This is a genomic window from Sporosarcina aquimarina (genome assembly GCF_033253705.1).
Classification (GTDB): domain Bacteria; phylum Bacillota; class Bacilli; order Bacillales_A; family Planococcaceae; genus Sporosarcina; species Sporosarcina aquimarina.
On the sequence record NZ_JAUBDH010000010.1, the window covers coordinates 57,672 to 114,353 of the forward strand.

Genomic DNA, 56,682 nt, shown 5'->3' on the forward strand with positions numbered 1-56,682 from the left:
GGATCTAAATTTGGCGTTGATCAGAAAATTACTCGAGAAGAAGTAGCAGTTATGGTTAGTAAAGCAGTAGGGTTGAATGGCAAACAAACAAGTACAAAATTTAAAGATGTACCAAGCTCATTAACCTCTTCAGGTTATATTAACTCAGCAGTGAAAGCTGGGATTATTGCAGGGTTTCCAGACGGTACATTTCGTCCTAAAGAAATAGTAACTCGTGGTCAAATGGCAATATTTTTATCAAGAGCATTCAAATTAACTGAGGAAGCAAACACTAATTTTAAAGATATGAGTCCAAGTGTTTCTTCTTATAAAAATGTCCGTCATATTGTTAAGGCAGGTATCACAACAGGATATCCAGACAATACGTATCGTCCCAATGAAACCTTATCACGCGGACAGATAGTAGCATTCCTTTCAAGGGCTCTTTTCCTAAAAGAATCCGGAAACAAGCAAATGAAGGTTCATTTTATCGATGTTGGCCAAGGCGATTCAATCTTGTTGCAAACCCCAACAGGTAAAAACATGCTAATAGATGGCGGCAAAGCATCATCTGAAAATAAAGTAGTTGCGTTCCTAAAGTCCAAAGGTATCTCAACTTTAGATGTGGTTATTGCTACACATCCTGATGCAGACCATATAGGTGGATTGATTTCAGTATTAGAAACATTTAAAGTTAATCAATTTATAGATAGTGGTAAAGTGCACACTACACAGACTTACTTTGATATGCTTTCAATTATTGACAAAAAGAATATCCCGTTTAAGTTAGTGACTTCAAATGAGGCTATTGCCCTTGATTCGCTTGTGAAAATTAAAATTCTTTATGCAGATAAAAATGCTAGTGATAGTAACGATGCATCAATAGTTACAAAAGTTAGTTATGGTTCCGTAAGTTTCTTACTAACTGGGGACGCTGGAATTAAAACAGAAAAAGCATTGCTAGGTAATCCAGACCTTAAAAGCACTTATTTAAAGGCAGGTCATCATGGCTCTGCTACAAGTAGTTCTGACTCATTTGTTAAAGCTGTGAGTCCAGAAGGGACAATACTTTCTTACGGCGAAGGAAATTCTTACGGACATCCAGCAGCAACAGCAGTAAATACTTTAAAAGCAGTAGGTACAAAAATCTATTCGACTGCTGTTTCAGGTGATATTACAGTGTCTACAAATGGTGTTACACATTCCGTATCGGTGAAACCTTGGTATGCTCCAGTAGTAAAACCAGCGCCAGCACCTGTTAAACCAAAACCTACGCCTGTAAAACCCAAACCAACACCAGTTAAACCGAAACCGACACCTGCTAAGCCGAATCCTGGTTCTGGCTCATATGTAATACCAGGTGCGCCTAAAAGTTTTCAAAACTGTACTGCAATGAAAAAGTATTATCCTAATGGCGTTAAGAAAGGGCATCCAGCATATGCAACTAAACATGATCGTGATAAAGATGGATGGGCGTGTGAATGATGAATACTTACACAATTGATCGATTTGAAGGTGAATACGCTGTTCTTCTAGTCCGTGATAATGAAAAAGAACAAGTTCTAGTGTTGAAAAAACAAATACCTTTTGAAGCTTGTGAAGGGGATATATTGCAAATATCATTTGTTGGAAATGGAAAAGAAGTAGGAGAGGTTATAATGATGAATGATAAAACTAAGTCAGTAAAAGAGAAAACCGAAGCGCTTATTCAAAAGCTTTTAGATAAAAACAAATAGAAGTAAGGAAGTCATTGTCCTTCCTCACTTCTAAATCTAGGTTCTTATCCTCTATAATTATAAAGTGAAAATGTACAACAACTTCTGTTTATAAAGATAGATAATTTAGTTTTAGAGTCGACCTGAAGTAATAAAGAGTCCAAAGACATTGTTTCTATGATAACGAATACTATTCAAATCTGGCTTTATAAATGGATTTTCAGGTAAAGTTATACTTTTACCTGAAAGGCCATTTAAAAACTTACTTTCAATCTCTTCATGAACAAGAATAGTATAGTCATCATTTAGAGTGAAAAAGCCCTTGTCGAATGCCCAATGAATATCTCTGCTTAATGACAAACCGTTGCTAGGTAGGAATGTACCTCCATGGCTCTTTGGCCTAATATGTGCTGCTTCCAGGTTGGAAAAGTTATTATACTTGATAACGCTTCCCGTTACAGCGCATTTAGATTCGTATCCAACCATTACAAAATCTCTGAACGATGACGAAGTGAATAAACTTTCCAAATTCGTTTCCGACTTCGCTATTACCTTGGTTACACTTGGATCAATTGTTACTTCTAATTCATGGTCACTTGTAAGCGTACGAACTTTACTTTCAAACTGTTCTAAAAAACCATCATATAAAGCATGATCTCCACGAATAGGGGACTTTTCAATAATATTCATACAGTTACTATATAAAGCGGATGTCTTATCTTTAACCAAATCAATGTAATATACTAGTTGTGTCACTCCATCAGTAATTAACTTGTCTTTTTTTATAATTATAATATCATTCGCTTCAAACAAATACCTATTCATTTCTAATGAATTGTTAGAATAGATTCTATACTCATTTCTGGGTCTGCTTGATGTGCTTCCATGAAATTTATCGTTATGATAAATATAATTACAATATACTTTTTCTAAGCGAGGTAAATAAAGGGGGATCAGCGGGAGAAGGGATGAGTCATTTTTGACTAAAGTAGATAGATGGGGGAAGAATGTTAAAATCGCCTCATCTTTGGATATATAAATATATCTTCCTCTAGCTGGTTTATCTCCAAGTTTTAAAATGCTTCCAAGTTCTTGATGCCCAAGCCTTTTTATGTAATAAGTCATATTCTATCCCCTTTATATTGTATTAATGGCTGCATTTACCATATCTAATTTAATTATATTCCTGAATTTGTATACATGTCAATAGTAAGTAAGCCCCCAATCAAATAACGCATAGGCAACTCAGCACCCCGCTTGGTACTATATTTGTATCAAACAGGAGGTGCTTTCTTTGTTTTTAAACCCTTTAACGATAGTCCCCGTTTCCTTACAACCTACCAAAAGCGATCAAACTCCAGCAAATCCATCGAAGACCTCCGGTCACTGTCAAATCAAGATTGGTAGCGCTGAAGTCACACTCCAGAATGGCGTGGATGAACGAATCATCCAAGTCATTATAAGGGAGCTGATGAACCAATGAGGCAAGATTATACGGATGTTCAGAATATCTATATTGTCTGCGGAAAAACAGACATGCGAAAAGGAATCGATGGCCTTGCTACACTCATTCAAGATTCTTTTGATTTAGATCCATATGGAGATTCTATTTTTCTGTTCGCAGGTGGAAAAAAAGATCGATATAAATGTCTTTATTTCGATGGAGATGGTTTCGCCATGTTGTATAAGCGACTCGATTCTGGCAAGCTTCAATGGCCACGTAGTGAGCGAGAAGTGAAAAATCTAACGCAGCAAGAACTTCGTTGGTTGCTCGAAGGGTTAGCTATTCAGCAGCCAAGAGCGATTGCTCCTTCATTAAAAAGCTCCTTTTAAAAACTTCTGTTCATGAGCTCCGCTATCCGGTATACTACGTTCAACCAGAAAGAAAGCGGTGAAGGAAATGGCCAATCGTACTTCTGAACAAGCATTGGAAAAAGTCATCAGTATGTTGGAAGAGCAATTGGCGCATTCCAATCAACAGAATGAACAGCAGTCCAAGCAAATCGAAAAACTAACTGAGCAGGTTCAGCACTTGACGAAGATGCTTTTTGGATCAAAATCCGAGAAATCAAGATACAATGTGCCCGATGGGCAAAGCTCTTTGTTCGATGAGGAAGAGGACCCTTTTCCCGATTCTGAGCAAACAGAAGATCAAAGCCAACAGGTGATTTCTTACACTGTTGTTCGCAAAGCATCGAAGAAAAAGAGGAATGACCATTTTCTTGAAGGTATTGAGACCGAAGTTGTTCATCATTATCCTGAGCTACTCACGTGTGCCTGTTGCCAAAATGATTTGACAACAATCGGTGGGGTAATCGTCCGAGAAGAAGCTGAATTTATCCCAGCTAAGCTGAAACGAATTCAGCATATGGAACACACGTATGAATGTAAGCATTGCAAACTAGATGTTTCCACACCAGCTAACATAGTACGTGGAAAAGCACCTCAACCAGTGATTCAACGAAGTCTTGCGGGTCCGAGTGTGTTAGCCAAAATCATATCGGACAAATATAATCTTTATCTTCCTCTATACCGTCAGGTAAAAGAATGGCTTCGTCATGGGTTGGAAACGAACGATAAAAATCTATCCAACTGGGTGATCAAGGTTTCAAATGAGTGGCTATTGCCTCTATACCAACGGATGACTTCACTAGCGATGCGAAGGACTGTCCTTCATGTTGACGAGACAACAGCGCAAGTGATTTATCGGCCTGATGGAAAGCCTGGGAACACGAAGGCATACAATTGGGTCTACAAAACTGTTCCCTGCCAAGGACCGGTGATGGTGCTTTTCCATAGTTCGCTATCGCGAGCACGAGAAGTTCTGAAGAACTTCCTTGGTGATTACAAAGGAACAATCATTTGTGATGGCTATTCTGCATACGGCGGTTTACCAGGTGTCACCTTTGCCAACTGTTGGGCGCATGTTCGTCGTTATTGGTTAAAAGCAGATAGTAAAAATGGACGGATTGGCGTAGATTACTGTAATCAACTCTATCGACTTGAGAGTAAATTTAGAGAAATGCGTCCTGGCAAAAGACGACGAATGCGCAATAAGTATTCCAAACCGATAGTGACGGCCTTTTTTAAATGGATAGAAGAGAGTCACTTCTATGGAAAGAATGCGATTGCCACTGCAACTGACTATACATTGAAGAGAAAAGATGAGCTCCAACGTTTTCTTATCGATGGACGGATTGAGATTGATAACAATCCAGCTGAAAACGCTATCCGTCCCAATGTTCTAGGTCGGAAAAACTGGCTGTTTTCTGTCAGTGAAGCAGGTGCTCAAGCAAATGCGATCTGCTTGAGTTTAGCTGAGACTTCTAAAATCCATGGGATCGATTTCTATGCATATTTGAAAAAAGTATTAACAGATCTGCCGACTCTTCATTTCCAGCAGACTTCTGAACTATTGGATGCTTATTTTCCGTGGTCGCCACAAATTCAAGAAACATGTAAATTGAGATAGCCCTTCATCTTCAAATTATTGAAGTGAAGGGCTATTTGTAGGGCACGCCGAAAGGCTGTGCTTTTTTTATATTACGGGCTTACAATAGTAATACAAAAAGAGAAGCAATTATGCTTCTCTTTTTTCTAAAAAAATTTTAATAGCCTGTGCAAGTTTTTCTGAAAACCTAGGTGGGACAGCGTTGCCAATCATTTTGTAATTATCACCAACACTTGATATAAAATCGTAGTCATCATCGAAAGTTTGAAGTCTTGCGGCTTCCCTAACAGTGATTGTTCTAGCCTGTAAAGGATCGGGATGTATGTGCCGAAGACCGTCTTTATACAAATGAGCAGGTATGGTATTACTAGGTTTATCCCATCGGATGACGTGATATTTATGAACATTAGAAGATTTACCGGTTTTTAGAGTATATAATTCTTTTAATTTATCACTTGAAGTATATTTGAAATCACCATTAACAATGTCTTCCGCTAACAATTTGAATATCTCGATATCTCTAGAACTATGATATCTAGGAAGATGATTCGGAATTGAAGTATTCATTTCATGTGAATACTTCTTCCCATTCAATTTTAATTCATTTTGCAAAGGTTTTAGTTTGGGAAGGTCCTCAATTGTCTCTCTAACGGTTTTTACCCTTTCTTTAAAAGTAGTAAGATGGTTAGTATAAAATTCTTCAAGTAGTTGTTGAGGGTCATGAAATAAATCTTTTTTTATCCCTACGATTATTAATCTTTTTCTATTTTGAGGTATCCCATACTGGGTTAAATCTATTTGAGCATAGCTTTTCAAGTCGTTAATTATTGTATAGCCAGATGCCTCTATTTCCTTTCTGATCAAATCCGTTACTTGAACACCTCCAGGTTTAGCACTTAAAATCCCAGGGACATTTTCAAACACAAAAAGTTTTGGAGAATATCTTCTAACAACTGCAAGATAACCCTCAAACAAATAGTTTCGGTAATCATCTTTCATACCATTTACGTCTCGAATACGTCCCGCAACAGAATATGCCTGACACGGAGGACCACCAATAATTAGATCCAACTCTTGGCCATCAATAATAGAGTCAAGACCATTGTGGTTACCAAAAATATCGTCATTACTCCAACCATGAAATAATTCATCTGTTCTTTGTATATCAAAACGAAGCACGCGATTATCCGCGTCGGAAATATTCCATTTACTTTTCAAGCGATTAACTAAATTCTTAACCTGCGGCTTTTCCCATTCGACCGCCGCTAGCATATTAAATTGACCATTTTTTTCAAAGCCCTCAGATAAACCTCCACAACCAGCGAAGATATCAATATAGTTATAAGTCTTCATTTAGCTCTCCACCTCTTAAATACTTTTTCAACTGAACTCCTAAGACAAATCCCAGAAGAGGAGGTACAGCATTACCTACTTGTCTATATTGTTGAGTTTTATTTCCATAAAAAATAAAATCGTCGGGAAAAGATTGAAGTCTAGCATTTTCCCGGACAGTAGGGACCCTATTGAATTTATAATGGAAATGGTTTCTGTGTCCAGTGTCTATTGTTTTTGATGGTTTGTTACTGTGATAGCGTGTCCAAGCTTCGTTAAATTTACGGCTATCTCCAACTCCAGGAGGCAAATCTTTATGATTACCACCTTCAGGTACTAAAGATATTACATCGATTACTTCTTGTGTGTGTTTTGTTCCTACGTGATTAAATAGTTTATTCGTATGTTTTCTCATTTTCTTTTGATATGAAGTTAAAGGTGGAACTTTATAGTTACTAATTTCAAAACCAAGGTCTTTATTGAAGTCATGCAAGTCACTAATTGCCTCTCCGCATGAAACATAAGTAGTGGGAGAAATCGAAGGCTCTGGGAACTTGAACTCTGTGTTACTTTTTGTGCCAACTAAAAATAAGCGCTTTCTTATTTGGGGGACACCATAGTCTGGCGCAAATAATATTTGAGACGAAACTGTATAACCTAAATTAGTGAATTCATCAATGATGGCTTTTTTAGCTTGTCCTTTATAAAGTGTCGCTAGCCCAGGTACATTCTCTAATACAAATGCTTGAGGTTGAAAAAATGCCACTGCATTCACCATGGATTTAAATAATGAGTTTCTACTATCATCTTCCTCACGTTTACCTGTAAGTGAAAACCCTTGACAGGGAGGACCACCGATAATTAAATCTATATTTTTATTGTTGGTTAAACTGGCAATCTCTAAGATAGTAGAGCCTTGAAATAAATCACCATTCATAGCAATAGCAGAGCCATGATTATTTTTAAAAGTTTTTAGTGCTGATATATCGTTATCTATACCTAATAGAACCTCATAACCAGCATCCATAAAGCCTTTTGAGAGACCCCCACATCCACAAAACATATCAATAACAGTAGGTTTAGTTTTATTCAATTAAATTCAACTCCAAAAATTAATCTTATAAATATAATTCAAATTCTAATATATAATTGCTGGTTAGCACTACTTTTATTTCCCGAAGAAACTTTACTCTTTAAAACGCCAAATCGTACTTCATTAAGAAAAAGAGAGCCTAAAGATCTTCTTTCACCAATTGCTAATCGATTCCATTCATAGCCTTTAAATAGATCTTTAACCAAGAAAGCTTCTCCTACACATATGTTCTCCACTTCAAGAATTGCAATGTTTAAACAGTTCATAAATATGTATAACCCCTTTGTGTAAGATAAGTTAATTCGAAAAGGTTCATATGCATAAGCTTATGCATATGAACCTATGATATATGATTTATAAAAAATAGTAAAGTTATAGACGGAGTATCATTTTGATTAGATCTTTTTAATAACAAAAATATTGCAAGTTGAAACCATGTTATGAGAACTTTTAGAAAGTAAATTTCGATAAGAAATGAGTTTTTAAAATTAGAATACCATTATACAACGTTTGAGTAATTCAACTAATCTTGACAAAAATCGACTTTACATTGTTAGTAAAAGGAAACATTGATATTATGAAAAGTAGAAAGTCAACACAGCTGAATATAGATCACACGATAGTTTCCTGATTTGTTCTTTGTCTTAAGTAGTATTAAGTAAATAAACAAATATAATTCATGAACCTATGAATTGGAAATACCTCTAACTAAATTAAATAAATAGGTAAGAAATATCAATCTTGTAAAGGAAAGGAGTCAGTTAATTGGGCTCTAAAATTATTCAAGACGAAATAGTAGAACCGGTAATCGGTAACTTTGTAAAATCTTTAAGAGATTTAGGTTATACGTTTGAAGTAGCAGTTGCTGATATTTTGGATAATTGCATTGCTGCGGAATCCAATGATATCAAAATATTATGTCTTCCAGAACCATCACCAATCTTCGGAATCTTAGATGATGGTTTTGGAATGACAGAGAAAGAATTGGTTGAGGCAATGAGATTAGCGGCTAGTGATCCGGATTTAGTAAGAGGTCCAAATGAACTTGGTAAATTTGGATTAGGATTAAAAACAGCTTCATTCTCACAATGCAAAAAGCTTACGGTACTTTCTAAAAAAAACAATGAACATTCTATTAAACAATGGGATCTTGAGTATATTTCGAAAAAAAATAAATGGCTTTTGAGAACGATTAACTGTGAATCATGTGAGCATTTTCCATTGTATCAAAACTTTAGAATGCAAGAACATGGAACGTTGGTGATATGGGAGAATATTGATTCCTTTAATTCCGATGATATTCCATCTAAGCTTTCCGAATTAAGAAGCCATTTATCATTGGTTTTTCATAATTTTTTAGAAGGAAAAGTAAGCGGAAGAAAGAAAATAAATGTAGCTGTTAACCAAGTCGATCTAGAACCATTTAATCCGTTCAATCCTAATAATAAGGCTACACAAGAATTTCAAATTGAAAAAATATTTCATGATGGTTCGGAAATTATAGTTCAACCGTATATACTGCCTCATCACTCTAAAATGTCTCCAGAAGAATTTGATTTATACGCAACTGAAGACGGATATACAAAGTCACAAGGATTCTATCTATATCGAGAACATAGATTACTAATCCATGGTACCTGGTGGGGACTACATAAAATAAATGATGCTCATAGGTTAGTTAGAATAAAAGTCGACATATCTAATTCCCAGGACTCAGATTGGGGTATTGATATAAAGAAGTCGACTGCAAGACCAACCAGAGCAATCAGAAATGATTTGCAAAGAATTATTCAGCAAGTAACTGTTAAAGGTTCAAGACCATTTAGTGGTAGGGGAAGAAAACTTTCTACTACAAACACAACTAACATTTGGGATTGTATTGTTAAAGAAAATAATATTCGATTTGTGATTAATCAACAGCATCCTTTACTAATTCAACTTAATAACCAGTTGGATGATGAACAACGTTTTAATCTTGAAATTTATTTGGCGAGTTTAGAAAGTTACTTACCTATTGAAACAATTGTGGCCCAACTTCAAACTAACCCTCACAAAGTAAATCAAGAATTTCAAATATCAGATGAGCATTTGTCTATGATGATTAAGCAATGGAAAGATAATGGAATTAGCGAGGAATTCATAAAAAGTCTTTTAGAAACTGAAGTTTTTAAGACTAAAGGAGAGATATTATTTGATGAAAACCAATGAAACTTATAATAGTGTTTATAGAACAATAGCATTAAAATTGCAAAAAATAGTGGCTGTAAATGGATACCTATCCCAAAGTGATATAGACGATTCAATTAAAGCATGGAAGGAATTTATGAAACAATGTGAAAAGTTAGATCCCAACTTTTTAAAAGTACCATTAATGATGGATGATCAGTCGCAGATTGATAGTCTTGATGAACAAGATTGGTTTTATTTGAAGAATACACTTGAACAAGAATTTGTTGTCAAAGTTGAAACAGGTATTCTGATCCAAGGAGAGAAAAAAGATAGAGATAAAAGTTGGTGGACATCTAAGAGAAAAATCGAATGTGACAATTACTACAATAATAATTATATGAACTACTCTTTAAATAATCTGCCTGCACCCGTTTTGAATGTTATAGATGAAGATACAGATGCAATAATGAATAACTTAGGTGACCCAATGGATGATAACTTTTCTATTAGAGGCATGGTTGTAGGTCACGTACAATCTGGAAAAACAGCAAACTATGCATCTTTACTATGTAAGGCGGCTGATGCTGGATACAAATTTATCGTTGTTATTGCTGGTGCGCAAAACAATTTAAGAAATCAAACTCAGTCGCGCTTAGAAGAAATATTTGTTGGTCGTAATTCCAAAGGGGTAGGAAGTTTAAAAGAATTTGATAGAGCCTATCAACCTACATGTTTAACTAGTATTGAGCACGATTTTAAGAAACAGTTAGTCAGCGCTCACGCTACAACAAACTTTGAAAGTAACCCAAATCCGATTTTAATCGTTATTAAAAAAATTACATCCACATTAGATCATCTTCTAAGTTGGTTAAATGATAATTACCCAAATACCATAAATGAATCTATGCTAGTGATTGATGATGAATCAGATTATGCTTCAATCAATACTAATAAGGAAGAAGACCCAACTACTATTAATAAAAAGATTAGAGAGTTATTGGCGAAATTCGGTAAAGCCTCCTATGTTGCCTATACTGCAACACCCTTTGCAAATATCTTTATAGATCATAAATCCCAACATATACTTTATGGTGAGGATCTATTTCCATCAGACTTTATATACGCTTTGAAAGCACCAGATAATTATTTTGGAGCAGAAGCGATTTTTGGAGATGAAAGTGAGAAATATATTGTGCAAATACCTGAAGATGAAGTCATGATGGAAAGTGATAAGGAAGAGGAAAATGGTTTTAATTTAGCAAACGATAAATTTCTTATAAAGCATAAAAAGGATTACATATTAGAAGACTTGCCGAACTCCTTATATGATGCAGTAAATCATTTTCTGCTTAATATTGGTATACGGAATTTGAAAAATCAAAGAGGGAAGCACAATAGTATGCTAGTTCACATTTCACGTTTAACAGATGTACACATTCAAATAAAATTCTTAATCAAAACCTATGTAGAAAAATTGAAAATTGATGTGAAAGCTTATGGGAAAATGAACCGATCTAGTTGGAATAAAAACATCATTGGTTTAATGGATACTTTTAATAGGAATTTGAAAGAAAGTGTGCAATTTACATTTGAGTCAGTTCTTGAAGAATTAGCTGATGTTATTCATACTATACAGATCATCGATGTTCATCAGAGATCAAAGTTTAAGCTAGAATATAGAAGTGATAGACAAACAAATGTAATAGCTATCGGTGGGCTTAGTTTATCAAGGGGATACACATTAGAGGGGTTGAGTGTAAGTTATTTTATGAGATCTACAACTTACTATGACACACTTATGCAAATGGGTAGATGGTTTGGATATAGAATAGGATATCAAGAGATATGCAGGGTATACGTAACCGAAGAAATGCAAAAGAAATTTAAATTTATTTTATTAGCAACTGAAGAATTGCTACAACGATTGAATCAAATGAAAATTGAACAATTGACTCCAAAAGATTTCGGGTTGGCAGTTATACAACATCCTGATAGTTTGGTCCAAGTTACTGCGCGAAATAAAGCTAAAAATGCAAATGAGCAATATATCGACATGGATCTAAGTGGAACTTTTAAAGAAACAAGTTTTATTAGCAATAAAGTGAGTGATATTGACGAAAATGAAGATTTATTGAGTAGCTTTGTCAAGAAGATCCAAAGTGAAACGAAGGAAATGGAGATTATCAATAATAGCTATGTATGGAGAAATGTAGCGCACAAGAATATCAAAGACTTTGTGGGAAAATATCGATTTTATCCACATGACGAATTGGGTCTAAGATCCAGACTACCTGTTGCAGTTATTAAACAACACTTAATAGAAAATGTAAGCGACTGGGATGTAGTTCTTTATTCTGGAAAGAGTGATGATATTTTTAAAGCAGATAATGTAATTGTGAAGAGACAAAAAAGATCAGTAACTGTAGGTAAGGAAAAACGAAATGATGGTTACTATGAATTTAAAAAAAGTATGGTTTCACGATCAAATCCGGAAAGGATATTAATGGGACAAAAATATAAAAGTTATAAAGCAAGTGAAATACGTCCTATTATGAAAAATCCAGTATTATTTATACACGCCATGGAATTGATTGATGCAAATACAGAAGAGTTTTTGGTATATGCTGTTGCCTTAAGTTTTAGCTTTAATGGAACAGGTACGGGTAAAAAGGCGACGAAAATTCTGATCAATAATGTAATGAAACAAGAATTGATTGAATATGCGAGTAGTCAGGTTTACGAGGAGGAATATGAGGATGAATAATCCGTGGAAAGACCTGTCGCGTTTGACACAGATACGTGTAGCAGATACATCAAATCATAATTTGTACTGGTTTAAAGATGCATTTGATAGCTTTGGATTATTAATTCAATGCAGAACAGGTACTTTTACTGAATCCCATAGTATTACATTAAAAGGAATTCAAATAGAGATTGATAACAGTGTTGAGCCTAGCAAGCTACTTCTAATTTTAAAAGATCAAGAAGACTGGGAGATCTTTAAGATTTTATGTGATGATCTAATTGGCGTTGTATCTTATGAATTGGACGACACATTAATTATTGAGGAACTTAGCAAGCGTTTAAATAGATGGCAAAAGCTATTACAATATGAATTAAAGATCGGAATTTCTATACAAAAACAAAGAGGATTGTTTAGTGAGCTTTTATTGCTAAAGAGATTTGTTGCAGAAAGATACGGATACAACGAAGCTGTCGATTGTTGGACTGGACCAGATCATTGTAAGCAAGACTTCATTTGCAATGACTCGGCAATAGAGGTAAAGTCTTATAATTCTTCAAGAGGAAGGTATGTGAAAGTCTCATCTGTAGATCAGTTAGATTCTACGAAGAAAAACCTTTATCTTGCAGCGGTTGCGTTGTCAGAAAATCAACAAGGTGAAGATATATCAGATGTTATCGAAGAAATTAAGATGAATTTAAACTTTAATACATTATTAAAATTCGAAAATAAATTGGGTGAATACGGATATTTCCCGGAAATTCTTCAAGAACCCTTACAAAAGTATATAGCTGACACAATTTATTTTTATGAGGTAAAAGAGTCTTTTCCACGTATTATACCTGTCAATATATCAAGTGCAATTAATAAAGTAGAATACGAAATTAATTTGTCTAAATGCGAATTGTTCAAGATATCTTCAGAAGAAATAATACTGTGAAAGGTTGAGTAGATGCTAACACTAAAGGACTTTCACACTAACTTTATACAATCTATAATTTCAGATTCGGAAAGTAGAGGATTGTTAAAGTCACAATCCTTTTTTGAAACGTTTTGCGAAGACTTAGTTGAATTGGGTGACTTAACCAACAATTATTCTGTAGGAGAATACATGAAAGGAAATATGGAAGTATATGGTTACGATTATGACGAAGAGAGAAGAATATTCACCGTAATCAACTTCCATTTCTTTCAATCTGATGAGTTACAAACATTGACTAAGCAACAAGTGAATGTGAAATTCAACAGGTTAAAAAGATTCATAAAAGCAAGTATAGAAGGATTATATAAAGACCTTGAAGAAACATCAGAAGCTTATTCTTTAGCATTCAGTACTTTTCAAAAGGTTAAAGCTGGTAATGTAGACCGTTTTAGATTAATGGTGTTTACTGATGGAAAGGCAACAAAATCGTCCCTTGAAATACCATCAGAGATAAGTGACGGAATAATTAATGATTACCGTTTGATTGATATTAACTATTTATTTAAGTTCTTTGCTACTAAAGATGCGGAGACGTCTTATGAAATTGATTTAAAAGTTCCATATTTGATGATCAGTAATGATACCGAAGAATATCAATCATATCTGAGTTTATTGAATGGGGAACAATTATATGAAATATATGATAAGTTTGGTCAACGATTATTAGAACAGAATGTTAGGACATTCTTGCAATTCAGGGGTGGCGTAAATAAAGGGATTCGAAATACTATTGAATATAATCCAGAACTATTTTTTGCATATAATAATGGGATCACCGCAACTGCGAGCTCAATCGAAATAAAAGATGGTTTTATCAATAAAATAATGGATTTTCAAATCGTTAATGGTGGACAAACAACCTCAGCAATTTATGCAGCTAAAAAAAATGGGGGATTGGATATATCAAATGTGAATGTACAGCTTAAGCTAACAGTTGTAAGTCCATTGGAGAATAAATCTAACTTTGTATCGAAGGTTTCCGAATACGCCAATACACAGAATAAGGTTAATAAATCTGACTTTTTCTCTAATAGCCTGTTTCACAAAGATATGAAAAAGTATTCTAAAAGAATATGGGCAACGGCAAGAGGTGGATCACAGCAAAGAACACATTGGTACTACGAAAGAGTTAGAGGTGAATATTTAAATGAACAGGCATACTTAACTGCAGCAGAACGAAGACAATTTATTATTGAGAATCCAAAGAACCAGATGATAGAGAAGACCTTCTTAGCAAAAAGTGAAAATTCATGGTTGAAAAAACCAAATATTGTCTCAAAGGGTGCGCAATATAGTTTTGTTGAATTTGCAGATAAAACTACAGCTCAAATTGAAATTGATCAATTAGCTATTACTGAGGCCTACTATATGGAAGCCGTAGCCAAAATAATTATGTTTAAAGCGGTTGAGAAAATAATTTCCCATGCAGATTGGTACGAAAGTGCTTATCGAGCACAAACTGTTACATATACCATTGCCTACTTATCAAACTGGATAGAAAAAAATAATGTATATTTGAATTTCGATATTATTTGGAAAGAGCAAGAGCTACCTAATCAACTGAAAATAGTTTTAGGAACAATAGCTAAAGAAGTATATAGTACGTTGACAGATCCTCCGGTAGGGTTTAAAAATGTCGGAGAATGGTGTAAGAAAGAACGGTGTTGGGAAGTTGTGAAATCTAAAGAGATAAAGTTTGATTTATCTCCATTGTTTTTAAAAACAAAAGAAGAAAAAAAGAGCGAAACAAGAGACGAGAGACAACTTAAAAGTTTGGACAGGGGAATCGAAGCACAAAAGTTTATCTTTGAAACACATTTTGAAAACTGGATATCTTTGTACAATTATTATTCTAAAAAAGATAACCAACGTGATATAACACTATCACAAAGGGATATATTAAAGAAGTTTGCGTATTCCCAACTTTTAGTTCCATCAGAAAAACAAGCAAAAGTATTAATGAACTTATACAATGAAGCTATAAAAATAGGATGGAAGATATGAACTAAGGTTTATTAATACTTTAAAAATCATTCCTAAACAAAATGATTATATTTTATAATGAAATGATCACTAGCGTCGCATAAATAATATGTGAACATTCTGTTTATGCTTTTTGTGTTCTTAGAGAAAAAACGAAAACACCAGAATAACGGTAGTGAACATCCATTTTTTTACTATAACCATTGGCAAGTTCAACAGAAGTTATTTCTTACGGTTATGGAACGCTTTTTCCTTGGATTTTTCGAATCCATATCCGAGCTGGTTTCCATAAAGCTGCTTTTAAATAGCGACTGATTTGAAGATAGGTTCGTTTACTTTTAGTTTTTAGCTGTGCTAACACATTCAAGCACTACACAATCATGGCGAGAAAAACTTGATTATGCACGCTTTGCTGACTTTGACCGTAGAACTTTTTGATGTTCAAATGCTGTTTCATCCATTTGAAAAATAGTTCAATTGCCCAACGAGATTTATACATCTCTGCGACTTCATCCGCGGATAAATCAAAACGATTGGTTAGAAGATTCAGCTGATTCCCTTTGGAATCTAACACCTTGAGAAGACGAAAAGCATTTTCAGTACGATTTTGTGCCGTACCTATCACGACCATCTCATCCGATTCCACTAGTGAATTCTCTGATAGCTCGAAGCTTTCGATGGATCGGACAATCGCATTTTTGCGCAAGCGAGATACGAAGAAATAGCCTTCATCTGTCATTCGATCGAATCGTTCGTAATCCAAGTACCCTCGGTCAAACACATACATGCACTCTTTATCGTCAACAAGTATTTCCAGCTGCCCACGGTCGTGTTCCTTAGCGTTGGTTAAAACCGCTTTATCAGGGTAGGAACAACCTTTTTCCATGAACGCTAGTCGTAAATGGAGTTTGATCCCCGACTTCGTCTTTCGGAATTTCGCCCATTGATGATTTTTCAGGTTCAAAGGAAGTGTGCTTGAATCAATAAGTTTCAAGGGAATCGTTGTTTTTCTTCTAAATTGGAGATCCGTGGCCTCATTGATCTGAGTCACTAAATCTAAAAAAATCGCTTGAAAGAATTCCGTAGGAATTTGATCTAAACGTCTACCTAACTGGGAAAAGCTGATTGAATTAAGGTTAGAGGCTTCTTGTAATTCTTCCGAGAAAATGCAATCACTGATAGCACGCAAGCTCTCCGTTTCATGAAGTTGGGCATACAGTAATAATTTCGTAAACGAAGCCATGTATAGCTTCTTTGCATAGTAGTCTAGACGATGTGCGTTCACCTGTTCTTCAAATAACACGGTAGAAATAGGTGAAAGCCATTGTTTAAATGAAGTTTTTCGTGTAATCTTATCCATTGTAGGGTCCTTTATTTTGGATTTGGATAGGTTACGACCGCCAACCCATTATAAAGGATTTTTTGTGCAAAGTATTAATTTTGAAAGGTTCAGATTATATATATTAGTTGTTTTATTTTAATGCGACGCTAGTGTGAAATGATATTTAAAAGTATTAGATAGGGATAGGTAGACGGGAATGCTAACAATAGTAGATAAAATGAGGTGTCTTTTTGTATAAAGAAAAATTTATCTCCTGGTTAGATAAAAACGACATAGGAAATAAAGAAACAAGAAAAAGGTATGTCAATGCTATAGATATAGTTTCGAAAGAGAAGTTTAATTGGGGTTTTGATTTAGGAAATATATATGAAATAGGAAAATCTAATATAATCAATCATATATTAATGAACGAGAGTTTTAAAGAAATGGATAGCCGAAATAATAGGATGTACAGTACTGGTTTAAATCATTATAGAAGATTTCTAGACAGTTTAGACAGTAATAGTATAGATTTCACTTCAGGTAAGATAGAAGATTTAATTTTAATAAAGATTAATAGAACTTACAAAGCTGATATGACACCCCAAGAACTTTATAAAGCAACAAGCGTTAGTTGGGTAGCAAGTTTGGGCAAGACCAAAACACGAAACTTAAAGTATTATTGTGCAGTTTATCAGAATGAAATAATAGAGGTCTATGATCTTATAGGGTATGAAGAAGAAATGCCTAAAAGAACTCCTTCTAGATACATATTACAAGGAGAAATATCTAATGAAGACCTCCGTCAAAGACTTATCGGCACAAATGTGGCGTTAATCCATAAAGGTTTTGGAAATCCAATTAAATATACCAACTTAGAAACTTTATTAAAACTTAAATCATCAGATGATGAGGATGATTTGTTATCAAAAGTAATTATAGCTGAACCATTAATCGATAATATACACACATATATACAGTCTAAAGGATTTAATTATTCAATCTCTAATATCAAGAATCTATACTTATCTTTACGAAGTAAACCATTCGTAATCATAGCGGGCATATCAGGAACTGGAAAAACAAAAATTGCACAGCTATTTGCTGAAAGTATCGGTGCTACAGAAGCCAATGGGCAATTCAAGTTAATACCTGTTCGACCTGATTGGAGCGACGGATCTGAATTATTGGGTTATGCAGACTTGAAAAATGAGTTCCAAAAAGGGCCACTTACAGAAATAATCGAACATGCAATAGATCATCCCCAGTTACCACATTATGTATTACTTGATGAAATGAATTTAGCGCGAGTTGAGTATTACTTTAGTGATGTGCTAAGTGTGATGGAAAGCCGGCGAAGAAACGGAGAAGACATAATTTCTTCCTATTTGCTAAACTCGAAGGAAGTAGGTCGGGATATTTGGTTGCCAGAGAATCTGTATATCATCGGAACTGTAAACATGGACGAGACCACACATCCATTTAGTAAGAAAGTTTTGGACCGCGCTAACACAATCGAATTTAATGAGATTCGTTTAAACAATTTTGATCACCTTGAAATGCAAGAAGAGTCTAATCCATTAAAGATTTCTAATGAACACGTTGCTTCGAACTTTATATCATTAAAAGATATTTATGATGATCATAAAGAACTCATAGAAGGAATTTCCTCTGAACTGGAGGGAATAAATAAGATTCTGGAACCAATGAATGCACATGTTGGATATCGAGTGCGTGACGAGATTTGTTTTTACATGGTACATAATACAAATGGCAAATTGTTAAGTGAGGACGAAGCTTTTGATTATTGCCTCATGCAAAAGATATTGCCACGTATAACAGGCAGCGATGGACGGATTGACGTTTTGTTAAATGACTTATTTGTATGGCTAACAGGCGTTCCTTATGATGCAGAGAATATAGCTATCTCTGTAAAGTATCCACGAAGTGCTGGGAAAGTAGCTGAAATGATCAGGAGGTATCACATGGATGGGTTCACATCTTTCTGGATTTCCTAAAGATCGGGAATTGGTCGTGATCGAAACTGAAGATGTCACATGTATTATCAAAGGGTCTGTTTCACATCCACAGTACAACAAGTTGCGTAAACAAATGTCATTTAAAATTGAAGATTCTATGCAGTTCGAATGTACTGCTGCGAGTCTTCAAGATGTACAAGTTTATGATGTTCTAATAGAGGACCTTGTACCTTATACTTCCCAGAAAATGTTACCGCTGTTTTTTGAAAATGGTCGCTATGAAGTCGTAATCTTACCCAAAACAAATGAGGGAATCAGCTTCTATCATGAATTTCCGGAATTTAGAGATGGGGTCAGCAAAGTTTCAAGAAGCAATATTTTGACAGGAACACTTCATTTTCGAAATGAAGTTGGTTTAACTTCATTCGAAATAAGAGGAGAAGGGAATCGAGTTTTATTAACCGTTATACTCGAAGTTTATCCAACTAAGTTGGACTATAAAAATGATTATAAAAAGCTCTTGGATGAAGTGAATGAAGAGATTTATAATCTTGCTTACCACTTTATTAAGCGAACGTACTTATATGGAAGTGCAAAAATATATAAAGAACCTTCACTGTCTGAATTCTATCGACTTTTTGATCACCATTTCGAACAATACAAACGTTCAATCAATCAAATTGAGCGGTTCTCCCATCAGAATCTAATTAAAAATTACATAGAAGTAAGAGGCAGTCAGTTACGAAGGCCCGATTTAGAATCGTTAAATTATCTTCGTAGGAATGCCAGTAAGTTTGAAGAGGTTCCAAACGGTATAACTATAGAAGGCAGAACGGTTATGCCCTCTAAGGGTATAATGCAAAGAAAAGAGCATACAGCAGATACATATGAAAACCGTTATGTGAAATGGACGATGAGCCGAATAAGTGCTCGTTTAAAAGAATTAAAAAGAGTATTAGAGGCTGCTTACTTTAAAGGATACGGAAAGCTAGACACAGAATTGCTTTGTAAGATTGACGGAATGATTGAATGGATTGATAAGAAACAAAAAAATACTTTTTGGAAACAAATCGGTGTACTGGATCGATCAGTTACAAGCCTTGTTTTGCAAATGGCTGCCGGATATCGAACTGTGCTGCAGGTTTATACTACAATCAGTAAAAGCATTGTTCTTCAAGGACAGATTTATAAGATGTCTATAAAAGACATTGCTACGTTATATGAATATTGGACATTTTTAAAGCTGGGCAGACTGCTTGATGAGAAATGTACACCAATCAGTCAAGACATCGTAAAAGTGAATACAGATGGTTTGTTTGTGAACCTGGACAAATCCCGAACAGCTGAGCGTAAATATATTCATCCAGTAACAAACGAAGAGATCACTTTAAAGTACCAATTTGATACAAACAGCAATCGAGTCCCGACTGTGCAGCAGAAACCAGATTCCATGCTGAGTATTGGTAAAAAGGGTAAGACATATCAATATCAATATATATTTGACGCTAAATATAGGTTGGATTTAGAAACGTATACTGATATGCCTGGACCGATGCAAGATGATATCAATACAATGCATCGTTACAGAGACTCTATTGTTGTCCACACGGGGGATAGATACGAGCGCACAGCTTTTGGGGCATATGTTCTGTTTCCATGGTTTGATGAACAAAAGTACGAATCGCATCCTCTGTACAGGAGCATTGAAACTGTGAATATAGGGGCCTTTCCATTCTTGCCGAATACAACTTCCCTTGTAAGTCGATTCATTGATAACCTTCTAAATAAAGGTCCGGAACAATTACAGAGTGAAGGGATCTTGCCAAAAGGTTTCTATGAAGAAGAAACGAGTTCCTATTCTGTCGATTATGTATTGATTTGCACAGTTGTGAATGAAAACGATTATGTGACCTTACTGCAATCCAATGAATACAAAATTGCCTCAGACGATTTACCTGATGGATGGCAACGCATAAGAAATATTGCTATTTATGATCAAAGTTCCATGAAAATACGTCATTACGCTGAAGTAATGAATATAGAAGTAATAGGAAATCGAGTAAACTTTATGTTAAGTAATTGGAAAGCTAAGCTGATTGAAGCAAGGGGTTTTTGTGTGCCTCACAATACGCGTGTTAATAGAAATAACTTTTTTCGTGCGAATTCTATAGCTAACTTGCATTCCAAAACAGAGGAAGAGGATAAGCTGTGGCGAATGCTAAATAGAATTTCGAATGATGTAGAAGTGATTTTGGACAGTGAAAATATTTCGAGTGCCACTAAGATTATCAGTTTCAAGTTTGATAAGTACGAGTTAAAATTGAATCATCTAGAAAGACAATTAGAATTTGTAGGCGAAGATCTTGTAGAGACCTTTAATATGGATCTGGCTATTGAAAATGAAACGTACATCTTTCAAAGGATTGTGGAGCTGATTTATCGTAACTAGGTATGCCTAAAGTGAAGCAATAAACCGTTATTTATTTTATCGTACATGGATATAACAACCAGAGTTAGGAAAATCCTTTTTTGCTCTTCTGCAAAAAAAAGGATTTTTTCTATAGGAGCCTAAAAGACCAAAGTTAATAACGTAATTCAAAGACTGATGAAAATTCAGGGAAAATACAAATGTGATATTTAGTATGCTTACTAAGTTTATTTAGCTAGTAACCAATCTTGGCTTGCTAAGCTTAACAATTGTTGATAGCAATAAAATAGCTAAATAAAACTTCCAATTTTTGTAATAAACTACTTGTGAGGTAATAGACCATGGAGGACAAATCAACTAAAAGACTTATTGCATCAGCAGGCGCATGGTTTGTAGGAGAGTATGCGGCTGTAATGATTGAAAGGTTCACTGAATTAGAGAGCAATAAGCGTTATAAGAGTGAGTTTATAGAGGATATTTATAATAGTTTAGGCAGAGATCGAAATTTGGATGGAACTAGTACGCGTGTCAACGCTGTTCTTAGAATTATTAGAAGTAATAAGATCGTTGAAGCCTTAGAGTATGTTATACAATCTGATAGGATGAGAAAGGATAATCCTGGGGCCGTTAGGAAAGCAAAAGAAACCTTGAATAATATTAAATAGCGCTAAATTTAAAAATGCTAATAGCTTGTTCAATTATGAAGGTTATTTAAAAAAGCACATAATTAACTGGGGGTGAAACATTGGTCAATGATGCTGGTTTTCATAGTAATAGGTGATGTGATGTTTTGCGGAAAATACATGGATCCTAGTCTCGTGCACAGGAATTAAAAAGGAAACTTATTGGAACAAATTGAAACTATTAGAAAAGTATTCGCGTATACTATGTAAGAAAGTAGTAAGAAACGAAGAGTCCTCCAAGCACAAGTTCGAATGTTTCCTTTGATGGGGCAGTGAATTTGGCGGCTCGAATCTAGAAAGGAAGATTCGGTATGATTTCACAATGTAAGCAAGCAGCAAGACACGCTTTACAAGGCAAATGGTTATTCATGGCGGGAGCCGTTATAGTGCTCACGTTCATTACTGCGATTCCGGAGTTGATATCACCGGCTACCTACAATGATGAGGAATCATTGACGGGGCTTCAACAGACAATGGATTTCGCCACGATTATTTTGTCTGCTTTGTTATTACCTTTAAGTGTTGGATGGTTATGGCTCACTTTAAGTCTGACCCGAACAAGCCGGATCTCGATGAAGACGTTATTCAAACCATTCACGGTCATGTTCTGGAAAAGTATTTGGGTAAGTATTCTCACTGGACTTTTTATCTTTCTATGGAGTCTGTTATTGATCGTTCCAGGAATTATCAAGACCATTTCGTATTCATTCACTATGTACATTTTACATGACCGGCCGGAATTATCGGCGATGCAGGCAATAACGGAATCACGCAAAATGATTAATGGGTATAAGACCCAAGCGTTTTTGTTATTCCTCTCTTTCCTAGGATGGTTTTTACTAGGGATCATCACCCTGGGATTAGGCTTCTTATTTATCTATCCTTATTACTCAGTCTCCTACGCCCAGTTTTACGAAGAAGTGAAAAGAAAAGAGTATGGCGGAGACATCGAGTACATGGCATAGTATTTGAATTTTGTTGCATGTGAGATACAATCTGAGAATTGTTAGGAATTGTTTTGAACATGCATTTTACAGAGGCAATCGTGTCTAGGGTCATACTGATTTGGAGCAAGAAGTTAGCGCATCCAATCGGAGCACCCCTAAACTCGATTGCCTTCAGTTTGCATTTGGTACTGATTTTATAAGTCAGGTTGAAAATCGCACGGATTCTAGAGCAGCATTCAAACTTAAGTTTCTGTTATTCTTCAAATTCTCAGGATGAAAAGACGAACGAGGAAATTATTTATACCTGGACGAAAAAAAATAAGAAATTTAGGACTCGTTTTGAAAAGACATTGTCTGTTTACTTTGTCTGATGTCGATAATGCTTCGTTTGCTTCAGTTGGAAATAGAAATTTGTTGGGAAAGTTATCATAAAGGGCCGATCTGTGACAGTGGAATTGCAGCAATTGATAATTATGGAAGATATCTATTATTTGGCAAGCTGACTGATGGATTAGTATAAGGCAAATCGATAAAATTTCATGAGTGAGAAAGTACGGATTGAGCTTTTGCAGTGTACCCGGGAAGTATGTGACAGTCACATTCTAGCATTGAAGTTCTTCGGGAAATATTGACAGTCTTATCTGTCTCCTCAGTCGACTGTCTTCAGTGTTTAATGTAAGCTTAAATTACTGGGAAATAGAAGAACTGAGGGGGAATTGAAATGGCGGAGGTCAGTAAACAAGCTAAGGAATTTCAGCAAAAGCTAGAGGAATTGGGGAGCGAGCGAAAAGTGAAAGAGCTGCCGGACAGTACCCGGACAGCGCAAGAAGCTGCGGATGCGATTGGCTGTGAAATCGCACAGATTGCAAAATCCATTGTTTTCAAATTACAGGAATCAGGAGAGCCGCTATTGGTAATAGCGAGTGGTGTTAATCGGATTGACGAACAGAAAATCCTGCAGCATACAGGAGAGGCCCCAGGCAAGGCAGATGCAAAATTTGTTCGTGCACACACAGGTTATGTAATCGGCGGAGTTCCTCCTATGGGACATGCGGAACCGATTCGGACACTGATTGACGAAGACCTTTTGCAGTACGATACAATCTGGGCCGCTGCCGGACATCCGAAAGCTGTTTTTGAGCTTACGCCTGAAGAGTTAACACAACTCACTCAAGGAGATGTCATTCAAGTGTGTTGAAGAAGTTCACAAAAAATATGTGATTGTTTAAAAGGGATGTGTCATTCAGCTATGTAGCGCTAGGGGACCCGCGGCATTATAATTTAGCACGGATTGGAGGATTACATAGGATGTCTCACAGGAAAAGAGAAGATTCGATGAACCCGGATGAACTATGGAATGCAGTTGTATCCATTATAAATGAATGTGACTTCCCCACGAACGACCCTGTTTTAAATGAAGCGTATATTGTATTCCACTACTATTCTGAACTAGAAAGTGGAGGACACGAAAGTTTATTCACTTGGTTTGGATCGTATATAGAGGAAGTCGGCATCGAATGTTATTTAAACGAATTAATCGCTATATTGGAGAAGATGGATGCTCATGATTATGCATTGATCGAGAAAGCGTATGGTGAAGAGTTATGGAATATGCACATTGCTTTGGAAAACGGGGAAGATAGAGAAGATGAGTTCTATCATTTCGTTGAGAAAGCTGACGAGGCATACCACGGTCTTAATCAGACAATAGATACCTTATTGGAAACCTATTTGGTAAGTCATTACAAGGATTTCCTTGCAAGAACTGAAGTATAGACTATGCAAGCATCTATCAGACAAGATGTTTTTCGCAATAAATTTCCTGTAAGAAACAATCTTCTGCGTTTGAAAATAGATGCCTGGGTAAGAAACAATCACGAAAGTTCAAACAAACATGAAAGTTTCGTGCATAGGCACGCCTCAATAGTTTTGTTTAATTGTTTGAGATTATTTAGATGAAGCTCCTATACTCAACGTATAGGGGCATTTTTTAATTTAAATGAGAATAGTTAAGCCTTCCATTCGTTGTAGTAGGTAAGAATAGCTTTTTTGGGGAGATAGCGATATGAAATCTACGGAGAAAAACTTTATACGACGGCTGAAACGACGTAAAGAAGATGCGATTGAATATGTCATTGACGCGTATATGCCGTTCGTGAAATCGGTCGTTTACAAAGTGCTCGGTCCGACGGAAGCGGATTACGATGAGTGTATCAGCGATGTGTTTCTTTCTGTATGGGAACGTGCCGATCAGTTCGAAGGGAATCCGGCAGAGTTCAAGAAGTGGATTTGCATGGTGGCGAAGTACAAAGCAATTGATGAGTATCGCCGTGTGATGAAACGCAAAGGGCGCGAGCACGGCATGGAAGACATATCGTTCATCCGGGATCATCAAGACGTGCTGCTTGAAAAAGAGGAGCAGGAGGAATTGTTGGTTGCGATGAGCCAGCTGAATGAAATGGACCGTGATATTTTCACGATGAAGTATTTCCTCGATATGTCCAATGGGGAAATCGCCGAATCTTTGCATGTCACCAAAGCATCTGTCGATAATCGGTTGTACCGCGGGAAAAAGAAATTGTCGGCTGTCTTGCAAAACGAATGGAAGGAAGAGTGCATATGAAATCACTTTTTGAGCGGCTGAACGAGCTGAATCCGGTTGAGGAAATCGAGCCGATGGATGTGTCGGATCTAGAAAAGAAAGCGATGAAACAGCGAGTACGGAAGAAGATTAATCAGCAGCGCCGTGTACCGAAAATCTGGCGCAACGTAGCCGTTGCAGCGGTTATTGGGATTGCTTCAGTTACGACAATCGGATTCGGTTTCCCGACGCTTGCCAGTCAGATCCCAATCGTCAGCAATATTTTTTCTGTTTTCAATGAAGATCAGAATGGCCTCTATACCGCGTATGAAGAATTCGCAACGGACGTCAGCGAATCACAGACCAGTAACGGGGTGACCATCACGATCGACCGTGCGGTGTATGACGGAAAGTCCGTGACGCTTACGTACTCTGTAGAAACGGAAAAAGAACTCGGTCAAGAGAGCGGTGTGAATGCAACACTCGATGTCGCAAAGTCGTCCGGTTCTGGTGGAACGTCATCACCATTGCAGAAGGTGGATGACCAGAAGTATGTCGGACTGATCACTTCTACACCTATGCTTGACGAGCCGCAAGATACCATTCAGGTGAGCTGGTCTCCGCGCAGTATAGACAATTACGATACGATGGAAGAGATTAAAGGAAAATGGGATTTCCAATTCGAGCTGGAGGCTGTCACAGGTAATGGGCAGGATGTGAAGCAATCCGTGGCGGACAAAGGAATTGAAGTTTCTCTGGATACAATCCGTTATACCGACATTTCCACGGTGATTGAATACAGTCAGACTGTTGAAGCATCCATTGCAAAGGAGTATGAGTGGATTACTACTGATTTGCTGATTCAGGATAATCTTGGCAACGAATACTTTTCCAACGGGAATGGCGGTGTCAGTGAGCATGGTCAGGACTACCAGTGGAACACAACCATTAAAAAAATCGATCCGCAAGCAACTGAATTGATCATCATCCCGGAGGTCATGCTGGCAAAGGGCAGCAACGCCGCGTATAAAAAGAAGAAGCTCGACCCAATCAAGGTTAAGTTGAATAGGTAAAATTATAGGAGGCGTATCCGTTTTTATGGATATGTCTCTTTTTTTCATTGCAGCAAAACGAAATTGTTTTGACGAAATGGTAGCTAAGTATTGTACTGATAGTAGCTAACGAAATGTACCATTCGTGGAATTTCTTTTACTACTAAGCAATATACAATACATTGTATCAGTTGGATGATAGTTGTCTGCGTAAGAAAAATTTGTGAAAGTATGAACAAACACGGATATTTCGTACTCATGTATCCAAAAAATTGGTTCGTACGATGTCCAAAGCGAACAAATTAAGATTAATACACAGCTTAGGAAGGAAAAAACTTGAGAGTCTCTAAATCGCAATCTTAAGCTTAATTTCATCTTTTCGAAGCGGAAATTAAAAAAAATTCAAAAAACTATTGATTAAAACAAACAAATGAAACATAATAAAACATGTATAGTGTTTGAATTGAACAAAGAGGTGTGAGTTTTATGATGCAATTGGAGAGAAGAACGTGGTTGGAGATGGAAGTAAGAAACAAAAAAAGAATTGATGTGGAAAATGTTTCAAAAAAATTGAATGTATCCAGTATGACAATCCGCAGAGATCTGATAGAACTTGAAAATGAAGGGAAATTGATTCGCACTCATGGCGGAGCGGTTTCATTGGATACGTTGACCGGCGAAGTTCCTTACTCCTCCAAGAAGACAAAGAATAACGAAAAGAAAAAAGCGATCGCTTTGAAAGCGCTTTCTCTTATTGAGAAAAATTCAACTATTATTATGGATTCGGGGACGACAACACTGGAGCTTGCTAAACTGCTGAAATCGCGTGAAGATTTAACAATCGTCACCAATGATATCAAAATTGGAAATGAGCTGATCGATAGCAGCCCACGAGTTATTATGACCGGTGGAGAACTCCAGCCGGGTATAGGAGCATTGTACGGAGCGATTACTCAAAGTATGCTTGCTTCGATCAATGCGGATATCTTCTTTTTAGGTGCACATGCATTGGATCTTCGCACCGGCGTATCTGCACCGACTTTTGAGAAAGCGCTGATCAAACAATTGATGAAATCTTCTGCGGAAAGAACTTGGTTACTCGCAGATTACAGTAAATTCAATGCGCGGTCATTTGTAAATGTTTGCAATCTGAGCGAGATTCAAGGCGTGATTACAGATGAGGATTTAGATTCTCAAACAAAAGAGGAATACGAAAAAGTCATACACTTTCTTTAAATAAGATATTTTGTGCAGGAAACTGCAAAGGAGGACATTATGAAAAATGATAATTTGCTGATCGCCGTTACATTGGGTGATGCTTCAGGAATTGGTCCGGAATTGATTGTTAAAGCTTTTCAACATGAAGCTATTAAATCTTCTGCGGCCTGGTTGATTGTTGGAGATAAAAGGGTGTTTGAACAAGGTCAGGAAATAGCTGGATTAACATTACCGGTAACAGACGTTTCAGATCTTGCCCAAGTTTCAAAAAACAAAGGCGATGTTTACTTTTTCGATTTGAAAAACCTGGCCCCGGAAGAGTACAAGTTGGGGGAAGTGTCTATCCAATCCGGCCGAGTGACAGGTGAAACATTGAAATTGGTTTTAGAACTTTCAAAGAGTAATTTGATAGACGGTGTGATATATGCGCCATTAAACAAGGAAGCTCTACACAGAGGCGGACACCACTTTCAGGATGAACTGCACTTTTTCGCAGACCTGCTGAATTGCGAAAGCGGATTCAGCGAGATCAACGTGATGGAAAAACTATGGGTGACTCGGGTAACTTCTCACATTCCACTGAAAAATGTAAGTGAAAACATCAGTCGTGAAAAAGTATATGAACGCATCATGTTTGCAGATAAAACATTGAAATCCGCCAATTTCGAAAATCCTAAAATAGCAGTAGCGGCACTCAACCCGCATGCCGGTGAAGGCGGGATGCTTGGGAATGAGGAAATCGACCATATTCGTCCAGCCATTGAACAGGCAAAAAGAGAAGGTGTGAATATTGAAGGGCCTTATCCGGCTGACACCTTGTTTTTAAGGTTAGGAAAAGATCCCTTTGATTGTTTACTGGCGATGTATCACGATCAGGCACAAACGGGCATGAAAATGCTCGGATTCAACAAAGGGGTGACGATGAGCGGTGGTTTACCGATTACATTGACTACTCCTGCTCACGGAACTGCATTCGATATCGCAGGTAAAGGGAAAGCGGATGAAGGGGCTACCGTGGAAGCGATGAAAATGGTTGTCAAAATGAATTCATAAAATAAAAAGGGGTGTAGGGTGATGACAATATTCACGAAAAAAAGAAGTTCATTGGTTGCAGGGGTTCTGGGAATTTCATTGATGCTGGGAGCTTGCAGTGAAGCAGGTTCAACAAAGACAGAAGGGGCAGTAGTTGATAAGTATCCGGAACAGGATATTGAAGTGTATGTAGGTCATGGTCCGGGAGGCGGAACAGATACTTTTGTTAGGACTATTACCAACTTGATGAGTGAAGAAATTGGAGGCAATTTTAATGTCATAAATCAAGAAGGCGGTTCAGGAGTCATCGCTATGCAAAATGCGGTGAGAGAAGAAGCGGATGGCTACACACTTGTTGGTGATTCTGCTTATGCAGTTACTACAGCTGCAGGAACGAATGCCTTCGGGTTGGATAAGATAATTCCGATTGCCCGGATACAAAGCGATATCTATTCACTTCAAGTTAAAAACGGAACATTCAAAACAATTGACGAATTAATAGAGTATGCTGACAAAAATCCTGGAAAAGTAAGACTGGGAGCAGTAGGAACGATGGGTATCGACGAAATCACGGCACGCCGCTTCATTGAGGCGTCAGGTGTTGATATGAGTTATATCCCGATGGAAGGTGCCGGTCAAATGCACGCGGATTTATTGGGTGATCACATCGAAGTTATTTTAGAAGAAGTAGGACCTACGATTTCATACATTGAAGAAGGTGAATTTGTACCTCTAGTGTTCTTTGCGGAAGAGCGTCTGGAAGCTTTTGAAGATGTCCCGACGACGGTTGAAAAAGGATGGGATCTGACGGATGGTGTGGAACGTTATCTGATGATCCATTCAGATGCCCCACAAGATATCATTGATAAATTAGAAACGGCTGCTAAAAATGCAATGGAAACAGAAGAATATCAAGAATATGCAAAAAGTACTTACTTGAACTTGAGAAATGGCTGGATGGGTTCAGAAGAATTTACACAGAAGTTAGAAAAAGACATTGAACGATACGAAGAAATTCTAGCTGATATGAAATAAAAAATCTCAATAAGTGGAAAGGAGGACTCATTCTCCTTTTCGTTAGGAGGAAATACAGAGTGAGGGCAAATATAATAATAGGAACTTTGACCATTCTATTTTCTGTATTTTTCTTGATTGTGGCTTCAGGCATACCTGAAGCCAGACGAGCTGAATCCGTAGGTCCCGGAGAATGGCCGGTAATAGTTCTTTCTTTCATGCTTGTCATGGGGAGTCTGCTGATTATCACTTCCATTTGGAAACAGAAAAAAGGGATTGACTTGGAATTAGCAACTGATGAATTCACAAATGAGGATATTCAGGATTTCAAGAAAAATAAAAATGTTGTTAACGGCGCGCAATGGTATATTGTTTTATTGATTGCAGGATATATTTTGCTATTGCCAATTGTCGGATTTCTGGTCGTAACACCAATACTCTTTATCTTGCTGGCATGGTTATTGGGATTAAGGAAAAAGATACTGCTAATTGGATTTACGATTGTTTCAACAGGAATTTTTGTCGTCTTGTTTATCTATCTATTGAATATACCATTTCCTAGAGGAATTGGTATATTCCGATCTATGAGCTTCCTAGTGTATTAAAGGGAGTCCAGAAGGAGTGACACACCATGTTGGACGGATTGTTAATGGGCTTGGACAACCTTTTTGAGCCGATGCATTTGCTTATATTGTTTGCAGCAACGCTTATCGGTTTTTTGGGAGGTGCTTTGCCTGGAATAAGCGGAACGATGCTTGTCATTATTTTATTGCCGATATCATACGGATTGGATTCCATCTCAGCTCTCATTCTGCTGACGACCATCTACGCATCTTCAGTGTTTTCCGGGATGATCAGTGCTATTCTGTTCCGCACACCAGGGACTCCTGAAGCGGTGGCGACCGTTCTGGATGGATACCCTATGGCTCAAAAGGGGAAAGCAGGACAGGCACTAGGAATAGGGATTTTCAGCTCGGTGACCGGTGGGATAGTAGGTGCATTGTTCCTTATTTTCCTGACACCGGTGCTGGCAGCTTTCGCACTGCGGTTCTCTTCTCCTGAGTATTTTGCACTGGCTGTGCTCGGGTTAACCGTTGTGGTTTCCTTAAGCGGCGGAGATCTGATTAAAGGGTTCATAGGGGTGGCTTTCGGTTTATTCATCGCCACTTTTGGCATGGATCCTCTCACAGGTACAGAACGGTTTACATTTGGAACATTGGAGCTAATAGGGGGAATCGATCTGATTCCTGTGCTTATCGGATTGTTCGCAATTTCTGAGATATTGAGAAAGAGCAAAGAAGATCATACTATTAAACAGAAAGTGGTCAAGGTCAAAACGAAAATATTTGACTCGAAAATTATCACACAGATTAGAGGAACAATTGCCAGGTCTTCACTGCTGGGAGTGATAATAGGGATTTTACCGGGAGTAGGCGCAACCACAGCAGCTATGCTGAGTTACAGCGAAGCGACTCGCTGGTCGAAGCGGCCCAAAGAATTCGGTACAGGTATACCGGAAGGAATTGCAGCACCCGAGTCCGCAAACAATGCGGCAGCCATGGGCGCAATGGTGCCACTATTATCTCTTGGTATTCCGGGAAGCGCGACGACAGCTGTTATACTGGGGGCATTTGTAATGCACGGACTGCAGCCTGGTCCGATGCTGATGGTCAAATCACCTGACGTGGTCTATACAATTTTCATTTCACTATTCATGGTGAATATTTTGATTCTGATTTTTGCTAAACCGTTTATCAGAGTTTTCTCAAATATTATCAAAGTGCCTTATTACGCTCTTGGACCAGCGATAGTTGTCTTCTGCATTATCGGTACATATGCGGTCCGCAACTCTGTTTTCGATATATGGATTATGTTGCTGTTCGGAGTAATTGGCTATTATCTGGATAAATACAAATTTCCTCTGGCTGCCATTATTTTAGGTGTAGTGTTGGGGCCTATAGCCGAAGTTGAATACAGAAGAGGATTGCTAATGGCGAATGGGGAGTTTTCCATTTTCTTTACACGGCCTATCAGCGCCACGTTGCTGGCTCTGGCAGTATTGGCATTAGTCATTCCTCTTTGGAACGGTTACAGGAAAACCAGAGCAAACAAACGTATGAATACAAATGAAAACCATTAAGTGATGAGAATGACTATTAACTTTAGGGGGTGAATAAATGAAAATAGGCATTATCGCAGATGATTTAACAGGGGCTAATGCTACCGGTGTGAATTTGGTTAAAAAAGGTTTTAGAAGCGCCACAATCGTATTTGGTGGAAGCATTCCTTCAAGAGGAAGTTTTTCATCGATTGTTATGGATATAGACAGTCGATATGCCACGCCGCTTGACGCGGAAAAACGAGTCTTTGATGCCTCAGGGCAGTTGCAGGACTGGGGAGCCCAAATTGTAGGCAAAAGGATTGACAGCACTGCGCGAGGCAATATAGGCGTCGAAGTGGATGCGCTGATTGACACTTTGGGAGACAATAGCGCCGCAGTCGTCGTCACATCCTATCCTGATTCGGGACGGATTGTCGCAGGTGGTTTTCTGCTGGTAAACGGAATACCTGTGCAGGAAACAGATGTTGCTAAAGACCCCATGAATCCGATTTTGAATTCACATATGCCAACAATTTTAAATGCACAAAGTTCTCATAAGGTTGCTCATATTGATCTAACAACAGTATTAAAAGGGAATAAAGCTATCGAACATGAAATACGGAACAGCCTGGAAGACGGTTACCGAATGATTGTAATTGATGCGATTACTAACGAAGAAATTGATGAAATTGCAGATGCGATGGCAAATATCGACATAATGCAATTGATACCTGTTGATCCAGGACCATTGACTGCATCATATGCATTGTCACTTACCCAACGACAAACTAAAAATAAAAAATGGCTGGCGATTATCGGGAGCGCTACTTCACTGACGAAGCGACAAGTAAACTTTTTGGCAGATAAAATGCAAGTCGATACAATCCATGTGGATGCCGAGGCGCTTGTCTCTTCAACCGAATTGTCGCTGAAAGAAGTGAAACAAGCTATTCAGTTATCTTTGCAGCAGTTGGAAACTGTGGATGTCATTATTATAACCACGGCATCTTCTGAACATCTGGACCTCTCCGGCTTGGCGGTTGAACAGAATGAAACGGAACAAATACTTGCTAGGCGCATAACAGAAGGTCTGTCACAAATTACGAAAGGAGTCATCGAAGAAGCTGATATAGAAATCGGTGGTATTTTTTCCAGTGGTGGTGATCTTACGGCAGCTTTATGTGCGTCCACACAAGCCGAAGCTTTTGAACTTGAAGATGAAGTACTGCCACTTGCTGCATATGGCCACTTTATAGGTGGGTCACTGGATGGAATGCCGGTAGTTACAAAAGGCGGTATGGTTGGTGATCATACGGCAATCTACACCTGCATGAAATATTTAACTTCAAAAAATTTAAGGGATGTGCATAAAAATGGAAACAAAACGGACGATAATAGCTATCCCAATGGGTGATGCAGCAGGAATTGGACCGGAAATCACAGTGAAATCTTTAAGCAAGGAAGAAATTTATAAGAAGTGCAAACCACTGGTGATCGGCGATGCTTCCATTATCAAAAAAGCAATCGAGGTAACAAATGTGAATTTAAGCGTGAACATAATCGCCTCCCCATCAAAAGGCAAATACGAATTAGGGACAGTTGACGTTATTGATCTGAAAAACATCAATTTGGAAAAATGGTCTGCCGGTGAAGTACAAGCACAATGTGGGCAGGCATCCTTCGAATACATTAAGTATGCCGTGAATCTCGCTATGGGCAGGGAAGTAGCGGCAATTGCCACTACGCCAATTAACAAAGAGTCGTTAAAAGCGGCAAAAGTGCCCTATATTGGCCATACTGAAATGCTGGAAGACTTCGGCGGCGCACCGGATCCACTCACCATGTTCCAGGTAAGAGGTTTGCGCATCTTCTTCTTGACACGGCATGTTTCTGTAAAAGAAGCAATTTCTCAGATGACAAAGGAACGCGTACGTGATTATTTAAGCCGATGTGATAAAGCGCTTCAGCGTTTAGGGATTGAAAATCGGAAACTGGCTGTTGCAGGGTTGAACCCACATAGCGGAGAGGGCGGACTTTTCGGAATGGAAGAAGTGGATGAAATTGGTCCAGGAATTGAAGCTGCCCGCCAAGATGGTATCGATGCACACGGCCCGGTACCCGCAGACTCGGTTTTCTTTCAAGCACTGAATGGGAAATACGATGCGGTCTTGTCTCTCTATCACGATCAAGGTCACATTGCTGCAAAAATGACCGATTTCCATCGAACCATTTCCATCACAAATGGCCTTCCGTTCTTGCGTACTTCAGTAGATCACGGCACAGCGTTCGATATCGCGTGGCAAAATATTGCCTCTAGCGTTTCCATGGAAGAGTGCATAAAATTGGCGGCGGATTATGCACCGAAATTTACAAGTGACTCGCTCTAGAACTAATTTGAAAAATCGTATTTCTGGTAAATGAAAAAGTATTATTAATATGACAAGTAACTACAGAAGAATACAAATGAAGCTCCATGCTCGAGAACTCAACGTTCTTGAGCGTGGATTTTTTTTATAGTTTTTTGAGTGCCTGCGTAAGATATAACAATTTCCCATTGACAGACGGATACCTTGCCTTCACTCTGTCTTGCTTTGCATTTTGCAATACGTCTAACTAATAGAATCATAAGTTCAACAAAAAATAACATGATATACTCCCTAGTAAGGTACTGAATGGAATGAAAAAACGATTCATCAGTTATAAAGGAGGGGTATTCAATTATGTATGTCACTATTGAAAACGTATTAGAGATGAATGGTTTTGAACACGTAGAACTCATGGGAGGGGCATCCGGGGTAGGCCGTCGAGTGGAAACGGTCTTTTTCATGGAGGTTCCTGATATCTATTCATATATTGATGAAAATGGCTTATTGTTAACGACACTCTATCCGATTGCGGATAACCCGGACGCCATAGCGACTCTTATTCCTAAACTAGCGAAGATGAACATAGCAGGGATTGCGGTCAAACCTGGGCGTTACGTCGATGAGATCCCTTCTATCATGATTCAACAAGCTGATGAGCTTGAGTTACCGCTCATTCAGTTACCCTCCGACGCAAACTTATCCTTGCTGACCAACCAAGTTTTGACGACTCTCCTCGATGCCAGAACGTCCGTGTTGGAATTTCGGAACAAAGTACACCAATAGTTGCTGGATTTGTTATTGGAAGGGGCGGACCTCAACAAATTCGTCTACTCGATTGCTAAGCTGATTGACGCTCCGGTGATTCTTTTAACGAATGATTTAGAGTATCTGGAATCTTCGTTAGATGCTGATCCGAGTGACATCCAAATTCATAGCCGAACTACTGAAATGCAAGCCCACTCAACCTATAGGCAGATGGATGCTATTGACGTAAAAGGTTATCACTATGTAAAAGAAAACATCTTTTTCCAACCTATTTTTGCAGGGGACCAAGAATTTGGTTACTTAGTCATTTTGTTAGAGGCTGAAAAAGCCATTCAGGAGAACTTGATTATTGCAGCAGAACAAGCATCCTTTCTCGTTGCATTTTTGTTTCAATCTGAACAGGCTTTACTGGAGAAAGAGCGCAATCATTTGAGTAGTTTTGTGCGGGATGTATTTAACAATCAGTATTCAACAGAAACCGAACTCTTTGAGAAATCGAAAGTATTCAATTGGCGGTTTACATTTCCACTAGTTATGATTAGCATTCAAGCAAACATCTCAGATAGTGAGGATCGTCTTGCGCTGTACTACAGAATTTTAGATTCAGGCTTGTTGGAAAGAATTATTGCGTCGACAATGGAGATTTCTGAAGAGAACTGTAAAGTGTTGTATTTTAATGATTCTGTACTATGCTTTGTCAGTCTGAAAAACGAAGCAAACTTGAAATCGAAGCTAACACGGATTGGTCATTCGGTGGAATCTAATTTTAGCGACAAAGGGTACATCGGTGTAAGTATATCTGATGTTGTGTATGAGCTAGAAGAACTCCGACAAGCTTATAGTAACTCCATGCTCGTATTTACAATCTATAAAGAGAATCTGGAGAGTAAATCATTCGTCCATTTTTATACGGACCTGGGTTTGTTCCGTTTGTTCCATAATATTAAAGATACGACCATCTTAGAAGAATTCGTTTTGGAAAAATTGGGACCCGTGCTCGAGTACGATGAAGGAAAAGAAGTGAAGTTGTTAGAAACTCTTCGCTACTATATAAAGAACAATACAAATGTACAAAAAACAGCAGACGATTTATATGTCCATTACAATACTATGCGCTATCGCATGAATACCATCAAAGAACTGGGCATTCAACTTGATAATGGATTTGAGTTAACGGAGATTTCTTTAGCCTGCCAGTTGCTGCAATACTTGGAGATGAAAAAAGGATAACAGCTATGAATCAGATACACTATGGATTTGATAACTAATGATAAGACATCCAGTCACAGAACGAGTGCTGGATGTTTTTTTTGTGCGCCCAGCATGGGCGTAATCTATAGGGTGCAAGTCCCGAACTGTGAAGGTAGAAGTAACAGTTAGCTTAACGTAAGGGTGTCCATGGTGACGTGGAATCTGAAGGAAGCGAGCGGCAAACCTCCGGTCTGAGGAACACGAACTTCATATAAGGCTAAGTACAATTGGGTGAGTTTGCAAAACAAAACAAAGCCCTTTCTACCGAAGGTTGTATGGAGTAAATGAAGCAGATAGGTGGAGGGAAAGATTACGTTCTTACCTGGGGAGGTCTGACTGATACGTCAAGTACTCTTGATAACCTATCCAGTGATGGATAGCTGAACAGTCAGAAGTCAGCAGAAGCCATAGTACCATTTCAACTCGAGAGGAATGGGAAGGGCTGAACGATTAAGAGAGAACAACATCTGGGCATTCAGTAAACTGCGATGAACACAGATAACCGTAAAGGCATACTTGGTGGAGGAAATGGTGAATTCCATGGGGGACTTCAAGATGGTGGAGCAGAACTGGCATAAGAAGAACCGTTGTTCACGGAAAGAGGCGTAACGAATGTTGATGGAGCAGATACTATCACGGGAAAACCTACTTTCTGCCCTGAAAAGGGTAGAGCGAAATAAAGGTAGCCATGGTGTGGATGAAATGCCCGTACAAAACCTACGAGCGCATATCGTGAAGCATTGGGAGTCCATGAAAATGGAACTGTTAGAGGGAACTTATGAACCGCAACCAGTCCGCAGGGTCGAAATCCCGAAACCTGACGGTGGTGTGCGTTTATTAGGCATCCCAACTGTGATAGACCGGCTCATTCAACAAGCGATTGCCCAGATTCTTACCTCGTTATATGACCCAACGTTTTCAGACCATAGCTATGGCTTTCGTCCAAAACGAAGCGCCCACGATGCGGTAAGAAAGGCGAAAGGATATTTAACAGAAGGAAATCGCTGGGTAGTCGATATAGACTTGGAGAAATTCTTCGACAAAGTGAACCATGATCGACTCATGGGGACACTGGCGAAACGAATTGAAGATAAACGTTTACTGAAGTTAATTCGTAACTATCTGAAGTCAGGCATTATGATACATGGCGTGGTGACGAATAGTGAAGAAGGGACACCGCAAGGTGGACCATTTAGTCCTCTGCTTTCTAATATAGTCTTAGATGAATTAGACAAAGAATTAGAAAGAAGGGGTCACTTATTTGTCCGTTATGCCGATGACTGTAATATCTATGTGAAAACAAAGAAAGCAGGACATCGTGTGATGAGTTCTGTCACTTCATTTATCGAAGGGAAACTGAAGTTGAAAGTGAATGGAAATAAATCCGCAGTTGACCGTCCGTGGAAGAGAAAGTTTCTCGGCTTCAGCTTTACCGTTGGTAAAGAACCTAAGGTTCGTATTGCCAAAGAAAGTGTTAAACGGATGAAGAATAAAATCCGTGAGATTACTTCTCGGAAGAAACCTTACTCGTTAGAGTATCGGATGAAGAAACTTAACCAATATCTGATGGGATGGTGTGGATATTTCGCTCTGGCAGATACGCCAAGTATGTTTACTAAATTCGATTCGTGGATTCGAAGAAGACTACGCATGTGTATGTGGAAGGATTGGAAGAAACCCAGTACTAAAGTGAGGAAACTCGTAGGATTTGGTGCCCCGAAAGGGAAAGCTTATGAATGGGGGAACTCTCGGAAAAGTTATTGGAGAATTTCTAAAAGCCCAATACTACACAGAACCCTTGGAAACTCCTACTGGAGTTCCCAAGGGCTCAAAAGTCTACTATCTCGTTACGAAACTTTGCGTCAGCAATCTTAATTGAACCGCCGTATACCGAACGGTACGTACGGTGGTGTGAGAGGTCGGGAGTTAATCACTCCCTCCTACTCGATTTGGTACAATGAAGTCCACTGTTCTTATCGTTACAAATGACAATTCGGAGCAATTTCGATTCACATTAAAGTAATGCTTCGCAAGACAACAATGATTTTAAAAGGAGACACAAAGTATGATTGAGTTAAGCGGAAAGCCGAAATTAGTGGGGGGAAAAGTAATCCTCCGGCCATTTGTCGAAAGTGATTTCCCTTTTATAGAAGAATGTTTGAAAGATCCCGAGCTACTGAAATTGACTGGAAGTGAACCTGCTTACAATCGAGAAACGGTATTGCAATGGTATGCCACTAGAAATGCACAAACCGACCGATTGGATTTAGCAATAATTGACCCTGTGCAAGGCTTTTTAGTGGGGGAAGTGGTAGCCAATTCGTACGAAGCCGAAAACGAACGCATGAATTTCAGAATCATGATTGGACCTCGCGGCAGAAATCGGGGGCTCGGAACGGAAGCGACGCAATTGTTCATAGATTATTTGTTTGCCCATACTCCACTGCGCAAAATCACGTTAAGTGTCTTTGAATTTAATCCAAGAGCGAAGCATGTGTATGAAAAGATAGGGTTCGTTGAATGTGGGGTTGAGAAAGAGGAATTGGAGTTTGAAGGACAATGGATTGACTCCATCCTTATGTCACTAACCAGGGAGGTCTGGCAGGAGAGGCAGCGGAAAGCGGAATGATTATTTAGGTGCCAGCGTGAGAAACAATCGCGATGGTTTTGTGGGCAGATAACTCAAAATAGGAGGGGAATTAGATGAATATAAAATTTGATCCAAACAACATCGTTATAAAACGCTGTATGAGTGGGATGAGCATGGAAGATAGCGGAAATGTTGAAGATGCAACTAAGGTATTTCATCAAGCATGGCGTGAAGCAAAAGACGACTATGATAAGTTTATTGCAGCATATCATTTGGCGCGTATCCAAAAGAATACTCCAGACAAATTGAAATGGATGGAAATCTCTTTGCAGAGTGCACTAAATATAGATGATGACAATGTTAAGAGTGCCTACCCAACGTTATATTTAAACATCGCTGAATGCTATGAGAAGTTGTGTGATTCGGAAAATGCGCAAAGGAATTATGAATTGTCCACTATATATAACGTTGGTCCGATTGATGAAGGACCATTTTATCATGGGACAAAGGCGGATTTGCAGGTGGGTGATTTACTGACTGCGGGTGAAATTTCAAATTACAAACCCGAGCTTAAAATGAACCACATTTATTTTACTGCCAATGCCAATGGCGCGGGACTGGCAGCGGCGTTGGCAAAAGGACAAGGAAGAGAACGCGTTTATATAATACAACCAACAGGAAAATTTGAACACGATCCAAATGTTACTGACAAAAAATTCCCGGGTAACTTAACACGTTCTTATCGTTCACAAGAACCCTTAAGGATTATTGGGGAAGAAACAGAGTGGGCGAAACTGACAACTCCGGAGCGACGTGAATGGCGAGAAAAGGTGGCTGAAAACAAGGGGGAAATTATAAACTAGATTATTAGGAGCCAGCGTGAGAAACAATCGCGTTAGTTTAAACAAACGCAAAATTTTCATACAAGGGCACCTCGAAAGGCAAAATTAGTAGGTAAGATTATAGGAGACTTATCCATTTTACGGATACGTTTCTTTTTTTGCAGAGAAACGACGAAACATTTTACCTTCTTATGTCGATTGGATAATTAAAGGGAATAGATGTGCTTCTCAGAAATCAGGGGTGTTATACTTACGATAAGAAGAGGATGAATTCGTAATAAACTTATTAAGGTGTATTTTCATTAATCCGATTGAATTTAAGAAGGAGGCTTGTTTTAAATGGAACCTAAATGGCTCGAATGGGCAAAACAGTTGCAATCCATTGCACAAGCAGGGCTAACCTATTCAAAAGATAAATATGACTTAGAAAGATTTGAGATGATCCGAGACATTAGTGTTGAAATGCTATCTCTTCAAACAGATATAGACAAAACAATCGTCAAAGAGTTATTTGCGAATGAAACAGGCTATGCTACCCCAAAAATAGATGTTAGGGCTGTTGTCTTCAAAAATAATAAAATCTTAATGGTTAAAGAAGAAGCGGATGGAGTTTGGGCTTTGCCAGGAGGTTGGGGAGACATCGGACTTTCCCCTAGCGAGGTTGCGGTAAAAGAAGTACAGGAAGAGTCAGGATATGACGTAAAAGCGATTAAGTTGATTGGTTTGCTTGATAAAAATTTTCATCCCCATCCTTCTTCTGCCTATCATGTCTATAAAGTCTTCATTCAATGCGAAATTACAGGAGGAGAACCGAAAACAGGAATAGAGACAAGTGCAGTCGGGTTCTTTGCAGAAAACGAATTACCGGAACTATCGGTAGCTAGAAATACAGAATCACAAATACAGTTAGCATTTAAGCATTTACATAACCCTAAAGAACCTGTGTATTTTGATTGAACAATAACTTTCAATAGTTGAAGTTAACAAGTAAAGCCTTAGTTTATTGACGATACGCCTTTAATGATATCAGTTGATAACAGCTTCACTTTAAAAATATCAGGTTAAGTTTCTTTGTGACAATTTTCTAATCTGAAATGAGAGTGCATACAGGATGTCTAAAAATATAATCTGGTTAGTTGCAGGTATCTTAGTTGCTTGGTTCGTCATAAGTATTCTAACAAAAAACTTTGATGGTGATTTCTTGCTCGTTCTATTGCTGGGCGTTTTCATAGGATATGGAGTCGGAAAGAAAGAGAATAATGAGTAGCACAGCGGAGAGCTGATGCTTTACCGGGCAGACGAACAATACCCCTAATGGAGCAAAATTGGTAACGTTTTATAAGGCAGAGCGACTAATCTTTAAAGTGACTGATTATAAAGGGGCGATGTGTTGAAACTCTCAAAAACAGTTCTTGTTGCAGCTACCTTCATGTTACTGACTGCTTTTGGATGTACCAATCCATTGGATACAAATGTAGTCGAAGTCCATACAACGGGTAATCCTGATGCAGAGGAGATTTTAACTTTAGAGCCTGAAGCGGATATATTCCAGTTCGAAGGTGTGATTTATAAGACTGGAAATGATTGGGTTGAAGAAATGACATTAACCAAAGAGGAACAGGTAGGAGAAATAACAACGAGAAATGATATAAATACAAATTTCGAAAATAATATGGCGAATAAACTGCCTGTCGGTGCAAAAATCTATTCTGTTAAAGAGTCAAAAGAAGTTGGCGGACTCATTTTACTTGTAGAATCGGAAGGTGAACTTATAAAATACGTTGGCCTTGTGGAAGGGTAACTCGTACTTGTTTGCTTATGTAAGATACGCCTCGTCCACTGTTAGGAATGGTGTTGAGCTTGTACTTTACACAAAAAGCCGTTTTCGATTATGATACAGTGCTTAATAAAGGAGTTAGGTAAAATGGAAGAAAAGAAAGATACAGAAGTAAAACACTCTACAAAAGCAGAGACCATTCTATCTCAGATCCCGAGTACAACTAAGCTAGGCGACTTGCGAAAAATCGCGAAGGACATTAAGAAAGATCACGAACTAGCTATGGAACTTTGGTCGACTGAAGATTTCAGGCCCAGATTATTAGCAGTTTTAATTATGGACAAAAAACTTCTTTCACAAAATGTGCTCGATCAGCTTGATAACGATATGAAAATTCACCCCTTTAAGGAGCGAACGAACATAATGGATTGGTTAATGGCTAATCAGCTCACCAAGGATAAGAAGACGATTGCATTGATGGAGTCATGGGAAAATAGTCGTTCTGCACTTCAAAGAAGGACTTACTGGTATTATCAAGGACGATTAAGATGGACTGGACAAACACCGCCTGATAATACCGCAGACTTGCTATCTGCATTAGAAGCCAATTTAGCGCAAGAAGAACCGGAAGTTCAATGGGCTATGAATTTCACCGCAGGCTGGATAGGCATCTATGATGAAAAGAATCGGGCACGTTGTATTGAACTAGGTGAGAAAACGGGTCTTTACAAAGATGAACGAGTAGCAAAAGGATGCACTCCCAATTATTTGCCAGGTTTCATTAAGACGGAAGTTAACAAACGGCTAAGTAATTAATTACTTTGTTTATCTGTTAGAAATAGGTGTCTGAGTCAGAACCAAATCGTCGGAGTTTAGACGAACACAAAAGTTCACGCACAGGCACCCTTAAAAGGAGTCCATAGATAATGATTGATTTGAGCTATAAACCTCATTTGGTCGGGGGAAAAGTGATTCTTCGGCCGTTCTTGGAAAGTGATTTCCCATATATAGAGGAATGTCTAAAGGATCCGGAAGTATTGAAATTGACAGGCAGCGACCCTAGTTATGACCGGGAGGCGGTCCTGCATTGGTACACTACCCGCAATGATCAAACTGATCGTTTGGATTTAGCGATCATTGATACGAACCAGGAAGGGGTAGTAGGGGAAGTCGTGGCTAACTCGTATGAAGCCGAAACCGAAAGCATGAATTTCAGGATTCTGATCGGCCCGCGGGGAAGGGATCGGGGACTCGGTACGGAAGCGACCCAGCTATTTGTAAATCATCTATTTACAGCTTCTCCGCTGCGCGAAATTACGTTAAGTGTATTCGATTTCAATCCGCGTGCGAGGCACGTGTATGAAAAGGCCGGTTTCTCGGAGTACGGGATTGAGAAAGATGAACTGGAATTTGAGGGGGAAAGGATTGACTCCATCCTGATGTCGATAACGAGGGACGTCTGGCAGGAAAGACGGAATGGAATGAGACCGACTAGTTAAGACTCCAAGCGTGCATTTCTCTGCCCAGTCTTGGAGTCATCTATTGTTGGTCAATCATTGAGGCTGTTCAATCGTGAATAATCGCTTTCCCTTGTTCGCGGAGCGTTTGCAGAGCAGATTGCATGTTGTGTATCTCTTCATCGGAATGCCGTTCCCATTTGCCAAGTTCGGCCACTATCTTCAACGGGGATTTTGATCGGTAGGACCGGGTCGGGTTGCCGAGGAATCGTAATAGGTGCCTATGTAACAAACAATCGTGAAAGTTCAAACAAACAAAAAAGTTTCGTGCACAGGCACCCTAAAATCAAGGATTCACTCTCTTTTGCATCAGTTCGGCCATTTGTTTTGATACTGGATTCTCTTCTTTCTTTAGTTGCTCGGTGATGGTCCGATAATCTTTCTCGTTTCGGTTCTGGCTCATTTTATATGCAGCCTGAATTTCTTTTACTTGAATCCTGAAACCGACAATCCCTTTCAGTTCTTTTTCCAACAAGGAAGGGGAGAGTTTGTCCCACAAAACAGGGTTTTCACGGGAGTCCTCGTATTTTTCCAGTAAGTGTGTCAGGTCCTGTTTCAATTCTTCCTCATCTAAAATGCGCGCGGGTCCATACATATGGACAGCTTGGTAGTTCCAAGTCGGGACGTTTTCTTGTTCATACCAGGAAGAGGAAATATAGGCATGGGGTCCTTGAAATATAGCAAGAGTCTCTTCAGTGTCAACGAACGTCCGCCATTGGGGATTGCCGTAAGCCATATGCCCAGTTATATAATAATCCTCGTTCTCTTTTATGAATTGCATAGGCAAGTGTGTCGCGATGGGTTTTCCTTTTTTCGTTGTGACAAGTGTTGCAAAGGAGTGCTGTTGCACAAATTCTCGGATTTCTTCTACATCACTGATTTTGAACTGTTTTGGAATGTACATTCTATCCCGCCTTTCAAAAATTATTGGAGTGCTTTAACCATAATGAGGTCCACTTGTTCGTCATCGCCCATAAAGAAAGAATGCGCGCCTGTTTGGACAAATCCTTTTTTCTTATAAAAGGCGATGGCATTTTCATTTGCTTCCCAGACGCCCAGCCAGATTCTCTTCTTTTGCTGTATCAGTGCGATTTCGACTGCTTTATTCATCAGCATTTTGCCAAGCCCGTGTTTTTGAAAAGCTTTTTTAATGTAAATCCGTTCAACTTCAAGCGCGTCACTGCCCATTGTTTCGGTCTGTGCACCATCTGTATTAAGTTTTAAATATCCAGCTAATTCCTCATTGTAGTAAATGAAGAAAAAGTGAGAAGAAGAGTTGGCTACTTCACGTTCCAGCTTTTTTAAGTCATAGGCCGTTTTTAAGTAAGCATGAAGATGCTCAGGAGAATTTTGCTCCTGGAAGGTCTCGGTAAACGTCGTAATGCTGATTTCTTGAAGTTCATGCAACTCATTAGGAGTGCATTTCTTAATCGTGATTATCATGAATATCGGTCGCTCCTTCCTTCAGTTCTTTAATAGGTTCGCTTGTTTCCTTTTTTTACGAATTCCCAGTCCTTTTCAACATTTTTACGGATCCGCAGCAACAGATCGAATGCAGTTTCTTTTTCGTCGTTAGAAAAGCCTTGCAAGGCAACTTGACCCGAATGTACATTCTCGCTTTTGAGGAAAGGGTAGACCGCTTTGCCTTTTTTCGTTGGAAAGAGTCTTTTATTCTTTTTGTTGAAAGGATCTTCCCGCTTTTCGATAAAACCGTTATTTTCAAGTTTTTGAACTGCACGAGTAGCGGTGGAACGGTCAACTTTAATCATATCCAGTAACTGTTCCTGGATGACTCCGGGATTCTCACAAATTCGGACTACATATAGATACTGCCCTTTCGTTAGGTTGAACTCTTTGAATTCAATATTACTGATTGAATCCAAAGCCCTTGCAATCATGCCGATTTCACGTAAAATCTCTTTCATATACGTCTCCCTCCTGACAAAAAAAGTAGTTGTGAATACAATGGAAGTTATTATGTATAGAATGTACTTTAAAAAAGTTGCATTTGCAACATTTTTAAAGACAAAGAAGAAATGAATGTCTGTGTGGGAAACAAACATGAACGTCAAAATCCACCAAACTTTCGTACGCAGGCTTTGTGTAAAAAGCTTTTCCATATCAGCAAGATATTTAGAGGAATAAAATAACTTTTCAGAAAGGGCCATGTATTTTTCGGGAGACGATCATCACGGTATGAATCTATTGAAACAGGCGATTGAACAAGCGACTCATAATTGACAGCATGGAGGGATAGATAGATGGGACATGGACACGACCATACACATGGAGCAAATAAGAAAGTATTATTGATTTCTTTTTTCATCATCACTGTATATATGATTGTGGAAGCAATCGGAGGGTTTTTGACGAATAGTCTTGCCCTATTGGCGGATGCCGGTCATATGTTAAGCGATTCGATTTCATTAGCAATTGCATTGATTGCATTTAAATTGGGAGAAAAAGTTGCGAGTAAGACCAAGACGTTCGGCTATAAGCGATTCGAGATCTTAGCCGCTGTGCTGAATGGTGTCACACTGATTGTGATCGCTTTGTTCATTTACTTTGAAGCAGTGAAACGTTTTGCGAATCCCCCGGAAGTAGCAACGACAGGCATGCTGATTGTTAGTGCAATCGGATTGCTCATCAATATTTTAGTTGCATGGATCATGATGCGCGGCGGAGATGTGGAAGAGAATTTGAATATGAAAGGTGCTTACCTGCATGTCATGAGCGATATGTTGGGCTCCATCGGGGCGATCGCTGCGGCGCTGGTTATGATGTTCTTTGGATGGGGCTGGGCCGATCCGTTGGCGAGTGTCATTGTAGCGGCATTGGTTTTACGAAGCGGTTACTTTGTATCGAAGTCAGGGCTGCACGTACTGATGGAAGGCGTGCCTGTAAACGTGGATATGAATGAACTGATTCATACGCTTTGTACTGCGAAGGGGATTCTCAGCGTGCATGACTTACATGTCTGGTCCATAACGAGCGGATTGAACGCACTTTCCTGCCATGCCGTAGTGAATGACCAGATGACGATTGCGGAAAGTGAAAAATTGCTTCGTAGCATCGAGCATGATTTACTGCACCAAAACATTCATCACATTACAATCCAATTGGAAACGTCTGCCCATCAGCATGACGATTCGATTTTATGTCAAGTGAAACCGGAAGCATCAGCAGATCATCATCCTCACCATCATTGAGACAGTTAGTGACCTTCAGTGGCGCTGCTTTAATTACTATTTTTGTGTGTGATACAGAAAACTTTACATACCCGTTTAGGGTATATTATGATATGTTCAGCCCATTTTCCAATTCGGAAATGATTACCGAATTGGAATGACGGGCATATATTTTTTATAAACCCTATACCCCTATCCTGTATGTAAAGAGATGCTCGAGGGGTTAAATAGGTAATCCATAACGAAGGAGGTATTTCAAACGGATCATCATCCTGAAAAACAGGGGAGCGGCATCTATACGTTGCAAAAGGATCTGCCCGACAATGAATACAAGGTCTTTGTAGACATTTCACCGAAAGATCTATCCTATGCCGTATCGCCAATCGAGCTCCATGTAGGACGCGGACGTCACGAGAGACCTGCTTCAAATAATTTATCTGTTGAACAAAATCTAACTCAAACAGTGGATGGCCATACGGTTGAGCTGAATGCGACTACGTTTAAAGCAGGCCAAGACATCTCGTTGCAATTCGATACGAAAAACGAAGTGCCTGAACCCTACCTAGGCGCCTCAGGGCATGTCATCATTTTAGACGAAAACGCTGAAAACTATATTCATTTCCATCGAGCATCAAAAGACAAGACGCAATTTGATACAGTCATTGAGAAATCAGGCAAGTACAAACAGTGGGCGGAGTTCCAATTTATTGGGAAGGTAACGGCTTATTCATATGTTATCGGGGTAAAGTGAATCCATTAGGAACTCTCCCCCTCATAATAAGGAGGCGGCAACTTATGAAGGATGCTCAGTTCGAGCTTTATACACGGCCAACGTGTTCAGATTGCCAGGAGGCAAAAGCATTTCTGGCAGAACATCACATTCCGTATATCGGGTACGATTTATCGACCGAACCGGAAAAAGAGAAAGAGCTCATTAAAGTAAGCGGCGCCCGGGTTGTACCGGCATTCGTGTTTAAGGAAAAATCATTTTTGGGGTTGAGAAGCAAGCCGAAAGTGTTCATCGGTTTTGAAAGAAACGAAGAGGAAATTAAAAAACTGCTGGCTATGTAGCGTACTGAACGCCGCCCAGACAAGATCATTGTCCTTACCTGACTCAGATGGTATAATAGGGGTACAGGGTATAAAGAAACTCCAGGGAGTGATCATATGTCGGAATCGGCAAAGAAGACTGTCCAGCCGAATAAGCAACAGCTGTTAAACCGGTTGAAACGGATTGAAGGACAAGTGAGAGGCGTCCATCAAATGATTGAGAACGATCGCTACTGTGTAGATGTCCTGCACCAGATCAGCGCTATTCAATCTGCCATGAACAAAGTTTCTTTAGCATTATTGGAAGACCATACACACCACTGTGTCGTCAACGCCATTAAAGGGCAGGATGGAGAGGCAGCTATAGAAGAGCTTATGAGTGTCATGAAAACTATGACAAAATAAGCACTGCACGCTACTTGACATACTGGTATAGGGTATATTATAGTGTGAGTAACAACAAAAACAGGAGGTTTTTCATCATGAAAGAAGTGTTAAAAGTAGAAGGTATGTCTTGCGGTCATTGCGTAAATTCAATCGAGTCAAGCGTCGGTGAACTAAAAGGTGTTTCTTCAGTTAAAGTGGATCTTGCGGGAAATGAAGTAACCGTAGAATACGATAACGAAGCAACATTGGGCCAAATAAAGGAAGCGATTGAAGACCAAGGTTATGAAGTTGCTTAACTACTAATGATAGCTCGTCTTCCGCTTACACCATGTAGGGGTATAGAGCGGTTGAGAAGTGATTATACGTCTACCGTATAATCCTTCTTTTTTTAAAAAACATACCCCTACAGAGTATTGGAGGGATACAAATGGCAACTGCGGAAAAAACATTGAAGATCAATGGGATGACATGTGCGGCATGTGCAAACCGTATTGAAAAAGGGTTATCTAAAATTGAAGGCGTCGAAAAGGCGAATGTCAATTTTGCTTTGGAAAGTTCAACAATCCTATACGATCCCGAACAAACAAATGTTGAAGATTTTAAGGCGCGTATCGAAAAAATAGGATACAGCGTCATTGAAGATAAAGTTGAATTCGATATTTCGGGTATGACGTGTGCGGCTTGTGCGACAAAAATCGAAAAACGAATAAATAAAATAGACGGTGTTTCGAATGCTACTGTCAATTTTGCGCTGGAGACACTGACAGTTCATTACGATGGCAGTCAAACCAGTTCTGCTGAAATGATCGCCAATGTGAAAAAGATGGGATATGAGCTGATTCCCAAAACAGATGGCAACGATAAAATGGATCATAAAGAGCAGGAAATTAAAAAGCAAACGCAGAAATTTATTTTCTCAGCAATTTTGACCTTGCCGCTCTTATGGACGATGGTTGCGCATTTCGAGTTCGCATCGTTCATCTATTTACCAGGGTTTCTCATGAATCCTTGGGTGCAGCTTGCTTTGGCTACACCTGTTCAATTCATAGTCGGTGCTCAGTTTTATAAAGGGGCTTACAACTCTTTGCGCAGTAAAAGCGCCAATATGGATGTGCTAGTAGCCCTTGGTACGAGTGCCGCTTACTTTTATAGTCTCTTCTTGACATTTGAATGGATGAACGCCGGCAGTGCAGGTGAGCCGGAGCTATACTTTGAGGCATCGGCAGTCATCATTACCCTTATTTTGCTTGGTAAATTATTCGAAGTCCGAGCAAAAGGAAAAACGAGCCAAGCGATTCAAAAACTGCTTGGTTTACAAGCGAAAACTGCACGTGTGTTGAAAGACGGAATTGAACGGGAGATTCCGATTGAAGAGGTCGTCACAGGAGATATCATCTTAGTAAAACCGGGTGAAAAAATTCCTGTTGACGGTGAAATCGTCTCAGGTCAATCAGCGATCGATGAATCGATGATTACTGGAGAAAGTATCCCTGTGGATAAAGTACCGGGAAATCCCGTAATTGGCGCAACAATCAATAAAAACGGATCCTTGCAGATCGAAGCGACAAAAGTTGGAAGAGATAGTGCGTTATCGCAAATTGTTAAAGTCGTTGAAGAAGCGCAAGGTTCAAAAGCGGATATTCAGCGTTTGGCAGATAGGATCTCCGGCGTCTTTGTCCCGATTGTAGTCGGCATCGCGATCGTGACATTCTTCGTCTGGTATTTTGTCGTCACTCCTGGAGATTTCAGACCATCCCTTATCCCGACCATTTCCATTCTCGTCATTGCCTGTCCATGTGCACTCGGTCTCGCAACCCCTACTTCCATCATGGCAGGATCGGGGAGAGCGGCTGAAATGGGAATGCTCTTCAAAGGCGGAGAACACCTTGAAAATACACGTTCCATTGACACAGTTGTGTTGGACAAAACCGGAACCGTAACAAAAGGGGAACCGGCGTTAACCGATGTTACGATAGCTGAAGGATTTGTGGAACGGGAGGTTTTAGAATGGGTAGCTTCCGCTGAAAACCAATCTGAACACCCGTTAGCACAGGCGATTGTAACGGGCGTCAAAGAAAAAGGAATCGATTTAATCGAACCGACGACATTTAACGCGCTGCCTGGATATGGAATTGAAGCAGAGGTTGCTGGAAGGCATATACTTGCCGGAACGCGGAAACTTATGCGGAGTCAGGATATTGCGATTGAGAATATTGAATCGTCAATGAAGAAGATGGAAAACGAAGGGAAAACAGCGATGCTTATCGCTGTGGATGGGAAGTTTGCAGGTATCGTAGCAGTCGCAGATACTGTAAAAGAAACGTCTAAAAAAGCAATTGAGCGAATGACTGCACTTGGATTGGACGTCATCATGCTGACTGGAGACAATCAGCAGACGGCAGAAGCAATCGGTCAGCAAGTCGGCCTGAGTCATGTCATCGCAGAAGTTCTTCCTGAACAAAAGAGCGATGAAATCAAGAAGTTGCAAGCACAAGGCAAGAAAGTCGCGATGGTCGGCGACGGCATTAACGATGCCCCGGCATTGGCCCTTGCAGATATCGGAATGGCGATCGGTACCGGAACGGATGTCGCAATAGAAGCAGCAGACATTACGCTCATGCGCGGCGATTTGAATAGTGTGGCAGACGCCATCATCATGAGCCGAAAAACAATGCGTAATATTAAACAGAACCTATTCTTTGCCTTCTTCTACAATACAATTGGAATTCCAATCGCAGCACTTGGCTTGTTAGCTCCTTGGGTAGCTGGAGCTGCGATGGCATTCAGTTCAGTTTCAGTCGTATTGAACGCTCTACGTTTACAGAGGGTTAAATTATAAAAGTGAAAGAACTGTCAACTATAGAGTAAACTGCGTTCTATGTTGTTTACTCTACAGTCGACAGTACATAGCAGTAAATATGTTTAACTGGAAGCAGGTAAATCAGATATAGTAGTAAAAGGCATTTGAGAATTAGATCATTCCCAAATGCCTTTTACATTTTTTTGTTTTTTAAGATTGTGTTAGCTTATTGTTGTAGAAAATCCTCGGTCGAAGTTACAGCGCAATACATACCGTTAAGTGCTCCGACAAACGCATAATGGACCTGTTCGGCCGTAACGTCCTTACCATCATAAGATAAATCCCTTGTCGCACATGCGTCTTCAATGAGTAATGTTTCATAGCCCAGGTCCACTGCGGCTCTGACTGTGGCATCAATGCACATATGAGTCATCATACCGACAACTACTACCTTTGTTATTCCTTTTTCTTTTAATTTGCTTTCTAATTCAGTCTGTAAAAAACTGTTAGGGAAATGTTTGGTGATAATGCTTTCGTTTTCCAAAGGTTGAACAGTTTCATGTATTTCAACTCCATTTGTATTCGGAAGGAAGAAGCCCATTGCTGGATCAGCTGCGATATGTTGAACGTGAAAAATATTCTCTTTATTGTTCTTTCTAAACCATTCAAGCACTTTAGCAGCATTCGCTGCGGCTTTACCTGGACTAACTAATTCCATACTTCCATTTGGGAAATAGTCATTTTGAATATCTACAATAATTAGAGCTGTGCTCATAATTCTCCACCCCGTTAAACGTATTTTGTTACAATACAATCATATAACGCATGTGGTATTTTATCGATAAGTTGACGAAACGCTTTTGAGCAAAACAATTTCATGGTGAAAGGAATGTATTATGGAACTTGATAATATTGATTTTCAGATCCTTCGGTTGCTATCGGAAAACTCACGTATTCAATGGAAAGACTTGGGCAAACAAATTCATATGACAGGACAAGCTGTAGGAAATCGAATAAAAAAACTTGAGGATAGCGGTGTCATTAAAGCCTACTCATTACTAGTTGATGAGACAAAGTTAGGCATTCCTTATACAGCTTTTATCATTATTTATATGAAAACAGCCAATCATGATTCGTTTAAACAATTAATGAATGATCGGAAAGAGGTAGTGGAAGTTCACCGCGTATCAGGGGAAGGCTGTTATCATATAAAAGTAAAAGTGAGCTCTCAAGAACTATTGAATCTATTTCTTGATAAAATTCTTGAGTATGGGAATTACGCTGTACATTTATCGATACAAGAGGCTAAACAACAACATCCGTTGAATGCTACACGAAAAAATGATTATGGTCAGTGATTTGATTATAAACTAAAAACTCACTATCAAATGAGGTAGTGAATTTTTTTTGCTGGTTTAATTGAGCTGAGACGACTTAGTGATATATGCCTGTGTGAGAAACATTCGTATAAGTTTAAACAAACACGAAAGTTTCGTACACAGGCATCGCAAAATCTATGTGAGGTTTTCACCTTCTTCATCTGCAAGAATGTATACGAATCGCGATTGTTGAAGGAAAATCCCTTACATTTTACTACATTAATACTTGTAGTACTTGAGTAAAGGACTGATTATTCAGTAACGAGCTGCGAGCAGTTTTACTCACGCATCTGCGAAAAAACTACTCGGGGATGCCTGTGTGATCAAGCAGGGTAACAGTCAGCCGAACTTCCAGTTTATTTACCGTGCAGAAGATTTGGGTTGGTCGGATTATTGCTATGTGCAATTAAAAGATCTTCTTCCCTTGTCACCGCCCATGTTGAAAAAATATCGATTTGCAGAATGGCCATTTAGAAAGTTATAAAGTTCAGTCACGGACACATGCCAGGATAGATGGTCTATATGATGAATGGTACCCCGCCGGCAAGAAAGTCATCCCTTTTTCTTTCCTGGATACGTACCTGAATGAAGAAGCATTGGCGTGGTGGTATCAGGACAAAGGACATCTCGAAGCGGCAAACGGAAACATCTCGAAAATCATCTTATCAACAGACGACATATCTGCTGATGAAATTGCCGTACTGATCAATTTATTGAATGAAAAGTTTGCTTTACAATTTGGCACGGATGGATAGAATCGGATGATTTTATATGACCGGTTGCAAATCATAAAACTTCCGCGGTTGATATCTCCCGGGTAGCAAGAAGCATTCAGAATAAAAACCACTGGTGAGATACCTGCACGGCCAATTGCAAAACAAACCATGGTTCATTTGCCTTCCAGTTTTCAGCTGAGAAATCCTTGTATGGAAATCCATGAAAAACTATCTAGACTCCTATTTTTCTAACTCCCGATGAGGATATCGACAGTTATGCCATCCTATACCATTCAGTTAGATGGATTTCGTTTGAAGACCGAAAGACTATCACATATCAGATAGTCTTTCTTGATGACCGCCGGGAAATGCTGGTGAAAGTCCAGCAGCAGACTAAAATGAGTATCAGTGAGTTAGTTGCCGGTTGTTTCATGTAGCTTAAACCAACGTATTTTTTAATTCTCAACGAGTTAGCAGTTTGAGTTTTTTTAATTTAGATTTTATACATGGGTTTAACAACAATCTATTAAGACAAATTTTGATGTGGAAGGAAAATACTATATGACTACATTCAGCTTTATTATACTGCCTAAAAAAAGCTCATTGATTGAGAAAGATAGATATAATAAACATTCATTTGTTAAAAAGGAAGGGAATTTTTATATTTTTGCCCGTCAGCATACACAAGGATTTGCTGTAGACAAAAGTATGAGCAGAGATTATCTTGATTTCATTCGTTCTCTATCGAATGAAATGCAATCATCCATATATACTTTAGTAAAAGAACTTAAAAACAAAGAAGGAGAAGATGATTTTTCTGTTAAAAAATATATGAATTCTAACGGAATTATAGATAGTGAGAAAGTTTTAATTTTACATAAAGATACCTTAATATCTTATGATTCATTATATAAATTTCCTTTTATTACAGATGGAATTACATATACACAATTTTGATGTAAAACTCATAGCTGTGCTTATATTGCAATAACCAGGGGCCTTAACGGAATGAAATTTGTGCCAGAATAGAGCCAGATTGGGGTGAGAGTATGGATCGAATTAAGGTAGGACGCTATTTAATTGAGATAGATGTTAACCAAACAAAAAGTTTTTATGAAGAGCATCATTTTATTACTGAGGATTGCAACTGTTCTTATTGCACTAACTATATTTTAGCTTGCGACACATTCTCACCAGAAATTAAAAATCTATTTAATATACTTGGTATTGATCCCCGTAAAGAAGGTGAGATTTCCGAGTATATGAAGAATGAAGATGGCACCCATTTATACGGTGCGTTTTATCATATTGTGGGAAAAGTTATTGATGAATCACAATTATGGACACCTATTAATAGTGAAAATGAAGTTCAGTTATCTAATCCTGGAGGGGTAGAAATAGGCTTTAGCGAAGAGTTAGATTTAGTTCCAGAAGATTTTCCCAAGCCAATTATTCAATTTGAGATACAGCTAAATATTCCTTGGCTATTAAGTTAACGAGGGCGATTATGATAGAAAGATAGGTATTTTGTTTGCAGCTATCTTTTGGTTTTGTCGTTATCAATTCTTAGAAGTGGTAGAATAGTATAGGCAGCTACATAAAGCGGATGGGCGGTTGGCACTCCCTTGAGAAAGGGGATGTTTACATGGTGACATACGATGCAATGAACATGTTATTCCAATTTGGGATGTTTCTCGCAACAATGGCAACAGCTATTGTAGCGAGGATTGCTCTATCCATCAACAGAAAAAAGTAACCACCCTCCGCTAACGGCAAAGTAAGCAGGGTAGTTACCTTTTTGTAAAGACTCTTTGATTACTGGCCAACCGCACTTCATGCGGATGTCAGCTGCATTGACTGGGTGTTGACGCACCTAATCTTTTTTAGTATACGCTAAGTTTACCACAATTATAATGAAAATACACATGCTTAATGTGGTTTTTTGTGTGCCTGTGTAAGATACAACTTGGTCACAATTCGGAACTCTATTGAAGATATACTTTACACAGGCGGTCGTTTCCGATTTAGGCGATAGTTGCCTGTGTGAAAACAAACGTGAAAGTTTAAACAAACACAAAAGTTTCGTGCGCAGGCATCTCAAATTTTGAATGAATCTTTATATAGGAGTTGTTTAAAATGGATGAAAAAAAAGATACAGAAATAAGACCCTCATCAAAAGCAGAAAATATCCTATCTCAGTTCAATAGTAAAACTAAGCTAGGCGACTTACGAAAAATCGCGAAGGATATTAAAAAAGATCACGACCTAGCTATGGAACTTTGGACAACCGAAGAATTTTTGCCCAGACTATTAGCCATCTTAATAATGGACAAAAACCTTCTTTCTCAAGATGTGCTTAATCAGCTGGATAAGGATATGCAGATTCACGATTTTAGTGAGCGAAATAACTTAATGGATTGGTTAATGGCTAATCAACTCACCAAAGACAAGAAGAAAATTGCATTGATAGAGTCATGGGAAAATAGTCGTTCTGCACTTCAAAGAAGGACTTACTGGTATTATCAAGGGCGATTGAGATGGACTGGACAAACACCGCCTGATAATACCGAAGACTTGCTATCTGCATTAGAAGATAATTTAGCGTTAGAAGAACCAGAAGTTCAATGGGCTATGAATTTCACCGCGGGATGGATAGGAATATATGATGAAAAGAATCGTGCACGGTGTATTCACCTTGGTGAGAGAACGGATCTTTACAAAAATGAAAAAGTATCAAAAGGATGTACTCCTAATTATTTACCAGATTTCATTACGATGGAAGTTAACAAACGGCTTAATAAGTAATTTTTTTTTTACTGTGGTGGATACAACCCGTACACTATTCCGATTTGTATTCAAGGTGTACTTTACAAAGTCACCCAATTCGGATTTTAAACAGTAAAAGCCCCAAGTGACGTGCATATTTCCGCACGTCATCTCGGGGCTTTTGTAGTTTTATATTCCACTGGTATTCATCGTTACTACTAAGTTTTACCCACCACTTGATGATTGACCAACCTCTCTCGAATGCAAGTCCAACCCAAGTCACTACAATAGACCTCAATCTTAAAGGACCTTTCCAGTCACTTCGTACTTATGGGTCCATTTTTTCTACTCACCGCGGTCAGTGCAGCGAAAGCTAATGCAATCGGTACGATACTGAAGATGAAGAATTTCCAATTACCGGTTGCGATGGACAGGACTAAGAATAAGATTAGCAGAGCAAGTAAATAATAGGATACTATTTTTGTGAGTTTCAACAGCAAACACACTCCTTATTGAATAAAATAATAAATCGTTTGGATGACAGTCAAAAATGCAGCGAGACCGAGTGGCACGACTTGATAGGAAGTTAGCAGCCGCTTGCTTTCCGGCAGTTTTTCTAGTGGGTTTTGGGCAGGAGAAAACAGGTACCGGATGAACCGATCAAATTTTGTACGTTTCTGTAACAACTGTTTTCTTGGAATTTCAGGCTCATAGCTATCAAGTATCTTACGCAGTTCTGGTTCATTGTGAAATTCATCTTTCATGTGGAAAGTCCTCCTTTAATCGCGATTTCAGTTGCTGGATGGCGTGATGCAGCCTGGATTTCACTGTGCCAACAGGAATATCGAGAATCTGTGCGATGTCTCCCTGTGCCATATCTTCGTAATAAGCTAGAAGAATTACGGCTCGATGAGGATCCGATAAGGTATCGAGTGCTTTTTGGACAGCCAAGCGGTCCTCGGTGGAAACCCGGGTTCTTTCTCGCGGAACGAGGGAGGGGAGGAGCGATCGCCACTTTCTCCTCCGGTTCAGTTTGTTGACCAATTGTCTGTAGGCAATCTGGAAAACGAAAGCTTTCACAGTGCCCCTGTTGACGTCGTATTGGTTTTTCTTCTTATGCAGCGTTTCGAATACGTCATGGACCGTATCGATACTGATTTCTTTTTCACCCGTATAGCGGAACAGGAAACAATAAAGCGGTTCAACTAATTGTTCGTAAAGTTGGCCCATGGCGTCTCGATCACCATTCTGGAAAGCGGTCATCAGTTCTTCAGGCGTCTGTGTCATGTACATCACCGTAATGAGCGCGTATGGATTTCAACGTCATCGTCAGCCGTGCCAACAAATAGATAATCGTGACAATAGTCAAGCCCCTTAAAAATGGACACGAAAGTTTATGTACAATTGTGTGTTATGCGCTTTCCAAATACCGATTCAGAAATGCCGTAGGAGACAAATAACCTAAGCGTTTTTGGCTACGTATTT

Annotated in this window: 56 protein-coding genes and 2 pseudogenes (1 of these 58 cut by a window edge); 46 read left to right on the top strand and 12 right to left on the bottom strand. The window is 38.8% G+C overall.

The window, feature by feature from the left end; genetic code table 11:
• Positions 1-1,464, top strand: the 3' portion of a protein-coding gene (locus QT716_RS14085) for an S-layer homology domain-containing protein (RefSeq protein ID WP_317936733.1). 159 nt of this gene lie to the left of the window's left edge; the window shows 1,464 of its 1,623 coding nt (coding positions 160-1,623); the start codon falls outside the window, past its left edge; the stop codon is at positions 1,462-1,464.
• Positions 1,461-1,715, top strand: a complete 255-nt coding sequence (locus tag QT716_RS14090) for a DUF3006 domain-containing protein (RefSeq protein WP_317936734.1) — start codon at positions 1,461-1,463, stop codon at positions 1,713-1,715. Before QT716_RS14085 ends, QT716_RS14090 begins: the two co-directional genes overlap by 4 nt.
• 111 nt (positions 1,716-1,826) lie before the next feature.
• On the opposite strand, the gene QT716_RS14095 is transcribed toward QT716_RS14090, so the two are convergent.
• Positions 1,827-2,819 (bottom strand): HNH endonuclease, encoded by a 993-nt coding sequence (locus tag QT716_RS14095; RefSeq protein ID WP_317936735.1) that lies wholly within the window; start codon positions 2,817-2,819, stop codon positions 1,827-1,829.
• A gap of 354 nt (positions 2,820-3,173) precedes the next feature.
• Here QT716_RS14095 and tnpB point away from each other — a divergent pair, with 354 nt between their 5' ends.
• A complete protein-coding gene (gene tnpB / locus QT716_RS14100) occupies positions 3,174-3,527 on the top strand; it encodes an IS66 family insertion sequence element accessory protein TnpB (protein ID WP_317934922.1) in 354 nt (117 codons plus the stop codon).
• A gap of 67 nt (positions 3,528-3,594) precedes the next feature.
• Positions 3,595-5,166, top strand: coding sequence for an IS66 family transposase (tnpC, locus tag QT716_RS14105; RefSeq protein WP_317936737.1), 1,572 nt, complete (start codon positions 3,595-3,597; stop codon positions 5,164-5,166).
• A gap of 108 nt (positions 5,167-5,274) precedes the next feature.
• On the opposite strand, the gene QT716_RS14110 is transcribed toward tnpC, so the two are convergent.
• From QT716_RS14110 to QT716_RS14120, 3 genes are read right to left on the bottom strand one after another with little or no spacing between them, the layout of a single operon-like run.
• A complete protein-coding gene (locus QT716_RS14110) occupies positions 5,275-6,498 on the bottom strand; it encodes a DNA cytosine methyltransferase (protein WP_317936739.1) in 1,224 nt (407 codons plus the stop codon).
• Positions 6,485-7,570 carry a DNA cytosine methyltransferase gene (locus QT716_RS14115; RefSeq protein ID WP_317936740.1) on the bottom strand — a complete coding sequence of 362 codons (1,086 nt, stop codon included), beginning with the start codon at positions 7,568-7,570 and terminating at the stop codon, positions 6,485-6,487. The genes QT716_RS14110 and QT716_RS14115 overlap by 14 nt, the downstream gene beginning before the upstream one ends.
• Before the next feature lie 38 nt (positions 7,571-7,608).
• On the bottom strand, positions 7,609-7,836 hold the full coding sequence (locus QT716_RS14120; RefSeq protein WP_317936741.1) for a single-stranded DNA-binding protein: 228 nt from the start codon (positions 7,834-7,836) through the stop codon (positions 7,609-7,611).
• 499 nt (positions 7,837-8,335) lie between these two features.
• Here QT716_RS14120 and QT716_RS14125 point away from each other — a divergent pair, with 499 nt between their 5' ends.
• The 4 genes from QT716_RS14125 to QT716_RS14140 are packed head-to-tail and all read left to right on the top strand — an operon-like array spanning position 8,336 to position 15,468.
• Positions 8,336-9,778 (top strand): ATP-binding protein, encoded by a 1,443-nt coding sequence (locus tag QT716_RS14125; protein WP_317936742.1) that lies wholly within the window; start codon positions 8,336-8,338, stop codon positions 9,776-9,778.
• Complete coding sequence (locus QT716_RS14130; protein WP_317936743.1) at positions 9,765-12,503, top strand: Z1 domain-containing protein; 2,739 nt, start codon at positions 9,765-9,767, stop codon at positions 12,501-12,503. Before QT716_RS14125 ends, QT716_RS14130 begins: the two co-directional genes overlap by 14 nt.
• Positions 12,496-13,422: a PD-(D/E)XK motif protein gene (locus tag QT716_RS14135; RefSeq protein WP_317936744.1), complete on the top strand. Its 927-nt coding sequence runs from the start codon at positions 12,496-12,498 to the stop codon at positions 13,420-13,422. Before QT716_RS14130 ends, QT716_RS14135 begins: the two co-directional genes overlap by 8 nt.
• 12 nt (positions 13,423-13,434) lie before the next feature.
• On the top strand, positions 13,435-15,468 hold the full coding sequence (locus QT716_RS14140; protein WP_398293611.1) for an AIPR family protein: 2,034 nt from the start codon (positions 13,435-13,437) through the stop codon (positions 15,466-15,468).
• Positions 15,469-15,682: 214 nt separating this feature from the next.
• Here the strand turns inward: QT716_RS14140 and QT716_RS14145 are convergent.
• Positions 15,683-16,807: pseudogene (locus QT716_RS14145) on the bottom strand (IS4 family transposase).
• A 212-nt stretch (positions 16,808-17,019) separates the two neighbouring features.
• Between QT716_RS14145 and QT716_RS14150 the strand changes: the two are divergent.
• From QT716_RS14150 to QT716_RS14270, 25 genes are all read left to right on the top strand, one after another.
• Entirely contained in the window at positions 17,020-18,786 is a 1,767-nt protein-coding gene (locus QT716_RS14150; RefSeq protein ID WP_317936747.1) for an McrB family protein, read from the top strand.
• Between the two features lie 16 nt (positions 18,787-18,802).
• Positions 18,803-21,196: a restriction endonuclease-like protein gene (locus QT716_RS14155; RefSeq protein WP_317936748.1), complete on the top strand. Its 2,394-nt coding sequence runs from the start codon at positions 18,803-18,805 to the stop codon at positions 21,194-21,196.
• A 320-nt stretch (positions 21,197-21,516) separates the two neighbouring features.
• Positions 21,517-21,840, top strand: coding sequence for a hypothetical protein (locus QT716_RS14160; protein ID WP_317936749.1), 324 nt, complete (start codon positions 21,517-21,519; stop codon positions 21,838-21,840).
• A gap of 329 nt (positions 21,841-22,169) precedes the next feature.
• Positions 22,170-22,823 carry a DUF975 family protein gene (locus tag QT716_RS14165; protein ID WP_317936751.1) on the top strand — a complete coding sequence of 218 codons (654 nt, stop codon included), beginning with the start codon at positions 22,170-22,172 and terminating at the stop codon, positions 22,821-22,823.
• A gap of 703 nt (positions 22,824-23,526) precedes the next feature.
• Positions 23,527-24,003, top strand: coding sequence for a YbaK/EbsC family protein (locus QT716_RS14170; protein ID WP_317936752.1), 477 nt, complete (start codon positions 23,527-23,529; stop codon positions 24,001-24,003).
• Positions 24,004-24,113: 110 nt separating this feature from the next.
• Positions 24,114-24,581, top strand: a complete 468-nt coding sequence (locus tag QT716_RS14175) for a DMP19 family protein (protein WP_317936754.1) — start codon at positions 24,114-24,116, stop codon at positions 24,579-24,581.
• Between the two features lie 289 nt (positions 24,582-24,870).
• Positions 24,871-25,428, top strand: coding sequence for a sigma-70 family RNA polymerase sigma factor (locus QT716_RS14180; RefSeq protein ID WP_317936755.1), 558 nt, complete (start codon positions 24,871-24,873; stop codon positions 25,426-25,428).
• A complete protein-coding gene (locus QT716_RS14185; protein WP_317936757.1) occupies positions 25,425-26,459 on the top strand; it encodes a DUF4179 domain-containing protein in 1,035 nt (344 codons plus the stop codon). The genes QT716_RS14180 and QT716_RS14185 overlap by 4 nt, the downstream gene beginning before the upstream one ends.
• Before the next feature lie 465 nt (positions 26,460-26,924).
• Complete coding sequence (locus tag QT716_RS14190) at positions 26,925-27,674, top strand: DeoR/GlpR family DNA-binding transcription regulator (protein WP_317936758.1); 750 nt, start codon at positions 26,925-26,927, stop codon at positions 27,672-27,674.
• A gap of 39 nt (positions 27,675-27,713) precedes the next feature.
• On the top strand, positions 27,714-28,709 hold the full coding sequence (locus QT716_RS14195; protein WP_317936759.1) for a 4-hydroxythreonine-4-phosphate dehydrogenase PdxA: 996 nt from the start codon (positions 27,714-27,716) through the stop codon (positions 28,707-28,709).
• Positions 28,710-28,730: 21 nt separating this feature from the next.
• Positions 28,731-29,723 (top strand): Bug family tripartite tricarboxylate transporter substrate binding protein, encoded by a 993-nt coding sequence (locus tag QT716_RS14200; RefSeq protein WP_317936761.1) that lies wholly within the window; start codon positions 28,731-28,733, stop codon positions 29,721-29,723.
• 59 nt (positions 29,724-29,782) lie between these two features.
• Positions 29,783-30,307 (top strand): tripartite tricarboxylate transporter TctB family protein, encoded by a 525-nt coding sequence (locus QT716_RS14205; RefSeq protein ID WP_317936762.1) that lies wholly within the window; start codon positions 29,783-29,785, stop codon positions 30,305-30,307.
• A 26-nt stretch (positions 30,308-30,333) separates the two neighbouring features.
• On the top strand, positions 30,334-31,842 hold the full coding sequence (locus QT716_RS14210; protein ID WP_317936763.1) for a tripartite tricarboxylate transporter permease: 1,509 nt from the start codon (positions 30,334-30,336) through the stop codon (positions 31,840-31,842).
• Between the two features lie 37 nt (positions 31,843-31,879).
• Positions 31,880-33,217 (top strand): four-carbon acid sugar kinase family protein, encoded by a 1,338-nt coding sequence (locus QT716_RS14215; RefSeq protein ID WP_317936764.1) that lies wholly within the window; start codon positions 31,880-31,882, stop codon positions 33,215-33,217.
• Entirely contained in the window at positions 33,177-34,190 is a 1,014-nt protein-coding gene (gene pdxA / locus QT716_RS14220) for a 4-hydroxythreonine-4-phosphate dehydrogenase PdxA (RefSeq protein WP_317936766.1), read from the top strand. The genes QT716_RS14215 and pdxA overlap by 41 nt, the downstream gene beginning before the upstream one ends.
• A gap of 333 nt (positions 34,191-34,523) precedes the next feature.
• Positions 34,524-34,952 carry a PucR family transcriptional regulator ligand-binding domain-containing protein gene (locus tag QT716_RS14225; RefSeq protein ID WP_317936767.1) on the top strand — a complete coding sequence of 143 codons (429 nt, stop codon included), beginning with the start codon at positions 34,524-34,526 and terminating at the stop codon, positions 34,950-34,952.
• Positions 34,953-36,164: a PucR family transcriptional regulator gene (locus QT716_RS14230; RefSeq protein WP_317936768.1), complete on the top strand. Its 1,212-nt coding sequence runs from the start codon at positions 34,953-34,955 to the stop codon at positions 36,162-36,164.
• 633 nt (positions 36,165-36,797) lie between these two features.
• Positions 36,798-38,060 (top strand): group II intron reverse transcriptase/maturase, encoded by a 1,263-nt coding sequence (gene ltrA, locus QT716_RS14235; protein ID WP_317936769.1) that lies wholly within the window; start codon positions 36,798-36,800, stop codon positions 38,058-38,060.
• A gap of 190 nt (positions 38,061-38,250) precedes the next feature.
• Entirely contained in the window at positions 38,251-38,814 is a 564-nt protein-coding gene (locus QT716_RS14240) for a GNAT family N-acetyltransferase (RefSeq protein WP_317936771.1), read from the top strand.
• Positions 38,815-38,888: 74 nt separating this feature from the next.
• The gene (arr, locus tag QT716_RS14245; RefSeq protein ID WP_317936773.1) at positions 38,889-39,638 is read left to right on the top strand and encodes an NAD(+)--rifampin ADP-ribosyltransferase; all 750 of its coding nucleotides are present in this window, start codon (positions 38,889-38,891) and stop codon (positions 39,636-39,638) included.
• Positions 39,639-39,956: 318 nt separating this feature from the next.
• Positions 39,957-40,574 carry an NUDIX hydrolase gene (locus QT716_RS14250; RefSeq protein ID WP_317936774.1) on the top strand — a complete coding sequence of 206 codons (618 nt, stop codon included), beginning with the start codon at positions 39,957-39,959 and terminating at the stop codon, positions 40,572-40,574.
• Between the two features lie 154 nt (positions 40,575-40,728).
• Positions 40,729-40,884 (top strand): hypothetical protein, encoded by a 156-nt coding sequence (locus QT716_RS14255; protein ID WP_317936775.1) that lies wholly within the window; start codon positions 40,729-40,731, stop codon positions 40,882-40,884.
• 120 nt (positions 40,885-41,004) lie between these two features.
• A complete protein-coding gene (locus QT716_RS14260; RefSeq protein WP_317936776.1) occupies positions 41,005-41,418 on the top strand; it encodes a hypothetical protein in 414 nt (137 codons plus the stop codon).
• Between the two features lie 123 nt (positions 41,419-41,541).
• Entirely contained in the window at positions 41,542-42,210 is a 669-nt protein-coding gene (locus QT716_RS14265) for a DNA alkylation repair protein (protein WP_317936778.1), read from the top strand.
• A gap of 110 nt (positions 42,211-42,320) precedes the next feature.
• Positions 42,321-42,893: a GNAT family N-acetyltransferase gene (locus tag QT716_RS14270; RefSeq protein WP_317936780.1), complete on the top strand. Its 573-nt coding sequence runs from the start codon at positions 42,321-42,323 to the stop codon at positions 42,891-42,893.
• A 67-nt stretch (positions 42,894-42,960) separates the two neighbouring features.
• Here the strand turns inward: QT716_RS14270 and QT716_RS14275 are convergent.
• The 4 genes and pseudogenes from QT716_RS14275 to QT716_RS14290 all read right to left on the bottom strand — a co-directional run.
• A pseudogene (locus QT716_RS14275) lies at positions 42,961-43,122 on the bottom strand (NAD(+)--rifampin ADP-ribosyltransferase); the annotation flags it as partial.
• Positions 43,123-43,197: 75 nt separating this feature from the next.
• The gene (locus QT716_RS14280; protein ID WP_317936781.1) at positions 43,198-43,815 is read right to left on the bottom strand and encodes an FMN-binding negative transcriptional regulator; all 618 of its coding nucleotides are present in this window, start codon (positions 43,813-43,815) and stop codon (positions 43,198-43,200) included.
• 20 nt (positions 43,816-43,835) lie between these two features.
• Positions 43,836-44,354 carry a GNAT family N-acetyltransferase gene (locus QT716_RS14285; protein WP_317936782.1) on the bottom strand — a complete coding sequence of 173 codons (519 nt, stop codon included), beginning with the start codon at positions 44,352-44,354 and terminating at the stop codon, positions 43,836-43,838.
• 29 nt (positions 44,355-44,383) lie between these two features.
• On the bottom strand, positions 44,384-44,836 hold the full coding sequence (locus QT716_RS14290; RefSeq protein ID WP_317936783.1) for a MarR family winged helix-turn-helix transcriptional regulator: 453 nt from the start codon (positions 44,834-44,836) through the stop codon (positions 44,384-44,386).
• Between the two features lie 336 nt (positions 44,837-45,172).
• Between QT716_RS14290 and QT716_RS14295 the strand changes: the two genes are divergently transcribed.
• The 6 genes from QT716_RS14295 (at position 45,173) to QT716_RS14320 (ending at position 50,375) form a co-directional block, all read left to right on the top strand.
• Positions 45,173-46,120, top strand: a complete 948-nt coding sequence (locus tag QT716_RS14295) for a cation diffusion facilitator family transporter (RefSeq protein WP_317936784.1) — start codon at positions 45,173-45,175, stop codon at positions 46,118-46,120.
• A 280-nt stretch (positions 46,121-46,400) separates the two neighbouring features.
• Positions 46,401-46,850, top strand: coding sequence for a hypothetical protein (locus QT716_RS14300; protein ID WP_317936786.1), 450 nt, complete (start codon positions 46,401-46,403; stop codon positions 46,848-46,850).
• 44 nt (positions 46,851-46,894) lie between these two features.
• Positions 46,895-47,170, top strand: a complete 276-nt coding sequence (locus QT716_RS14305; RefSeq protein ID WP_317936787.1) for a glutaredoxin family protein — start codon at positions 46,895-46,897, stop codon at positions 47,168-47,170.
• Between the two features lie 96 nt (positions 47,171-47,266).
• Positions 47,267-47,554 carry a metal-sensitive transcriptional regulator gene (locus tag QT716_RS14310; protein ID WP_317936789.1) on the top strand — a complete coding sequence of 96 codons (288 nt, stop codon included), beginning with the start codon at positions 47,267-47,269 and terminating at the stop codon, positions 47,552-47,554.
• Positions 47,555-47,631: 77 nt separating this feature from the next.
• Positions 47,632-47,832, top strand: a complete 201-nt coding sequence (gene copZ / locus QT716_RS14315) for a copper chaperone CopZ (protein ID WP_317936790.1) — start codon at positions 47,632-47,634, stop codon at positions 47,830-47,832.
• A gap of 131 nt (positions 47,833-47,963) precedes the next feature.
• The gene (locus QT716_RS14320; RefSeq protein WP_317936792.1) at positions 47,964-50,375 is read left to right on the top strand and encodes a heavy metal translocating P-type ATPase; all 2,412 of its coding nucleotides are present in this window, start codon (positions 47,964-47,966) and stop codon (positions 50,373-50,375) included.
• A 187-nt stretch (positions 50,376-50,562) separates the two neighbouring features.
• On the opposite strand, the gene QT716_RS14325 is transcribed toward QT716_RS14320, so the two are convergent.
• Positions 50,563-51,111, bottom strand: a complete 549-nt coding sequence (locus QT716_RS14325) for a cysteine hydrolase family protein (RefSeq protein WP_317936793.1) — start codon at positions 51,109-51,111, stop codon at positions 50,563-50,565.
• A 121-nt stretch (positions 51,112-51,232) separates the two neighbouring features.
• On the opposite strand from QT716_RS14325, the gene QT716_RS14330 reads away from it, so the two are divergent.
• The 7 genes from QT716_RS14330 (at position 51,233) to QT716_RS14360 (ending at position 55,665) form a co-directional block, all read left to right on the top strand.
• Entirely contained in the window at positions 51,233-51,694 is a 462-nt protein-coding gene (locus QT716_RS14330) for an Lrp/AsnC family transcriptional regulator (RefSeq protein WP_317936794.1), read from the top strand.
• 476 nt (positions 51,695-52,170) lie between these two features.
• A complete protein-coding gene (locus tag QT716_RS14335; RefSeq protein ID WP_317936795.1) occupies positions 52,171-52,470 on the top strand; it encodes a hypothetical protein in 300 nt (99 codons plus the stop codon).
• Between the two features lie 522 nt (positions 52,471-52,992).
• Complete coding sequence (locus tag QT716_RS14340) at positions 52,993-53,388, top strand: hypothetical protein (protein ID WP_317936796.1); 396 nt, start codon at positions 52,993-52,995, stop codon at positions 53,386-53,388.
• Positions 53,389-53,480: 92 nt separating this feature from the next.
• On the top strand, positions 53,481-53,927 hold the full coding sequence (locus tag QT716_RS14345; protein WP_317936797.1) for a hypothetical protein: 447 nt from the start codon (positions 53,481-53,483) through the stop codon (positions 53,925-53,927).
• Positions 53,928-54,076: 149 nt separating this feature from the next.
• The gene (locus tag QT716_RS14350; RefSeq protein WP_317936799.1) at positions 54,077-54,187 is read left to right on the top strand and encodes a putative holin-like toxin; all 111 of its coding nucleotides are present in this window, start codon (positions 54,077-54,079) and stop codon (positions 54,185-54,187) included.
• Positions 54,188-54,567: 380 nt separating this feature from the next.
• Entirely contained in the window at positions 54,568-55,236 is a 669-nt protein-coding gene (locus tag QT716_RS14355) for a DNA alkylation repair protein (protein ID WP_317936800.1), read from the top strand.
• 291 nt (positions 55,237-55,527) lie between these two features.
• Positions 55,528-55,665, top strand: coding sequence for a hypothetical protein (locus tag QT716_RS14360; RefSeq protein WP_317936801.1), 138 nt, complete (start codon positions 55,528-55,530; stop codon positions 55,663-55,665).
• Between the two features lie 41 nt (positions 55,666-55,706).
• Here the strand turns inward: QT716_RS14360 and QT716_RS14365 are convergent, their stop codons facing one another.
• Together QT716_RS14365 and QT716_RS14370 are read right to left on the bottom strand one after the other, a co-directional pair.
• Positions 55,707-55,961 carry a hypothetical protein gene (locus tag QT716_RS14365; protein WP_317936803.1) on the bottom strand — a complete coding sequence of 85 codons (255 nt, stop codon included), beginning with the start codon at positions 55,959-55,961 and terminating at the stop codon, positions 55,707-55,709.
• Positions 55,951-56,490 carry an RNA polymerase sigma factor gene (locus tag QT716_RS14370; RefSeq protein WP_317936804.1) on the bottom strand — a complete coding sequence of 180 codons (540 nt, stop codon included), beginning with the start codon at positions 56,488-56,490 and terminating at the stop codon, positions 55,951-55,953. Before QT716_RS14370 ends, QT716_RS14365 begins: the two co-directional genes overlap by 11 nt.
• Positions 56,491-56,682: the final 192 nt, after the last annotated feature.

Coding starts and splice junctions, on each gene's coding strand:
- QT716_RS14090 (WP_317936734.1), top strand. CDS start 1,461: ATGATGAATACTTACACAATTGATCGATTTGAAGGTGAATACGCTGTT.
- QT716_RS14095 (WP_317936735.1), bottom strand. CDS start 2,819: ATGACTTATTACATAAAAAGGCTTGGGCATCAAGAACTTGGAAGCATT.
- tnpB (WP_317934922.1), top strand. CDS start 3,174: ATGAGGCAAGATTATACGGATGTTCAGAATATCTATATTGTCTGCGGA.
- tnpC (WP_317936737.1), top strand. CDS start 3,595: ATGGCCAATCGTACTTCTGAACAAGCATTGGAAAAAGTCATCAGTATG.
- QT716_RS14110 (WP_317936739.1), bottom strand. CDS start 6,498: ATGAAGACTTATAACTATATTGATATCTTCGCTGGTTGTGGAGGTTTA.
- QT716_RS14120 (WP_317936741.1), bottom strand. CDS start 7,836: ATGAACTGTTTAAACATTGCAATTCTTGAAGTGGAGAACATATGTGTA.
- QT716_RS14130 (WP_317936743.1), top strand. CDS start 9,765: ATGAAAACCAATGAAACTTATAATAGTGTTTATAGAACAATAGCATTA.
- QT716_RS14135 (WP_317936744.1), top strand. CDS start 12,496: ATGAATAATCCGTGGAAAGACCTGTCGCGTTTGACACAGATACGTGTA.
- QT716_RS14140 (WP_398293611.1), top strand. CDS start 13,435: ATGCTAACACTAAAGGACTTTCACACTAACTTTATACAATCTATAATT.
- QT716_RS14160 (WP_317936749.1), top strand. CDS start 21,517: ATGGAGGACAAATCAACTAAAAGACTTATTGCATCAGCAGGCGCATGG.
- QT716_RS14165 (WP_317936751.1), top strand. CDS start 22,170: ATGATTTCACAATGTAAGCAAGCAGCAAGACACGCTTTACAAGGCAAA.
- QT716_RS14170 (WP_317936752.1), top strand. CDS start 23,527: ATGGCGGAGGTCAGTAAACAAGCTAAGGAATTTCAGCAAAAGCTAGAG.
- QT716_RS14175 (WP_317936754.1), top strand. CDS start 24,114: ATGTCTCACAGGAAAAGAGAAGATTCGATGAACCCGGATGAACTATGG.
- QT716_RS14180 (WP_317936755.1), top strand. CDS start 24,871: ATGAAATCTACGGAGAAAAACTTTATACGACGGCTGAAACGACGTAAA.
- QT716_RS14185 (WP_317936757.1), top strand. CDS start 25,425: ATGAAATCACTTTTTGAGCGGCTGAACGAGCTGAATCCGGTTGAGGAA.
- QT716_RS14190 (WP_317936758.1), top strand. CDS start 26,925: ATGATGCAATTGGAGAGAAGAACGTGGTTGGAGATGGAAGTAAGAAAC.
- QT716_RS14195 (WP_317936759.1), top strand. CDS start 27,714: ATGAAAAATGATAATTTGCTGATCGCCGTTACATTGGGTGATGCTTCA.
- QT716_RS14200 (WP_317936761.1), top strand. CDS start 28,731: ATGACAATATTCACGAAAAAAAGAAGTTCATTGGTTGCAGGGGTTCTG.
- QT716_RS14210 (WP_317936763.1), top strand. CDS start 30,334: ATGTTGGACGGATTGTTAATGGGCTTGGACAACCTTTTTGAGCCGATG.
- QT716_RS14215 (WP_317936764.1), top strand. CDS start 31,880: ATGAAAATAGGCATTATCGCAGATGATTTAACAGGGGCTAATGCTACC.
- pdxA (WP_317936766.1), top strand. CDS start 33,177: ATGGAAACAAAACGGACGATAATAGCTATCCCAATGGGTGATGCAGCA.
- QT716_RS14225 (WP_317936767.1), top strand. CDS start 34,524: ATGTATGTCACTATTGAAAACGTATTAGAGATGAATGGTTTTGAACAC.
- ltrA (WP_317936769.1), top strand. CDS start 36,798: ATGTTGATGGAGCAGATACTATCACGGGAAAACCTACTTTCTGCCCTG.
- QT716_RS14240 (WP_317936771.1), top strand. CDS start 38,251: ATGATTGAGTTAAGCGGAAAGCCGAAATTAGTGGGGGGAAAAGTAATC.
- arr (WP_317936773.1), top strand. CDS start 38,889: ATGAATATAAAATTTGATCCAAACAACATCGTTATAAAACGCTGTATG.
- QT716_RS14250 (WP_317936774.1), top strand. CDS start 39,957: ATGGAACCTAAATGGCTCGAATGGGCAAAACAGTTGCAATCCATTGCA.
- QT716_RS14255 (WP_317936775.1), top strand. CDS start 40,729: ATGTCTAAAAATATAATCTGGTTAGTTGCAGGTATCTTAGTTGCTTGG.
- QT716_RS14265 (WP_317936778.1), top strand. CDS start 41,542: ATGGAAGAAAAGAAAGATACAGAAGTAAAACACTCTACAAAAGCAGAG.
- QT716_RS14270 (WP_317936780.1), top strand. CDS start 42,321: ATGATTGATTTGAGCTATAAACCTCATTTGGTCGGGGGAAAAGTGATT.
- QT716_RS14280 (WP_317936781.1), bottom strand. CDS start 43,815: ATGTACATTCCAAAACAGTTCAAAATCAGTGATGTAGAAGAAATCCGA.
- QT716_RS14285 (WP_317936782.1), bottom strand. CDS start 44,354: ATGATAATCACGATTAAGAAATGCACTCCTAATGAGTTGCATGAACTT.
- QT716_RS14290 (WP_317936783.1), bottom strand. CDS start 44,836: ATGAAAGAGATTTTACGTGAAATCGGCATGATTGCAAGGGCTTTGGAT.
- QT716_RS14295 (WP_317936784.1), top strand. CDS start 45,173: ATGGGACATGGACACGACCATACACATGGAGCAAATAAGAAAGTATTA.
- QT716_RS14305 (WP_317936787.1), top strand. CDS start 46,895: ATGAAGGATGCTCAGTTCGAGCTTTATACACGGCCAACGTGTTCAGAT.
- QT716_RS14310 (WP_317936789.1), top strand. CDS start 47,267: ATGTCGGAATCGGCAAAGAAGACTGTCCAGCCGAATAAGCAACAGCTG.
- copZ (WP_317936790.1), top strand. CDS start 47,632: ATGAAAGAAGTGTTAAAAGTAGAAGGTATGTCTTGCGGTCATTGCGTA.
- QT716_RS14320 (WP_317936792.1), top strand. CDS start 47,964: ATGGCAACTGCGGAAAAAACATTGAAGATCAATGGGATGACATGTGCG.
- QT716_RS14325 (WP_317936793.1), bottom strand. CDS start 51,111: ATGAGCACAGCTCTAATTATTGTAGATATTCAAAATGACTATTTCCCA.
- QT716_RS14330 (WP_317936794.1), top strand. CDS start 51,233: ATGGAACTTGATAATATTGATTTTCAGATCCTTCGGTTGCTATCGGAA.
- QT716_RS14340 (WP_317936796.1), top strand. CDS start 52,993: ATGACTACATTCAGCTTTATTATACTGCCTAAAAAAAGCTCATTGATT.
- QT716_RS14345 (WP_317936797.1), top strand. CDS start 53,481: ATGGATCGAATTAAGGTAGGACGCTATTTAATTGAGATAGATGTTAAC.
- QT716_RS14350 (WP_317936799.1), top strand. CDS start 54,077: ATGGTGACATACGATGCAATGAACATGTTATTCCAATTTGGGATGTTT.
- QT716_RS14355 (WP_317936800.1), top strand. CDS start 54,568: ATGGATGAAAAAAAAGATACAGAAATAAGACCCTCATCAAAAGCAGAA.
- QT716_RS14360 (WP_317936801.1), top strand. CDS start 55,528: ATGGGTCCATTTTTTCTACTCACCGCGGTCAGTGCAGCGAAAGCTAAT.
- QT716_RS14365 (WP_317936803.1), bottom strand. CDS start 55,961: ATGAAAGATGAATTTCACAATGAACCAGAACTGCGTAAGATACTTGAT.
- QT716_RS14370 (WP_317936804.1), bottom strand. CDS start 56,490: ATGTACATGACACAGACGCCTGAAGAACTGATGACCGCTTTCCAGAAT.